Annotated in this window: 50 protein-coding genes and 1 tRNA gene (1 of these 51 running past the window's edge); 28 read left to right on the top strand and 23 right to left on the bottom strand. The window is 62.3% G+C overall.

What is annotated here, in order from left to right; translation table 11 throughout:
* From JHD59_RS11380 to cysD, 3 genes are all read right to left on the bottom strand, one after another.
* A protein-coding gene (locus JHD59_RS11380) for a CHAD domain-containing protein (RefSeq protein WP_199154318.1) crosses the window boundary here: on the bottom strand, positions 1-509 show its 5' portion. The gene continues 382 nt to the left of window position 1, outside the view; only the first 509 of its 891 coding nucleotides appear in the window; the start codon lies at positions 507-509; its stop codon lies off the left edge, out of view.
* Positions 510-636: 127 nt separating this feature from the next.
* A complete protein-coding gene (gene cysN / locus JHD59_RS11375) occupies positions 637-2,076 on the bottom strand; it encodes a sulfate adenylyltransferase subunit CysN (protein WP_199154317.1) in 1,440 nt (479 codons plus the stop codon).
* Positions 2,076-3,002: a sulfate adenylyltransferase subunit CysD gene (gene cysD, locus JHD59_RS11370; RefSeq protein ID WP_103320734.1), complete on the bottom strand. Its 927-nt coding sequence runs from the start codon at positions 3,000-3,002 to the stop codon at positions 2,076-2,078. Before cysD ends, cysN begins: the two co-directional genes overlap by 1 nt.
* A gap of 341 nt (positions 3,003-3,343) precedes the next feature.
* On the opposite strand from cysD, the gene fliD reads away from it, so the two are divergent.
* A complete protein-coding gene (fliD, locus tag JHD59_RS11365; RefSeq protein ID WP_199154316.1) occupies positions 3,344-4,735 on the top strand; it encodes a flagellar filament capping protein FliD in 1,392 nt (463 codons plus the stop codon).
* An 86-nt stretch (positions 4,736-4,821) separates the two neighbouring features.
* On the opposite strand, the gene JHD59_RS11360 is transcribed toward fliD, so the two are convergent.
* Positions 4,822-5,658 (bottom strand): SDR family NAD(P)-dependent oxidoreductase, encoded by an 837-nt coding sequence (locus JHD59_RS11360; protein ID WP_199154315.1) that lies wholly within the window; start codon positions 5,656-5,658, stop codon positions 4,822-4,824.
* 151 nt (positions 5,659-5,809) lie between these two features.
* Here JHD59_RS11360 and JHD59_RS11355 point away from each other — a divergent pair, with 151 nt between their 5' ends.
* From JHD59_RS11355 to JHD59_RS11340, 4 genes are all read left to right on the top strand, one after another.
* Positions 5,810-6,043: an exodeoxyribonuclease VII small subunit gene (locus tag JHD59_RS11355; protein WP_043627642.1), complete on the top strand. Its 234-nt coding sequence runs from the start codon at positions 5,810-5,812 to the stop codon at positions 6,041-6,043.
* Positions 6,033-6,929 (top strand): polyprenyl synthetase family protein, encoded by an 897-nt coding sequence (locus tag JHD59_RS11350; protein ID WP_103320737.1) that lies wholly within the window; start codon positions 6,033-6,035, stop codon positions 6,927-6,929. Before JHD59_RS11355 ends, JHD59_RS11350 begins: the two co-directional genes overlap by 11 nt.
* A gap of 65 nt (positions 6,930-6,994) precedes the next feature.
* Positions 6,995-8,845 (top strand): 1-deoxy-D-xylulose-5-phosphate synthase, encoded by a 1,851-nt coding sequence (dxs, locus tag JHD59_RS11345; RefSeq protein WP_199154314.1) that lies wholly within the window; start codon positions 6,995-6,997, stop codon positions 8,843-8,845.
* A 2-nt stretch (positions 8,846-8,847) separates the two neighbouring features.
* Positions 8,848-9,423 (top strand): two pore domain potassium channel family protein, encoded by a 576-nt coding sequence (locus JHD59_RS11340; RefSeq protein ID WP_199154313.1) that lies wholly within the window; start codon positions 8,848-8,850, stop codon positions 9,421-9,423.
* Between the two features lie 63 nt (positions 9,424-9,486).
* Here JHD59_RS11340 and JHD59_RS11335 read toward each other — a convergent pair whose 3' ends face one another.
* From JHD59_RS11335 to JHD59_RS11320, 4 genes are all read right to left on the bottom strand, one after another.
* A complete protein-coding gene (locus JHD59_RS11335) occupies positions 9,487-10,941 on the bottom strand; it encodes an aminoacyl-histidine dipeptidase (RefSeq protein WP_199154312.1) in 1,455 nt (484 codons plus the stop codon).
* Between the two features lie 173 nt (positions 10,942-11,114).
* Positions 11,115-12,434, bottom strand: coding sequence for a metallopeptidase TldD-related protein (locus JHD59_RS11330; protein ID WP_103320740.1), 1,320 nt, complete (start codon positions 12,432-12,434; stop codon positions 11,115-11,117).
* Positions 12,431-13,891: a TldD/PmbA family protein gene (locus tag JHD59_RS11325; RefSeq protein WP_199154311.1), complete on the bottom strand. Its 1,461-nt coding sequence runs from the start codon at positions 13,889-13,891 to the stop codon at positions 12,431-12,433. The genes JHD59_RS11330 and JHD59_RS11325 overlap by 4 nt, the downstream gene beginning before the upstream one ends.
* 81 nt (positions 13,892-13,972) lie before the next feature.
* A complete protein-coding gene (locus JHD59_RS11320) occupies positions 13,973-14,440 on the bottom strand; it encodes a nuclear transport factor 2 family protein (RefSeq protein ID WP_199080769.1) in 468 nt (155 codons plus the stop codon).
* A gap of 99 nt (positions 14,441-14,539) precedes the next feature.
* Here JHD59_RS11320 and JHD59_RS11315 point away from each other — a divergent pair, with 99 nt between their 5' ends.
* The 4 genes from JHD59_RS11315 to JHD59_RS11300 all read left to right on the top strand — a co-directional run bounded on the left by JHD59_RS11315 (position 14,540) and on the right by JHD59_RS11300 (position 17,298).
* Positions 14,540-15,106 (top strand): TetR/AcrR family transcriptional regulator, encoded by a 567-nt coding sequence (locus JHD59_RS11315; RefSeq protein WP_199154310.1) that lies wholly within the window; start codon positions 14,540-14,542, stop codon positions 15,104-15,106.
* A 54-nt stretch (positions 15,107-15,160) separates the two neighbouring features.
* Positions 15,161-15,655: a prolyl-tRNA synthetase associated domain-containing protein gene (locus JHD59_RS11310; protein WP_199154309.1), complete on the top strand. Its 495-nt coding sequence runs from the start codon at positions 15,161-15,163 to the stop codon at positions 15,653-15,655.
* A gap of 238 nt (positions 15,656-15,893) precedes the next feature.
* Positions 15,894-16,493 carry a PadR family transcriptional regulator gene (locus JHD59_RS11305; protein ID WP_199154308.1) on the top strand — a complete coding sequence of 200 codons (600 nt, stop codon included), beginning with the start codon at positions 15,894-15,896 and terminating at the stop codon, positions 16,491-16,493.
* A gap of 10 nt (positions 16,494-16,503) precedes the next feature.
* Positions 16,504-17,298 (top strand): siderophore-interacting protein, encoded by a 795-nt coding sequence (locus tag JHD59_RS11300; protein ID WP_199154307.1) that lies wholly within the window; start codon positions 16,504-16,506, stop codon positions 17,296-17,298.
* A gap of 21 nt (positions 17,299-17,319) precedes the next feature.
* Here the strand turns inward: JHD59_RS11300 and JHD59_RS11295 are convergent, their stop codons facing one another.
* Positions 17,320-18,198, bottom strand: a complete 879-nt coding sequence (locus JHD59_RS11295) for a LysR family transcriptional regulator (RefSeq protein WP_199154306.1) — start codon at positions 18,196-18,198, stop codon at positions 17,320-17,322.
* A 96-nt stretch (positions 18,199-18,294) separates the two neighbouring features.
* Between JHD59_RS11295 and JHD59_RS11290 the strand changes: the two genes are divergently transcribed.
* From JHD59_RS11290 to JHD59_RS11275, 4 genes are read left to right on the top strand one after another with little or no spacing between them, the layout of a single operon-like run.
* Positions 18,295-19,794, top strand: a complete 1,500-nt coding sequence (locus tag JHD59_RS11290) for an NADH-quinone oxidoreductase subunit L (RefSeq protein ID WP_199154305.1) — start codon at positions 18,295-18,297, stop codon at positions 19,792-19,794.
* Positions 19,787-22,165: a YbcC family protein gene (locus tag JHD59_RS11285; RefSeq protein ID WP_199154304.1), complete on the top strand. Its 2,379-nt coding sequence runs from the start codon at positions 19,787-19,789 to the stop codon at positions 22,163-22,165. Before JHD59_RS11290 ends, JHD59_RS11285 begins: the two co-directional genes overlap by 8 nt.
* Positions 22,155-22,970: a DUF6671 family protein gene (locus JHD59_RS11280; RefSeq protein WP_199154303.1), complete on the top strand. Its 816-nt coding sequence runs from the start codon at positions 22,155-22,157 to the stop codon at positions 22,968-22,970. The genes JHD59_RS11285 and JHD59_RS11280 overlap by 11 nt, the downstream gene beginning before the upstream one ends.
* 14 nt (positions 22,971-22,984) lie before the next feature.
* A complete protein-coding gene (locus tag JHD59_RS11275; protein WP_199154302.1) occupies positions 22,985-23,962 on the top strand; it encodes an L-threonylcarbamoyladenylate synthase in 978 nt (325 codons plus the stop codon).
* Between the two features lie 223 nt (positions 23,963-24,185).
* On the opposite strand, the gene purL is transcribed toward JHD59_RS11275, so the two are convergent.
* Entirely contained in the window at positions 24,186-28,145 is a 3,960-nt protein-coding gene (gene purL / locus JHD59_RS11270) for a phosphoribosylformylglycinamidine synthase (protein ID WP_199154301.1), read from the bottom strand.
* 146 nt (positions 28,146-28,291) lie between these two features.
* On the opposite strand from purL, the gene JHD59_RS11265 reads away from it, so the two are divergent.
* Positions 28,292-28,630: a P-II family nitrogen regulator gene (locus tag JHD59_RS11265; RefSeq protein WP_071108570.1), complete on the top strand. Its 339-nt coding sequence runs from the start codon at positions 28,292-28,294 to the stop codon at positions 28,628-28,630.
* A 72-nt stretch (positions 28,631-28,702) separates the two neighbouring features.
* Here JHD59_RS11265 and JHD59_RS11260 read toward each other — a convergent pair whose 3' ends face one another.
* Positions 28,703-29,392 (bottom strand): Bax inhibitor-1/YccA family protein, encoded by a 690-nt coding sequence (locus JHD59_RS11260; protein ID WP_103320753.1) that lies wholly within the window; start codon positions 29,390-29,392, stop codon positions 28,703-28,705.
* A gap of 184 nt (positions 29,393-29,576) precedes the next feature.
* Here JHD59_RS11260 and JHD59_RS11255 point away from each other — a divergent pair.
* The 8 genes from JHD59_RS11255 to JHD59_RS11220 all read left to right on the top strand — a co-directional run bounded on the left by JHD59_RS11255 (position 29,577) and on the right by JHD59_RS11220 (position 37,266).
* A tRNA-Leu gene (locus JHD59_RS11255) sits at positions 29,577-29,661 on the top strand.
* Between the two features lie 503 nt (positions 29,662-30,164).
* On the top strand, positions 30,165-30,539 hold the full coding sequence (locus tag JHD59_RS11250) for a hypothetical protein (protein WP_199154300.1): 375 nt from the start codon (positions 30,165-30,167) through the stop codon (positions 30,537-30,539).
* A 33-nt stretch (positions 30,540-30,572) separates the two neighbouring features.
* The gene (locus tag JHD59_RS11245) at positions 30,573-31,541 is read left to right on the top strand and encodes a beta-propeller fold lactonase family protein (RefSeq protein ID WP_199154299.1); all 969 of its coding nucleotides are present in this window, start codon (positions 30,573-30,575) and stop codon (positions 31,539-31,541) included.
* Positions 31,538-32,044 (top strand): sigma-70 family RNA polymerase sigma factor, encoded by a 507-nt coding sequence (locus JHD59_RS11240; RefSeq protein WP_199154327.1) that lies wholly within the window; start codon positions 31,538-31,540, stop codon positions 32,042-32,044. Before JHD59_RS11245 ends, JHD59_RS11240 begins: the two co-directional genes overlap by 4 nt.
* Positions 32,041-32,814, top strand: a complete 774-nt coding sequence (locus JHD59_RS11235) for an anti-sigma factor (protein ID WP_199154298.1) — start codon at positions 32,041-32,043, stop codon at positions 32,812-32,814. The genes JHD59_RS11240 and JHD59_RS11235 overlap by 4 nt, the downstream gene beginning before the upstream one ends.
* Before the next feature lie 357 nt (positions 32,815-33,171).
* Positions 33,172-34,155 (top strand): LD-carboxypeptidase, encoded by a 984-nt coding sequence (locus JHD59_RS11230; protein ID WP_368671577.1) that lies wholly within the window; start codon positions 33,172-33,174, stop codon positions 34,153-34,155.
* Between the two features lie 83 nt (positions 34,156-34,238).
* Complete coding sequence (locus JHD59_RS11225) at positions 34,239-36,668, top strand: S9 family peptidase (protein ID WP_199154296.1); 2,430 nt, start codon at positions 34,239-34,241, stop codon at positions 36,666-36,668.
* A 208-nt stretch (positions 36,669-36,876) separates the two neighbouring features.
* Positions 36,877-37,266 (top strand): hypothetical protein, encoded by a 390-nt coding sequence (locus tag JHD59_RS11220; RefSeq protein WP_199154295.1) that lies wholly within the window; start codon positions 36,877-36,879, stop codon positions 37,264-37,266.
* Positions 37,267-37,347: 81 nt separating this feature from the next.
* Here the strand turns inward: JHD59_RS11220 and serC are convergent, their stop codons facing one another.
* From serC to JHD59_RS11180, 8 genes are all read right to left on the bottom strand, one after another.
* The gene (serC, locus tag JHD59_RS11215) at positions 37,348-38,436 is read right to left on the bottom strand and encodes a 3-phosphoserine/phosphohydroxythreonine transaminase (RefSeq protein ID WP_199154294.1); all 1,089 of its coding nucleotides are present in this window, start codon (positions 38,434-38,436) and stop codon (positions 37,348-37,350) included.
* A 141-nt stretch (positions 38,437-38,577) separates the two neighbouring features.
* Positions 38,578-39,021 carry a PaaI family thioesterase gene (locus JHD59_RS11210; RefSeq protein ID WP_233164010.1) on the bottom strand — a complete coding sequence of 148 codons (444 nt, stop codon included), beginning with the start codon at positions 39,019-39,021 and terminating at the stop codon, positions 38,578-38,580.
* The gene (locus JHD59_RS11205; RefSeq protein WP_103320180.1) at positions 39,018-39,485 is read right to left on the bottom strand and encodes a PaaI family thioesterase; all 468 of its coding nucleotides are present in this window, start codon (positions 39,483-39,485) and stop codon (positions 39,018-39,020) included. The genes JHD59_RS11210 and JHD59_RS11205 overlap by 4 nt, the downstream gene beginning before the upstream one ends.
* Positions 39,485-42,085, bottom strand: coding sequence for a DNA gyrase subunit A (gene gyrA, locus JHD59_RS11200; RefSeq protein ID WP_199154293.1), 2,601 nt, complete (start codon positions 42,083-42,085; stop codon positions 39,485-39,487). The genes JHD59_RS11205 and gyrA overlap by 1 nt, the downstream gene beginning before the upstream one ends.
* Positions 42,086-42,440: 355 nt before the next feature.
* Positions 42,441-43,250: a MetQ/NlpA family ABC transporter substrate-binding protein gene (locus JHD59_RS11195; protein WP_103320176.1), complete on the bottom strand. Its 810-nt coding sequence runs from the start codon at positions 43,248-43,250 to the stop codon at positions 42,441-42,443.
* Between the two features lie 33 nt (positions 43,251-43,283).
* Positions 43,284-43,970, bottom strand: a complete 687-nt coding sequence (locus JHD59_RS11190) for a methionine ABC transporter permease (protein ID WP_103320174.1) — start codon at positions 43,968-43,970, stop codon at positions 43,284-43,286.
* Positions 43,971-44,708, bottom strand: coding sequence for a methionine ABC transporter ATP-binding protein (locus JHD59_RS11185; protein WP_052247019.1), 738 nt, complete (start codon positions 44,706-44,708; stop codon positions 43,971-43,973).
* 335 nt (positions 44,709-45,043) lie between these two features.
* The gene (locus JHD59_RS11180; RefSeq protein ID WP_199154292.1) at positions 45,044-45,793 is read right to left on the bottom strand and encodes an endonuclease/exonuclease/phosphatase family protein; all 750 of its coding nucleotides are present in this window, start codon (positions 45,791-45,793) and stop codon (positions 45,044-45,046) included.
* 499 nt (positions 45,794-46,292) lie between these two features.
* Between JHD59_RS11180 and JHD59_RS11175 the strand changes: the two genes are divergently transcribed.
* Complete coding sequence (locus tag JHD59_RS11175) at positions 46,293-46,682, top strand: DUF1842 domain-containing protein (RefSeq protein ID WP_103320166.1); 390 nt, start codon at positions 46,293-46,295, stop codon at positions 46,680-46,682.
* Positions 46,683-47,060: 378 nt separating this feature from the next.
* Positions 47,061-47,498, top strand: a complete 438-nt coding sequence (locus tag JHD59_RS11170) for a hypothetical protein (RefSeq protein ID WP_199154291.1) — start codon at positions 47,061-47,063, stop codon at positions 47,496-47,498.
* Positions 47,499-47,538: 40 nt separating this feature from the next.
* Here the strand turns inward: JHD59_RS11170 and JHD59_RS11165 are convergent, their stop codons facing one another.
* Positions 47,539-48,393, bottom strand: a complete 855-nt coding sequence (locus JHD59_RS11165; protein ID WP_199154290.1) for an AraC family transcriptional regulator — start codon at positions 48,391-48,393, stop codon at positions 47,539-47,541.
* A 199-nt stretch (positions 48,394-48,592) separates the two neighbouring features.
* Between JHD59_RS11165 and JHD59_RS11160 the strand changes: the two genes are divergently transcribed.
* The 4 genes from JHD59_RS11160 to JHD59_RS11145 all read left to right on the top strand — a co-directional run bounded on the left by JHD59_RS11160 (position 48,593) and on the right by JHD59_RS11145 (position 52,356).
* Positions 48,593-49,111: a carboxymuconolactone decarboxylase family protein gene (locus tag JHD59_RS11160; RefSeq protein ID WP_199154289.1), complete on the top strand. Its 519-nt coding sequence runs from the start codon at positions 48,593-48,595 to the stop codon at positions 49,109-49,111.
* A gap of 359 nt (positions 49,112-49,470) precedes the next feature.
* Entirely contained in the window at positions 49,471-50,817 is a 1,347-nt protein-coding gene (dsdA, locus tag JHD59_RS11155; protein WP_199154288.1) for a D-serine ammonia-lyase, read from the top strand.
* Positions 50,818-50,820: 3 nt separating this feature from the next.
* Entirely contained in the window at positions 50,821-51,729 is a 909-nt protein-coding gene (gene dsdC, locus JHD59_RS11150) for a DNA-binding transcriptional regulator DsdC (RefSeq protein WP_199154287.1), read from the top strand.
* 282 nt (positions 51,730-52,011) lie between these two features.
* Complete coding sequence (locus tag JHD59_RS11145; RefSeq protein WP_199154286.1) at positions 52,012-52,356, top strand: FlxA-like family protein; 345 nt, start codon at positions 52,012-52,014, stop codon at positions 52,354-52,356.
* A gap of 85 nt (positions 52,357-52,441) precedes the next feature.
* Here the strand turns inward: JHD59_RS11145 and JHD59_RS11140 are convergent, their stop codons facing one another.
* The 3 genes from JHD59_RS11140 to JHD59_RS11130 form a co-directional block, all read right to left on the bottom strand.
* Positions 52,442-53,668 carry a hypothetical protein gene (locus JHD59_RS11140; RefSeq protein ID WP_199154285.1) on the bottom strand — a complete coding sequence of 409 codons (1,227 nt, stop codon included), beginning with the start codon at positions 53,666-53,668 and terminating at the stop codon, positions 52,442-52,444.
* A 185-nt stretch (positions 53,669-53,853) separates the two neighbouring features.
* A complete protein-coding gene (locus JHD59_RS11135) occupies positions 53,854-54,930 on the bottom strand; it encodes a calcium:proton antiporter (RefSeq protein WP_103320153.1) in 1,077 nt (358 codons plus the stop codon).
* A gap of 346 nt (positions 54,931-55,276) precedes the next feature.
* Positions 55,277-55,951: a BRO family protein gene (locus tag JHD59_RS11130; RefSeq protein ID WP_199154283.1), complete on the bottom strand. Its 675-nt coding sequence runs from the start codon at positions 55,949-55,951 to the stop codon at positions 55,277-55,279.
* Between the last annotated feature and the right edge of the window lie 889 nt (positions 55,952-56,840).

The raw sequence follows: 56,840 nt of genomic DNA, 5'->3' as shown, positions 1-56,840 counted from the left end.
GCAAAACCAGATTGTTTCTCTTGCTCATCCGTCCCCGGAGGCTGATTCAACAAACCAAGCAGCGCGCCGCACCAGGCCATATGATCGGACGAGGACAAGTTGGCGCGCACGGCGGAACGGGCCTGCTCTCGACGCTGCCGCAATGCCCGGCGCAGGGCGCTCAGTCTCAGGCAGCGGGCGCTGGCCTGCTCCGCCTCAGGCAGTATCTGCAGCAGCAATACGTCCAAGTCTCGAAGCCGCCCCAGCGCGGCGGCCAGCCGTTGCGCCTGGGCCATCACCGACTCCCAGTCGGCACCGCTCGTCAGCGGCGCGAAGGCCTTGCCGGCCGCGCGCAGCCGGCGCAAGGCGACTCTTGCCTGATGCACGTATTCCGGATCGTCGCAGGACAGGATGCCTGGCACATTGGACGACAGGTGGCGCAGATTCTCCAGCATGACGCTGCGCAGCGCCTGCCTGGGCGTCATGCTGGCGCGCAGCGCGGGTTGGCGGGCTGTCGATGGCGTGGGCATCTGGGCCTCCTTTTCATGTGTGACGGCCGCAGGAGATATTCCAAGACTAGAGAATGCCTTATGCCATGAGCCTGGCGGCGCAAACCGGCAGGCTCATGGGGGCAGCCATCATCGCGCAGCGGCCGCGCTAGTCGTCAGCGGACCCCAACAGCTTGCGCGCCAGTTCCAAGCGGCTTAGCCCCGGAAGATGCTTTTGCAGCAGCACGTCCAGTTCCTGCTCAAACAATTGCCACTGGGACAGCTCGGCCAGCGCAGAATCATCATTGTGCGAGCGGATCATGCCGGCGGCTACCGTGCCGTTGTTCAAGCGGTCGATCACGATCAGGCTGCCGCTGCCGCGGCATTCGCGGTAGGGATCGAATACGACGGAACTGTTCAGCGCGATGCGGCACAGGCCAATCTCGTTCAAGGCCAGCGTATCGGCCGGATTGTTCTGCAGAGTATTGACGTCGGTGCGATGCAGGACGGACTCGATGCGGCCCGTGACGTATTTCCCCGCCAGCTTGAAACCGTACTCCTTGCCCGGCCGCAGCGGCGCTTCGCTCATTGCCACCAGATGAGCGTCGAAACTGCGCGATACATGGGGCCTTTGCTCGTCGGCCCGTACCATCATGTCGCCGCGCGAGACGTCGATTTCATCCTCCAGCGTCAACGTCACCGCCTGGCCGGCCGAGGCACGCGCCAACTTGCCATCATAGGTGACGATATCCTTGACCCGGCTTTGCTTGCCGGACGGCAGCGCCACGATCAGGTCGCCAGGATGGATGGCGCCACTGGCAATGGTGCCGCAGAAACCGCGAAAATCCAGATTGGGCCGGTTGACATACTGCACCGGCAGGCGAAACGCATCCAGACCGGCGTCATGGTTGATCTGGATGTTTTCCAATAGATGCATCAGCGTGGCGCCTTGGTACCACGGCGCGGCCTCGGTGCGGCTGACCACGTTGTCGCCGCGCAAAGCGGAGATCGGCACGAAATGGATGTCGGGAATATCCAGATGCTCGGCAAAGGCCAGGTATTCGTCGCGGATGCGGTTGAATACTTCCTCGTTGTAGTCCACCAGGTCCATCTTGTTGACGGCGACGATGACATGGCGGATGCCCAGCAGGCTGACGATATAGCTATGGCGGCGGGTTTGCGTCTGCACGCCGCGCCGCGCGTCGATCAGGATGATGGCCAGATTGCTGGTAGACGCGCCGGTGGCCATATTGCGGGTGTACTGCTCGTGCCCGGGGCAATCGGCAATGATGAACTTGCGCTTGTCGGTGCTGAAATAGCGATAGGCGACATCGATGGTGATGCCCTGCTCCCGCTCCGCCTGCAAGCCGTCTACCAGCAGCGCCAGATCGATTTCCTGATCGGTGGTGTTGTACTTTTTCGAGTCGCGCTCGATCGCCGCCAGCTGGTCTTCGAAAATCAGCTTGGAGTCGTGCAGCAGGCGGCCGATCAGCGTGGACTTGCCGTCATCCACGCTGCCGCAGGTGATGAAGCGCAGCAAGTCCTTGTTCTCATGCTGCTTCAGGTATTCCAGGATATCCCCGGCGATCAATTCGGATTGGTGAGACATCAGAAATACCCTTCCATTTTCTTCTTTTCCATCGAGCCCGCGCTGTCGTGGTCGATCAACCTGCCCTGCCGCTCCGAGGTCTTGGTCAGCAGCATTTCCTGAATGATTTCCGGCAGCGTGGCGGCGTCAGACTCCACGGCGCCGGTCAGCGGATAACAGCCCAGCGTGCGGAAGCGCACTTTGCGCGTTTCGATGCGGGCTTTCTCCTCCGGCGTCAGGTACTGCAGGATGCGCTCATCGTCGATCATGATCAGCATGCCGTCGCGCTCCACCACCGGGCGTTCGGCGGCAAAATACAGCGGCACGATCTCGATGTTTTCCAGATAAATGTATTGCCAGATGTCCAGCTCGGTCCAGTTGGACAACGGGAACACGCGTATGCTCTCGCCCTTGTCTATTTTGCCGTTGTAGAGGTTCCACAGCTCCGGCCGCTGGTTTTTCGGATCCCAACGGTGGTTCTTGTCGCGGAAGGAATAGACGCGCTCCTTGGCGCGGCTCTTTTCCTCGTCGCGGCGCGCGCCGCCGAATGCGGCATCAAACTTGTATTTGTTCAATGCCTGCTTCAGTCCCTCGGTCTTCATCACATCGGTATGCTTGGCGCTGCCGGCGGTGAACGGGTTGATGCCGGCGTCGACGCCATCCTGATTGATATGGACCATCAAGTCCCAGCCGTTCTCCTTGGCTTGCTTGTCGCGCAAGGCGATCATGTCGCGGAACTTCCAGGTGGTATCGACATGCATCAGCGGAAACGGCGGCGTGCCGGGATAGAACGCCTTCTTCGCCAGGTGCAGCATCACCGCGGAGTCTTTGCCGATGGAGTACAGCATCACCGGGTTTTCGAACTCCGCCGCCACCTCGCGGATGATGTGGATGGACTCCGCCTCCAATTGTTGCAGGTGAGTCAGTCTTGCTTGATCGATATCCATGCTTGCAGCCCGTTCTATGGTTGCAGCCAATCTACCGGAAAGGTTCCAGTACGTTCAAAATCGATTGGATATATCCATATGCGCTTAGTAAATCTTAAAAAAATGAAAAGAGCTATAAGAAAAATTACGTGCAACAAGAAGCAACATCTTGTTCACGCTTTGCAACAAGCAAAAGTTTAAAGTTGCCCAACAAAGCGCCGATAATGGGTAGTAAAGCGGTATGCCACCAGTAGTGAAAGACCTATAAAAACCGCCCGTGATGACAATTTGGCCGCCCTGGCCACGCAATTCGCAATACTTCCGCCGGCTGGCAGCGCCGGCGAGAAACGGGAGAAGTCTTCATGTCATCCTCATCCATCAGCGCAAGCGCCGGTCCGCTGGACGTCCAAAGCATTGTCAGCCAGCTGGTTCAAGCCGACTCTCAGCCTTTGACCCAAAGCCAGCAAAGGCAATCGACCTATCAGTCTGAGATCAGCACGCTGGGGCAGGTGAGTTCTGCGCTGTCCAGTCTGCAGTCGGCTGCGTCCACCCTGTCTTCCGGCACTTTCCTGCAGCAGTTCTCCGCGACGTCTTCCGATGCCACGGTCGCGGGAGTATCGACCACCTCAGGCGGCACTGCCGGGACCTATGTGCTGAATGTGACGCAAATGGCGCAAGCGCGGCAGCTGGTTTTTGACAAGAACCCGGATGGCAGCGCCATCACCGACCAAAACGCCGCGATCGCGGGCGCGCCGTCTTCGCTGACCTTCAATGTCGGCGGCACCAGCAGCACGGTGAGTCTGAGCAGCGGCGGCAGCGCGGTCTCGCTGTCGTCCATCGCCAGCAGCATCAACGGCGCCGGCATCGGCGTGTCCGCCTCCATCGTGCAGTACAACAATAATTATTCGTTGGTGCTGAACTCCACGCAGGCCGGCACCAGCAACGCTTTCTCCATCACGGCTGGCGGAAGCGACAGCAACAGCACATCCGGCAACACCCTGGCCGGCCTGCAGCAAAGCGCCACCGCGGCCGGCGAGTCTACCAACGCCGCCAATGCCCTGATGACAGTCAATGGCGTCAATGTTTCCTCCGGCAGCAACACCGTGAGCAATGTGATCAACGGCGTCAATCTCACACTGGAAAAAGTGGGGCAAACCACGATCAACATGAGCCAGAACACGACGAACATCGCATCGACATTGCAGACCTTTGTCGGCGCATACAATCAAGTCGTGAGCGCGATCAACTCCGCAACCAGCAGCTCCAAGACCGCGGGTACCACGCCGCAGAATACCGACATCAGCAGCGATCTGACCAATTTGCAACAACAATTGACGGATATTCTGGGCACGCCAGTGCAAGGCGTGGATCCAATCAGCTCTTATGCCTATCTGGCGCAAGTGGGCATCACCCAGAATGTCGACGGCACGCTGGCCTTGAACTCCACAACGTTCAATGCCGCCCTGACCGCCAACCCCTCTGCCGTAAGCAACCTATTCGGCAATGCGCAAAACACCGGGGTCGGCAATATATTCAACAACACAATCAACAATTTGCTGGGACCGACTGGCACAATCACCATCAGTCAAAACAATCTGAACAGCCAGGTGACGACTGAGCAGCAATTGCAACAGCGCTTGCAGGACCAACTTGACTCCGAACAAAGCAGCTTGTTGACCGAGTATTCCAACCTCAACAGCGAGTTGGCATCGATGGAGCAGTCTTCCACCAGCATGGCCAATCTGATTGCCTGATTGCGCAACCTAAACATTCGCCCCACAGGCGAAACCAAAAAAGGCGCCGCGAGGCGCCTTTTCTTTATCCAACTGAACATTATCGCTCAAGCGCTCGCGCGCGACAGCGCGTCCAGCCAGCGTGTCGGCAGCAGGCGTTTCAGATACCAGAACAATTTAGTGGGAAACGTCACCCGGTAGCGCGCACGCGGCCGCTTGCTGGTCACAGCCAGCCAAACCGCCTCGGCCACGGCGCTGGCCGGCAAGGTGAACGGCGCGGCATGGCCTGCTTTCTTCAAGCGCTCCAGTTGCTTGCGGTAGTTGTCGCGGTGCACGCTGCCATCGATATCGACATGCTTGAGGAATTTTTCCAAGGCATTGGGCCGGAAGCGGCTCTCGATCGGCCCCGGCTCCACCAGCGCAACATGTATATTCGTGCCATGCAGCTCTTGCCGCAGGGTGTCGCACAGCCCTTCCATCGCATACTTGCTGGCATTGTAAGCGCCGCGCCAGCGCATGGCGGCAAAGCCCAGTATCGAGCTGTTGAACACGATGCGGCCATGGCCTTGCGCGCGCATCGCCTTTAGCACCGCGTTAGTCAGCTCCCATGGCCCGAACAGATTGGTTTCAAACTGCTCTCGCATCGCCAGCCGCGTAATGTCTTCCGCCGCGCCGGGCTGGCCGAAACCGGCGTTATTGAACAAGGCGTCTAACCGTCCCCCGCTTCTGGCCAGCACCTCGTCCAAAGCAGTCTGGATCGATGCCGAGTCGTCCACGTCCAACTGCAAGCAGTCGAACCCCTCCGCCCGCAGCCTTTCCGCATCCTCTGGTTTGCGGCAGCTGGCAAACACGCGCCAGCCCTTGTCGCGAAACCATTTGGCCGTGTGATAGCCAATGCCGCTGGAGCAGCCGGTAATCAGAATGGAACGCGCCTGGGCCGTCATGACAAACCTCTTTCGGTGGATAAGCCCCCAACCCTACACGAATCGCCGCCGCGCCGGAATCCGCCGTATTGCCCGCAAGCGGCGACGACACTGTCGTTTTGAGGTGGAATTGGACTAGAATGTCGGCCTGACACGTACGAGGAAGACCGCCATGGCAAAAGCCGCCAAAGCCCCGGCTAGTTTCGAGAGCGCGCTGGCCCAGCTGGAGGACATCATCCAGGCGATGGATAGCGGCGACATGCCGCTGGAGACCGCCCTCGCCTCCTACAAGCAAGGCACCGAATTGATCAAGTTCTGCCAGGGCAAACTGGCCGACGCGGAACAGCAGTTGAAAATACTGGAAAACAACGAACTGAAGACGCTGGACCTGCCCAATGGCCAATGAAACCTTCATCGGCTGGATGACCTTCATCCAGCAATACATGGAAAGCGCGCTGGAACGCTTGCTCCCTTCGGCCGACTGCGCGCCGCATAAATTGCATGAAGCCATGCGCTACGCCACGCTGGAAGGCGGCAAGCGCGTGCGGCCGCTGCTGGTCTTCGCCGCCGGCGAACTGGTGGGCGCGGAGCAGGACAACCTGGCGCGCATCGGCGCGGCGCTGGAAATGATCCACGCCTATTCGCTGGTGCATGACGACATGCCGTGCATGGACGACGATGTGCTGCGCCGCGGCAAGCCGACCTGCCACATAGCCTACGACGAGGCCACCGCGCTGCTGGTGGGCGACGCGCTGCAAACCCGCGCCTTCGAGCTGATTGCCCAAGCCATGCCAGGCATCGCTGCGGCCAGCCAGATGGAAATGGTGCGCGCGCTGGCGCACGCGTCCGGCCATGCCGGCATGGCCGGCGGCCAGGCAATCGATCTGGCCAGCGTCGGCCAGCCGCTGACGCTGCCGGAGCTGGAATTCATGCACATGCTGAAAACCGGCGCGCTGATCCGCGCGGCGGTGATGATGGGCGCCATGGCCGGCCGCGAGTTGAACGCGCAGGAAAAAGAAGCGCTGGACGCCTTCGCCAAGCGCATCGGCCTGGCCTTCCAAGTGGTGGACGATATCCTGGACTGCGAGGCCGATACCGCCACCTTGGGCAAGACCGCCGGCAAGGATGCCGCCCACGACAAACCCACTTACGTCAGCCTGCTGGGCCTAGCCGAGGCCAAGCGGATGGCGAAGGATTTGCATGACCAGGCGTTCGCCGCGCTGGAGGGCTTTGGCCCGCAGGCCGATCGCCTGAAACAACTGGCCGACTACATCGTCGCCCGCTCGTTTTGAACCGCTCGTAGAGAAACCATCAGGGCGGACCACCGCCCGGCGAGCCCATCCGCAGAATCACAACAATGTATCCTCTGCTTGAAAACATAAACAGCCCTGCCGACCTGCGGCTGTTGCCGCGCACGCAGTTGCCGCAGCTGGCGCGCGAACTGCGCGAATTTCTGGTGGAGTCGGTCAGCAAGACCGGCGGCCACTTCGCGTCCAATCTGGGCAGCATCGAGCTGACCATCGCGCTGCATTACGTGTTCGATACCCCGCATGACCGCCTGGTGTGGGACGTCGGCCACCAGACCTATCCGCACAAGATCCTGACCGGCCGCCGCGAGCGCATGGACACCATGCGCCAGTTCGGCGGGCTGGCCGGATTCCCCAAGCGCGAGGAGTCCGAGTACGACACCTTCGGCGTCGGCCACTCGTCCACTTCCATCGGCGCGGCCCTGGGCATGGCGGTGGCGGCCAAAACCCTGGGCATCGAACGCAAGAGCGTGGCCATCATCGGCGACGGGGCCATGACGGCCGGCCAGGCCTTCGAGGCGCTGAACAACGCCGGCGCGATGGATACCGACTTGCTGGTGATCCTCAACGACAACGATATGTCCATCTCGCCCAATGTCGGCGCGTTGAACAACTATCTGGCCAAACTGATGTCCGGCCGCTTCTACGCGGCCATGCGCCAAGGCTCCAGCAAGGTGCTGGGCATCGCCCCGCCCTTGAAGGAAATCGCCAGCAAGATGGAGGAGCACGTCAAAGGCTTCTTCACCCCGGGCACATTGTTCGAGGAATTCGGCTTCAACTACATCGGCCCCATAGACGGCCACGATCTGGATGCCCTGGTCGATACGCTGAAGAACATCCGCAGCCTGAAAGGGCCGCAGTTTCTGCACATCGTCACCAAGAAGGGCCAGGGCTACAAGCTGGCGGAGAACGATCCGGTCAAATATCACGGCGTGACCAAGTTCGACCCGGCAAATGGCCTAGCCGGCGGCAAAGGCGGCTCCGGAAAACCGCAATACACCCAGGTGTTCGGCGACTGGCTGTGCGACATGGCCAAGCACGATCCGCGCTTGGTGGGCATCACGCCGGCCATGCGCGAAGGCTCCGGCATGGTGCGCTTCGAAAAAGAGCATCCGGACCGCTACTACGACGTGGCCATCGCCGAACAGCACGCGGTGACTTTCGCCGGCGGCATGGCCTGCGACGGCCTGAAGCCGGTGGTGGCGATCTACTCCACCTTCCTGCAACGCGGCTACGACCAGCTGATCCACGACGTGGCCTTGCAGAACCTGCCGGTGATGTTCGCGCTGGACCGCGCCGGCCTGGTGGGAGCGGACGGCCCGACCCATGCCGGCGCCTTCGACCTCAGCTACCTGCGTTGCATCCCCAATATGCTGGTGGCCGCGCCGTCGGATGAGAACGAATGCCGCCAGCTGCTGTACACCGCCTTCCAGCACAATGGCCCCAGCGCCGTGCGCTATCCGCGCGGCACCGGCCCCGGTGCGGAGATTCAGCAACAGATGACCGCCCTGCCCATCGGCAAAGGCGTGCTGCGCCGCCAGGGCCAGAAGATCGCCATCCTGGCCTTCGGCAGCATGGTGCATCCGGCGCTGGCCGCCGCCGAACAGCTGGACGCATCGGTTGCCGACATGCGCTTCGTCAAGCCGCTGGATGCCGAGCTGGTGCGCCAGCTGGCCGAGAGCCATGAGCTGATCGTCACCGTGGAGGAAAACGTGGTGATGGGCGGCGCCGGCTCGGCCTGTATCGAGGCGCTGCAAGCGCTGCGGCTGACCGTGCCGGTGCTGCAGCTGGGCCTGCCGGACGACTACGTGGAGCACGGCGACCCGGCGCTGCTGTTGAAGAACTGCGGCCTGGACGCGGCCGGCATCGAAGCCAGCATTCGCCAACGGCTGGCCGACTGAGCATGCAGGCTTCGCTGCCGCTTCCCACGCTGGAAACGCGGCTGCAGCTGCATGCCAGCACCGCGTTGTCGCTGATCAGCGCGGTGCTGCTGACCTGGCTGTGGCATGGGGCGAATCTGCATGCACTGCTGCCGCGCCAGGGCGAACAGTGGCTGGCCTGGACCCTGTTCTTTCTGCCTATCTATCGCACCATACGCCATATCCTGCGCCGGCCGCGCCAGCGCCAGCTGGGCGACCTGATCGGCCTGTATATCGGCCTGGTGCTGCAGTTCGCTGTAGTCTACTACTTGTTCGCGCTCTTGCTGGTCAACGGCCATGCCTTTCACGGCATGACCGCGCTGTATGATGGACATGGCGGTTTTCTGTCGGACTTTTACAGCCATGCGGCGCTGCTGTTCCTGGATTGCTTCCACCTGTCCATCGCCACCGCCGCTACCGTGGGTTATGGCGACATGTATCCCATCTACTGGCCGATCCGGCTGCTGGCGGATTTGCAGATCATTTTTACCAGCGCGCTGGTCATCATTGGCTTCGGCCGGCACTTTTCCGGCCATGACGCGAAGAGCCAGTCGAGCTGAGCCGATCGCGCAATAAAAAAAGCCGGACGTCTGTCCGGCTTTTTTTATTCAAGCGCGTCACAATCAACGCTTGGGAATGGCTTTCAGCACCGCCTGCAGCAACTGCCAGGCTTTGCCGACCGATTCCACTTCCACGCGCTCGCCAGGGGCGTGCGCGCCGCGGATGTTCGGACCGAAGGACACCATGTCCAGGTTCGGGTACTTGGAACCCAGGATGCCGCATTCCAGGCCGGCGTGGATCACCTGCACTTCGGCTTCGCCGCCGAATTCCTGACGGTACACATCCTTGAACAGGGCCAGCAGCTTGGATTGCGGATTCGGCGCCCAGCCCGGATAGCCGCCTTCCATCTCCACCTTGAACGCGGCCAGCTTGAACAGGCTCTCCACTTCGCGCGCCAGCATCCAGGTGCCAGAATCCAACAGCGAACGCACCATCAGGTTGGCGAAGACCTTGCCGTCGGCCACGGTGACCACGCCCAGGTTGTTGGACGTTTCCACCACGCCTTCCACGCGCTGGCTCATGCGCTTCACGCCGTGCGGCGCGGCATGCAGCGCGGACAGGATGGCGGTTTGGTCGGCGCGGGCCAGCACATCGGCTGCGGCGGCGGCTTCAGACAGCACCACCACGCCCTCGTCCACGCCGGCCAGTTCGAAGCGCATCAGCGCCTGGAAGGCATCCAGCTTGGCCGCCACCTTGGCCGCGTCGGCGGCCGGATAGGCCACCACGGCAAAGGCTTCGCGCGACAGCGCGTTGCGGGCGGTGCCGCCCTTCAGCGAGGCCAGGCGCAGGTCGGTTTCCGCTTCCAGCTCGCGGATCAGGCGGATCAGCAGCTTGTTGGCGTTGCCGCGGCCCAGGTGGATGTCGGCGCCGGAGTGGCCGCCTTTCAAGCCCTTGATGGTCAGGCTGGCAGTCTGGAAACCGGCCGGAACCGCTTCCGCCGCATATTCGCGGGTGACGTTCACGTCCACGCCGCCGGCGCAGCCCATGTAGAACTCGCCCCACTCTTCGGTATCGATATTGATCAGGTACTGGCCTTGCAGCAGGCCGGTTTCCAGGCCCAGCGCGCCGCCCATGCCGGCCTCTTCGTCCAGCGTCAGCAGCACTTCCACCGGGCCGTGGGCGACGTCGTCGCCGGACAGCACCGCCATGCCCAGCGCCACGCCGATGCCGTTGTCGGCGCCCAGCGTGGTGTTCTCGGCGACCAGCCAGCCATCCTTCAGCACCGGGCGGATCGGGTCTTTGAAGAAGTCGTGCTCGGTGCCGCTATTGGCCTGGCACACCATGTCCAGATGGCCTTGCAGCACCACGCCGGCGCGGTCTTCATAGCCGGGGGTGGCCGGCTTGCGGATGATCAGATTGCCCACCTGGTCCACAATGGTTTCCAGGCCGCGCAGCTCCGCCCAGCCTTTCATGTAGTCGCGCACCTGCTCTTCGTGCTTTGACGGGCGCGGAATGTCGCACAGGGTTTGGAAGTGTTCCCAGACGGCTTTGGGTTCGAGTTGGGCGATATCGGTCACAGCGTATTCCTTGATTCGGTGTCGCGACGCGGCCGATTTCAAGCACTGCCACGCCGCCGTATACTACATTCGCCATTGCGGCGAAGGCCGGAAAAATAGTGTTTCACTTTAACACGATGCCGCGGCAACGTCATGCCCATTGCCATGATCGTCGCCGCGGCTGGCGTGCGGTTTTACAGGCTGAAACGCAAGGATTTGACCAAGGCGCCTGGCAGCAGCTTGCTCTGCGTGGCGCGTCCGCCGTAGCTGCCGGCATCCACCAGCAGTTCGCGCTCGGCCGTCAGCGCCTCCAGTTGCTCGCCCAGCAGGCTGAACAGGCTGTCGTCGAAGCGCATCACACCCAGGGGCGCGACGATCTTGCCGTCTTCCACCCAGAAGCAGGCAAAGCGGGTCATGCCGGTGATGCGGCAGGCTGAGCGGTCGGAAAAGTTCAGATACCACAGATTGGACAGGTAGACGCCGGTGCCCAGCGCCTGCAGCGCCTGATCGCGCGGCAGATCGCCGGCTTGCAGCTGCATGGCCTCGGCAAACTCCATGCTGCCCGTATTGGGCTGCAGGCCATACTCGCGCGCGCTGCGCGGGTCGATCAGGCTGTTGCGGTGCTCGCCGCCGGCGATCAATTCCACGCGCTCCGGCCGGATGAATCCTTCGCGCTGGAACAAGGGCGACAAACCCTCGCCGCCCGCCTCCGCCAGATGCACCAGCGGCGACAGCTTGACCTCGCCCTCCGCCAGTTTCAGCAACGGACTGCGCTTGCTGCGGACTTCCTTTTCCGACACCCCGCCCCAGTTCAGCATGTTCAGCAGCGCGCCCAGCGCGCTGGGCGTGAAGTAAGCGCGATACTCGCCCGGCTCCAGCGTCTTCACCGGCAGCTTCAGCCACTCCAGCTGTCCGGCCGCCTCGTCAATGGCGCGGCCCAGCGCCGCGGCGTCCCACGCCGTGCCGGCCTGGCTGCGCTTGACCGCCTTGTCGCCATGCGAATACAGGCTCCAGTCGAAGTTCCAGCTCTCGCCTTGCTGCCAGTTGAACTGGCCCAGATGGTTGGCAAAGCCGAAACTCATCTGGCCGCTGGCCAGGATGCCCACCAGATCGTGGCCTTCTGCGGCGGCCAGAATATCGGCGACCATGCTTTCCGCTGGCGGCAACGTGTGCTGGCCTATGCGCTCGCTGCTTTGCGGCTGTTCGTTCAGCAGCAGGAAAGGGTCCTCCTGCACTTGCTCCAAGGCCGCGCGCAATTCCGGCAATGCGGCTTCTAGCAGCGCCAGATCGTCCGCGCCGCCGCTTAAGGACAATTGTTGCGTGGCCTGGCGCTGGCCGCGGATCAGCCGCATGTCCAGATACGCCTGCTCCACCGCTCCGGCTTGCCTGACCTTGCCGTGATTGAAACGGACGAAATCGGTCTGTTCCGCCTCCAGCCACAAGGTATAGCCTTCCCCCTCACGCAGCAGGCTGCTCAGCGCCGCCGCCAATGCTTGCAAATGCGCGCGCATCATGCCGCTCCTCCAAATACGTCCACGTCGCCGAATACGCAGGCCGGCGAGGCATGGCCCACTCGCACCACCTGGTTAGGCTCCCCCTTGCCGCAATACGGCGTGCCCATCACATTGAAGGTGGAGGCATCGCCCACCGCCTTCAGCGAGCGCCAGAAATTGGCGGAAATGCCGCGATAGTTGGGATTGCGCACCACGGCTTTCAGCTCGCCGTTCTCGATCAATTGTCCCCACTCGCAGCCGAACTGGAACTTGTTGCGCGAGTCGTCGATGGACCAGCTGACATTGGTCTGCATCAGCACGCCGCGCTCGATGCCGGCCACCAGTTGCGCAAGGCTTTGGTCGCCCGGCTCCACGTTCAGATTGGCCATGCGGTCTATCGGCGCCCGGTTCCAGTTGCAGGCGCGGCTATTGGCCACGCCATCCAGCGCAAAGCCGTTGAGACGGGCGCGCGCGGCGGAAATGTCGCCGCCCAGCGGTCGCTCCAGAATGCCGTTGCGGATCAGCCAGACCTTCTCGGCTGCCTTGCCGTCATCGTCCCAGCCATAGCTGGCCAGTTCGTTTCTCAGCAAGGGATCAAACGTGACGTTCAGCAATTCGGAGCCATAACGGTAATGGCCGAACATGTCCGGCGTGACAAAACTGGTGCCGGCATAGTTGCGCTCATCGCCCAGGATGCGGTCCAGCTCCAGCGGATGGCCGATGCTCTCGTGGATTTGCAGCATCATCTGTTCCGGCATCAGCAGCAGATCCATCTTGCCGCTGGGGCAGTTCGGCGCGTACAGCAGTTGCAGCGCCTCGTCTGCCACGCGGCGGCCAGCGCCGCGCAGGCCCGCCTGCGCGATCAGGTCCAAGCCGCCTTGACGGCCCAGGCCGCCGTACTGGCCGCCCAGGCTGCGGGTTTGCACCCGGCCCTCGGCAAACGCGGTCACCACCAGGGACGGCGTCAACGCGCGCAGGCGCTGCTCGGCTTCGCCGCCGTCGGAAGTCAGGTACAACTGATGGATGTCCTGCCGGAACAGGCTGGCCGACCAGTCCACCACGCGGCTGTCGTTGCCCTTTGCGGCGGCCGATTCGCTCAGCAGCAGGTCCAGCAACGAAGCGCGGGGCCACACGGACGCGGCGTCGCTGCCTGCGCCCTGATAACGGCCTTGCGGTTTGGGCAGTTGAATCTGCCGGTAGTCGAACACCCCATGGCCGGCGGTGGCGCGCGCCCAGCCGCGGGCGCGCTCAAAGGCGGCGCGCAGGCCCGCCTCGCTCAAATCGGCGGTGGCGGCGTAGCCATAGCCGCCGCCATCGCACACGGCGATCATCGCGCCGCGATCATGGCGGCGGGTCAGAGGCTGCTGCCTCCCCTGGCGCACGGACAAGCGCTCATTGTCTTCCTCCACATAGCGCAAGGAACAGAAATCCGCTTGGGGCTGCAGCGCCTGGAAGCGCCGACGGATGGTTTCAAGCATGGATAGCTCCAGACAAGGAAATGCCAAAGGCATTCATACTAATCAGTCACACCTTGCCCTGTCCATCGAATGTTGCAGGCTTTACAAACCCATTTCGCTCAGCCCGGGATGGCCGTCCGGGCGGCGGCCCAGCGGCCAGAAGAACTTGCGCTCGTCCTCGCCGATAGCCAAGTCGTTGATGCTGGCGTGGCGATGCGTCATCAAACCATCCGCCGCGAACGCCCAATTCTCGTTGCCATAGCTGCGGTACCACTGCCCGGCATCGTCATGCCATTCATAGGCAAAGCGGACGGCGATGCGATGGCCATCATGGGCCCATAACTCCTTGATCAAGCGATAGTCCAATTCCCGCCGCCATTTGCGCTCCAGCAGCGCCTGCGCTTGCGCGCGGCCCTGCGGAAAATCGACGCGGTTGCGCCAGCGGGTATCGGGACTGTAGGCCAGCACGATGCGCGCTGGGTCGCGGCTGTTCCAGGCATCCTCGGCCAGACGGATTTTTTCGATGGCGGTTTCACGGCTGAAGGGCGGCAATGGTGGGCGGTTTTCCAAAATATTTCTCCCCTTGGCTGCGTTTTGACATGGTAGACAGGTCTGTCTACCTGGCATGAGCCTATACCAAAGTAGACAAATCTGTCTACAATCATTGCCATGCATATTCCAGCCGCCAGCCACATCGCCGAATTGCCGCCGCGCGAGCGCATTCTTGCCACCGCCCACCGCCTGTTTTACCTGGAAGGCATCCGCGCAAGCGGCATAGACCGCATCATCGCGGAGTCCGGCGTCAGCAAAGTCACCTTCTACCGCCACTTTCCCAGCAAGAACGAGTTGATCCTGGCTTATCTGCAGCAGCGTCACCAGCTATGGATGCAGTGGTTTCAGGATGCCCTGCATCGCCATGCCGAAGCCGGCCCGGCGGCGCTGGCGGAGGCCTTAGCCGAATGGTTCGCCAGCGCGGATTTCCGTGGTTGCGCCTTCATCAACGGATTGAGCGAAATCCCCGCCGATCCCGCCGTGGCCGATGCGACCCGGCGCCATAAAACGGAGATGCGACAGGCGATAGCCTCGCTGCTGCCGGAGGGCGCCCAGCAGGCGCGGCAAGCCGGCATGCTGGCGCTTGCGTCAGATGGCGCGATTGTCCGCGCGCAGATCGAGGGCTCGCCAGACGCGGCGATAGCGGCGCTCCGCCAGATGATCCCATTGCTGACGGCAAGATGACGGCAGCCGGGCAGACATGCTAGCTTCGAGCGACACAGAATCTGGAGGGTCATCATGGAACATGCCCTGTATCGCCTGTTGGATGAGCAGCGAATCCGCTACCAGCGTTTCGAACATCCGCCGGTCTATACCTGCGAAGAAGCGGCGCGGCTGATCCCTGAGCTGCCCGGCGCGGAATGCAAGAATCTCTTCCTTTGCGACGCCAAGGGGCGCAGTCACTTCCTGGTGGCCGTGCCCGCCGAAGCCGGCGTCGACATCAAGACGCTGGGCGATATGCTGGGCGTCAAAGGCCTGCGTTTTGCCTCGCCGGAGCGGCTGAAGAAATACCTGGGCTTGGAGCCGGGATCGGTCACTTTGCTGGCCGCCGTCAACGACGGCAATCAACACGTCGCTATCGTGGTGGACGAGGTGCTGTGGGCGGCGGACGCCATCCTGAGCCACCCGCTGGTCAATACCGCCACCTTGAGTGTGCCGGTGGCCGATCTAGCGCGCCTCTTGGCTCACTGCGGCCACGCGCCGCGCATCCTGGCCGTGCCGCGCAGAAGCTAGCGCGCGGCATCTGACGCCACCGGCTCGCTCTTATTTCGCCTTGACGCCTCCCTCCCCTGATCCATTGGGGTGGGCCATCCCTTGCCATCCCCGTTTCAAACCGCTTGCCTTCCATGCTCACCCCGCCATCGCCGATATCGCGACGCGGGGTGGCCTGGCGGCGCGCAAGAGTTCCTTGACAAGAAATCTTACGATATATATCTTAAGACTCATATCTTAAGATATAAAAGAGGATGCCATGAGAGCAAAACACCTTTTCCATCTGTGCGCGCATGCCTTTGGCCGTGGCCATGGCGGGCGCGGCCACCGCGGCGGCGATGGCGAAATGACGCGCAGCCGCAAGTTCGGCGCGGACGATCTGCAGCTCTTGCTGCTGGCGCTGATCAATGAGCAACCGGCTCACGGCTATGAGTTGATCAAAGAGCTGGCCAGCCGCTCCAACGGCTATTACAGCCCCAGCCCGGGCATGGTTTACCCGGCGCTGACCTATCTGGAAGAACTGGGCCAGGTTACGGTGGCCGCCAGCGGCAACCGCAAGTGCTACTCCATCGCCCAGCCGGGCCAGAATCGGCTGGCGGAGCAAAAAGAGCATGTGGAACTGATGCTGGCCAAGCTGCGCCATATCGGCCGCAAGATGGAGCTGGCGCGCCGCGCCTATGCCGGCGAGGAAATAGGCGAAGACGGCGCAGCCGGCTGGACCAAGGAAATGATAGAAGCGCGCCGCGCCCTGAAACATGCGCTGCTGCTGCGCGATCACGCCGACGCCGAAGAGCAGCGCCGCATCGCCGCCATTCTGCAACGCGCCACCGCCGAGATCATCGGCCAGGCCAAATCCTAAGGAGCGCCGCATGACTCAAGACCTGACGATACAAAAACTACGCCACGCCACCCGCTTCCGCCTGCTGCAAGTCAGCCGGGTAACGCGGCTGACGCCAGCCATGCTGCGGATCACGCTGAGCGGCGACGATCTGGAAGGCTTTGTCTCCGCCTCCTTCGACGACCATATCAAACTGTTCTTCCCCGCCCCGGGCGAAGCCAAACCGGCTGCGCCCAGCATGGGCGAGGGCGGCATGAGCTTCCCCGCGAATAGACCCAAGCCGGTCATGCGCGACTACACGCCGCGCCGTTACGATGCGGCCAAGGGCGAACTGGATATCGATTTTGTGGTGCACGCCGGCGGCGTCGCCGCGCAGTGGGCCGTGAACGCCAAGCCTGGCGACTATCTGGGCATAGGCGGCCCGCGCGGCTCCCGCGTGGTGCCGACCGGCTTTGACTGGCACTGGCTGATAGGCGACGAATCGGCGCTGCCGGCGATCGCCCGGAGGCTGGAAACATTGCCGGCCGGCGCCCGCGGGCAAGCGTGGATATTGGTGGACGACGAGGATGGCCGGCTGCCGCTTGCCGCGCCGGCCGGCGTCGAAATCGTCTGGCGCTACCGCAAGCGCGGGCAGGACCTGCTGCAAGCCATTGAGCAAACCGCCCTGCCCGCCGGCGAAGGCTATGTCTGGGCCGCGGGGGAAAGCGGCGAAATGCGCCCGCTGCACAAGCACCTGCTGGCGCAAGGGCTGGATAAGGAGCGGATGCGCGTGGCCGGCTACTGGAAGCGCGGCGACGCTGGAGCGCATGAGAGCATTTCCGACTGAAAACAGGCGGCCATCCACTGCTCAAGCCGCCACGGTGCGCAGCAATTGCGTCAACAGAGGCGGCAGATAGCGCCGCTGCACGGTGATCGCGTAAAACGTTTCCTCCACCTGGGGCACGGCGCCATATTGCTGCAGCAAACCTTTCTCCAGCTCATCGCGCACCACGATGGCGGGCAGCAGCGCCACGCCGCCCGCGTCGCGCGCCAGCAGACGCAGCATGGCCATGTCGTCCACTTCCGCCCGGATTTGCGGCTTCCAACCCATTTCCTCGCACAGCAGGTCGAAGCGCAGACGGATCTCGCTCTTGCGGCTGGGCACCAGCAAGGGCAGGCGCGTCAGATCGCGCTCGATCTGGAAATCCCGCCCCATCTCCAGCGGCGGCCCCACCAGCACCACCGGCTGGCGCGCCAAGGTGCGGCAGCGCCAGGCCTGTTTGTCATCGGCCAGCACCGGTCGATTCGACAGCACCACGTCCAGCTCGTGCGCCTTTAGCCTGGCCAGCAGCTCCTCCAGGCTGCCCGCTTCCAGCACCAGCCGCACCTGTTGCTGGCGCAGCACCGGCTGCAAAAACCAATCCTGGAAATTGCGCGACAAGGTCGCCACGCTGCCGATGCGCAAGGTGCCGCCGCTGCCTTCGCTGGACGCCGCGCTGGCCAGCAGCTCGTTGCCCAGGGCGAAAATCTCCTCGGCGTAACGCATCACCACCGTGCCCAGTTCGGTCAATTGCAGCTTGCGGCCTTCGCGCAGAAACAGCGGTTGGCCCAGCTGTTCTTCCAGCTGGCGGATTTGCGCGGACAACGCCGATTGCGAAACATGCAAGCGCTCGGCGGCCCTGGTGAGGTGCCCCTCGCTGGCCACCGACCAGAAGTAATACAGATGGTGATAGTTGAGTCGACTCATTGTTCTTTATTAAAGAATGAAAACTAATATTTAATCTATTTTACTGAACATATCGATTAGGGCAAAGTGCCGGCATGCTTTAGACGGAGCCTCTCTATGTCCTTTTCCCTCTCCGCCGCCCTGCCCGTCGCCATCGCGCTGGCCTGGTTGTTGCCAGCCTGCTGGCCAGGCCCTGCCCTGCGCACGCATTGGCGGGCGGCTGAAGTGGCAGCCCTCTTCGGCGGCTTGTTGCTGTTGCCCTTAGCTTGGTTTGCTCCATCTGCGCCCTGGTTCGCCGCTGCCTGGCTGATGCAGGCGCTGATTCAGCTATTGGGCTGGATGGTGCTGCGCTATTCACGCCGCTACATGCAAGGCGAGCCCGGCCAGCACCGTTTCCTGCGCGCGCTGGGATGCTTGCTGGCTTCCGTCACGCTGGTCGTGCAAGGCACCCATCTTTTGCTGATGCTGGCGGCGTGGATAGTGTGCAGCCTGGCGTTGCAAACGCTGCTGACCTTCTACCCCGGCCGGCCTGCCGCCCAATTGGCGGCGCGGCGAGAGCGGCGCGCCAGCCGGCTGGCGGAGCTGCTGCTGATCGCCGCCTGGCTCTCCTGGACCTGCGCCGGCGGCAGCCTGGACCTGACGGCAGCCGCAACGGCTCCGATCTCCATCGAAAACCACGGCTATGCCACGCTGACTGCGGTGTTGCTTGTGGCTGCGGTGGGCATCAAGACCGCCCAGCTGCCCTTCCATGGCTGGCTGACCCAGGTAATGGAAGCGCCCACGCCGATTTCCGCCCTCTTGCATGCCGGCGTGGTGAATCTGGGCGGCATCGTGCTGATCAAGGCTGCGCCTTTGCTGCAAACGGCGCCTGCCGCCAATGCGCTGCTGATGCTGTGGGGCGGCCTGAGCGCGGCAGTGTGCTGCCTGGTGATGCTGACCCGCATCAGCGTCAAGCTGCGGCTGGCCTGGTCCACCTGCGCCCAGATGGGTTTCATGTTGCTGGAAATCGGCATGGGCCTGTATTCGCTGGCGCTGCTGCACTTGCTGGCCCACTCGCTGTATAAGGCGCATGCCTTTCTAAGCGCGGGCAATGCCGTACGCGACAGCGCCGCGCTGCGTCTGGCCGGCGGCGACGAAGCCGAAAGCCTGCCCGCGCACCTTGCGCGCGGCGCGCTGGCCGTGCTGGCGCTGGCCGTTTCGCAATGGCTGTGGCAACGCTGGCTGCCAGCCGCAGCGGTGCCGCCTTTGTTCTGGCTATGCATGGGGCTGGGCATGGGCGTGTTGCTGCGCGGCCCGTCAGGCCTGTTGGCGACGCTGGCGCTGTGCCAATCCTATCTGCTGCTGCATGCGCTGGCGGCCCAGGCGCTGCCGTGGCATGGCCAGCCGCCCGCAGCGTGGAGCCAATGGCTGCTCGGCGCGATTTTCGCCGTGGCCTTTTTGCTGCAGGGAGTGTTGCTGCGCCACCCGCAAGGCTGGTTGGCGCGCCGGCTCTATCCGCATGCCTTCGCCGGTTTTCATCTGGATGAATGGTGGTGCATGCTCGCCTGGCGCCAGCCCCGGACCCAGACTCCGATCCCATCCTGGCAACTGTCGCTGAAAGGAGGCCGTCATGACTAAGCTCGCCGCGCCATGGCAGCAGGCCGTGGAACGGGCCTTATCCGCCATCGCCCCATCCTGGCCCTTGGACAGCCTGGTGGCCAGCTCGCCTTACTGGGGCTTGCGCGATCGCACCTTCAAGCAGGCGGCCGATACCCTGCTTCACGTGGCCAACAGCCCGCTGCACCTGCCGCAAAGCGAATACCTGGCCGCCTGGCGCAGCGGCGAAATCACGCGCGATGCCTTGCAGGCCGCGCTGAACGAGACCGGCTGGACCGATTCGCTGGAAACCTGGCTGGAACGGGCGCGCCAGTCTTTCGCCCCCCCTGCCGCACCTGTCCTTCTTACCGAACTCTGCGCCGTCCCTGCCGGCCTGATGAGCGCCCAGCGCTGGGCCGATGTCGTCATCCAGCAGATCAGCCAGTATTGCGCCGCCTGGTTTGATCGTGACCAAGCCAACTGGCACTTGTCGCATGAGCATGGGTTTTACGCCGCCTGGCGGGAGCAGATGCGCCATCCCTACGGTTTGACCGCATCGCCGCAAATGCGGGAACGTTTGCGACAGCACGCGATACGTCTGCCTGCCGATGCCGAGTCCATGCTGGCATCCGGCATCGCCCAGCTGCAGCCGGATGCCGACTGGGCGGCGCCATGGCTGCAAGCGCTGTTAATGCGCAACAATGGCTGGGCCGGCTGGTGCGCCTATCTCGCCTGGCAAGCCCATCTGGCGGGCGAGAGCGATAGACACTTGCAAGAACTCTTGGCCATCCAGCTGGCCTGGGAATGCCTGCTGGACGATGGCCGGCGCGACGCCGGCAGCGCCTGGGCGTCTTGGCGCCATGCGTGGCAACATCATGGAGACTGCCGCGCCAACCCGTTTGCCGCAGTCTGGCAGCGCGCGCATGAGCTGTCCCTGAACTTGCCGTTGACGCAGGCGCTATGCGAACCCTCGCCGGCGCAAACCGGCACGCGCCCGGCGATGCAAGCCGTGTTCTGCATCGATGTGCGCTCGGAGCCTTTGCGCCGCGCGCTGGAAGGAACCATTCCCGAATGCCATACCCATGGCTTCGCCGGCTTTTTCGGCCTGCCGCTGGCCTACCGGCCGCCGGGCAGCGAATCCGCCCAGCCGCGCCTCCCGGTCCTGCTTGGCCCTGCCTGGGAAGCCACCTCGCCTGCCCCCCAACCGCGTCCGGAGCGGCGCAGCGGATGGCAAAACTTCCAACGCTCCCCCGCCGCCGGTTTCGCTCTGGTGGAAAGCATGGGTCTGGGCAAAATCGCCAGCCTGGCCCACCGCAGCCTGCCGCGCGCGCGCCAGGCGCAGTTGCCGGATATTGATCCATGGCTGAGCCGACACAGCGCCGCGCCCGTGCCGCAAGCCTCGCTGCCGCTGGAGCAGAAGGCCAAGCTGGCGGCGGGCTTGCTGCCGGCGATGGGGCTGAATGGTGAACTTGCGCCCTGGGTGCTGTTGACCGGCCACGCCAGCCACGCCAGCAATAATCCGCAAGCCGCCGCGCTGCAATGCGGCGCCTGCGGCGGCCATGGCGGCCACCAGCATGTCCGCCTGCTGGCCAGCTGGTTGAATGATCCGGCGCTGCGCGCGCTGCTGGCCGAGCAAGGCCAGCCCATCCCGGCGGACACCGTTTTCCTGCCAGCGCTGCACCTGACGCACAGCGATGAAATCCTGCTGCTGGACACCGATGCGCTGGCGGCCGATGTCCGCGCCCGCCTGCCACTGCTTGAGGCGCAATTGCGGGAAGCTTCCGCACTGGCCAGGCGGCGGCGCGCGCCAGCGGTCAATCTCGACGCCAGCCTCAGCGATCAGGCCTTGCTGCAAAAAATGCGGCAAAAAGGCGACGATTGGGCGGAAACGCGCCCGGAGTGGGCGCTGGCCGGCAACGCCCTGTTCATCGCGGCGCCGCGCGGCAAAACCAGGGACCTGGACCTGCAAGGCCGCGCCTTCCTGCATGATTACGACTGGCGGCAGGACGCGGACGGAAAAGGGCTGGAAACCATTCTGGCCGCGCCCATGGTGGTGGCGCACTGGATCAATATGCAGTATTTCGCCTCCACCGTGGATCCGCGCCGTTTCGGCAGCGGCAACAAGCTGCTGCACAATGTGGTGGGCGGCCGCATCGGCGTGTTCGAAGGCAATAGCGGCGATCTGCGCATAGGGCTGTCCTGGCAATCGGTGCACGATGGCCAGCGGCTGCGCCACGCGCCGCTGCGGCTGGCCGCCTGCATCGATGCCCCTCCGGAGAGGCTGGCCGCCGCCCTGTCCCGCCAGCCGCTGCCAAAGCAGTTGATCGAAAACGGCTGGCTGCATCTGTACTGCGTGCACGGCGACACGCCGCTGCGCTGGCATGCCGATGGAGGCTGGCGACATGATGCTTGATCGCAAGGCCGCGCTGTTGACCCGCCATGGCAAGCAGGCAGCGCTGGCGCCCGTGCTGGCGGACATAGGCTGGCGATTATCGCTGGTCGATAGCTTCGATACCGACAGCCTGGGCACGTTCACCGGCGAGACGCCGCGCGCCGGCAGCCAGCGCGACGCGGCCCTGGCCAAAGCCAAGCTGGCCTGCGAACTCAGCGGGCTGCGGCATGGCATCGGCAGCGAAGGCAGCTTCGGCGGCGATCCCTGGCTGGGCAGCTGCGCCTGGGCGACGGAGCTGCTGGTTTATTGGGATGCGGCGCGCGAATACGCCGTGGAAGCGTGGATCAGCGGGCCGGAAACCCATTACCGCCACTGGATGCTGCATGACCTGGACAGCCTGCCCGAGCTGCTGCGCCAGGCCGATTTCCCCGCGCACGGCCTGATCGTCGGCCGGCCCGGCGAGCCGGCGTTTCATAAATCGCTGCCCGATGAACGCGCGCTGCGCATGCACCTGGAAGCGCATCTGGCTGCCGGTCCGCTGCGTCTGGAAACCGATATGCGCGCCCACCGCAACCCAACGCGGATGGCCATGATCGCCCGCTGCGCGGAGAAGCTGGCCGCTCGGCTGGCCAGTCCGTGCCCGGATTGCGGCATGCCGGGCTTCGGCGAAATCGCCCCGCTCGCCGGCGCGCCATGCCTGGACTGCGGCGCGCCTACCCGGCAGCCTGGCGTTCGCCGCTGGCAATGCCCCTGCTGCCTGGCCATGCGCCAGGAAACGTTGAGCGCGCCTGTCTCGCCGCAATATTGCGACATTTGTAATCCATAACGCGATAGAGAAATATGAAGTCCCTGCACCCTACACCCGAAGACCTGGATCTGGCCGCCTCGCTATTGCGCCAGGGGCAACTGGTTGCCTTGCCTACGGAAACCGTTTACGGCCTGGCCGGCGACGCCACCAATCCCGAGGCCGTCGCGGCGATTTTCCGCGCCAAGAACCGGCCGGCCGACCATCCGCTGATCGTCCACCTGCCCGGCGTGGATCACTTGATGAACTGGGCTGCTCGCGTGCCCGATCATGCCTGGCCGGTGATCGAGCGCTTCTGGCCCGGCCCCTTGACCCTGGTGTTGCCGGCCAGAAGCGACGTGCCCGCCATCATCAATGCCGGCCAGGATACCGTCGCCCTGCGTTGGTCCAGCCACCCCTTGCTGCAGCAGGTGCTGGACCGGCTGCAAAAACCGGTTGCCGCGCCTTCTGCCAATCCATTCTGCCGCATCAGTCCCACCACGGCGGAGCATGTGCGGTCGCATCTGGAAGGACAGATAGCCGCCGTGCTGGACGGCGGCCCCTGCGCGGTAGGCATTGAATCGACCATTCTCGATCTCAGCGGCCCGCGTCCCGCCATTTTGCGGCCCGGCGCCATTACAGCCGACATGCTGGCGCCTTATCTTGACCTGGCGGAAAAGGCCGCGCCCGACGCGCCGCGCGTGCCGGGCAATCTGGCCTTGCACTACTCGCCGCGCCAGCCCTGCTACCGGATCGAGCCGGCAGAGGCAGAGTACGTACTGGCCTCCGCGCAGTGGCGCGACAGCGCCGTGTTGGCGATGGATGCGCCCGGCATCACCGCTGGCTGGTTTCGGCAAATGCCATCCACCCCGGACGCCTATGCCCAGGCGCTGTACGCCGCCCTGCACGAGGCGGATGGCAGCGGCTGCCCATCCGTGCTGGTGATCCTGCCCCCTGACGAGCCAGCCTGGCGCGCAGTGCGCGACCGCCTCCTGCGCGCCGCCCGGCCACTAGGGGCTGTTGACGTTTTGTGAGTGGATCGCGTTTGCGCTTCGCCAAACCCTCCGGGCCGGGCGCCTTTCGCGCCGACTCTTCGTTGTTCCGCGCTGGCGGAGAATGACTATGCGGCGCGCGAAACGCCTCGATTCCTCGCAAAACGCATCCCGGCGCGACCGCTCACCAAACCTCAACAGCCCCTGGGTTAAGAGCCAAAAAAAACGGAAGCCCAAGGGCTTCCGTTTTGCATGCGAGGCGGGATCAACCCACCCAGCGCCGCGCGCTGGCGAACATGCGGTACCAGCCGCCGCTCTCGCCCCAATCTGCCGGATGCCAGCTGTTCTGCACAGTGCGGAACACCCGCTCCGGGTGCGGCATCATGATGGTGAAGCGGCCGTCCGGCGTGGTGACGCCAGTGACGCCCAGCGGGGAGCCGTTCGGGTTCAGCGGATAGGTTTCGGTGGCGCGGCCATCAAAGTCGATGTAACGCAGCGCCGTCAACGCCTTGTCCTGCGCGCCCGGCGCGAACACCGCGCGGCCCTCGCCATGGCTGACCACCACCGGCAGGCGGCTGCCGGCCATGTCGGACAGGAAGATCGACGGCGAGGCAACCACCTCCACCATGCTGAAGCGCGCTTCGAACTGTTCCGACGCGTTGCGGCGGAACTTAGGCCAGTTCTCCGCGCCCGGAATGATGGCCGACAGGTTGGACATCATCTGGCAGCCGTTGCACACGCCCAGCGCGAAGGTATCGCCGCGGCCGAAGAAGGCCTCGAACTCGTCGCGCGCGCGCGGGTTGAGCAGGATGCTCTTTGCCCAGCCCTCGCCGGCGCCCAGCACATCGCCATAGCTGAAGCCGCCGCAGGCGGCCAGGCCCTTGAAGTCGGCCAGCGCCACGCGGCCGGCGATGATGTCGCTCATATGCACGTCCACCGCGTCGAAGCCGGCGCGGTCGAAGGCGGCGGCCATTTCCAGCTGGCCGTTGACGCCCTGCTCGCGCAGGATGGCCATGCGGGGACGCTTGCCCGTGGAAATGTAAGGCGCGGCCGGATTGCCGTGCACGTCGAACGACAGCTGCGCGAACAGTCCGCGCGACTTGGCGTGGCTGCGCAGCAATTGCTCGCTGTCGGCGCAGGCCGGGTTGTCGCGCAGACGCTGCATGCGGGCGCTGGTTTCGGACCAGGCGCAGAACAGCTCGCTGCGGCTCTCGCTGAACAGATCCTTGCCCTTGTGGCGGATCACCAGGCGGTCGTAGCTGTTGGTGCGGCCGATGACGAACAGCTCGCGGCCGATGCCGGCCTTCATGAAGCGGGAAATCACTTCTGAGGTGTCGGACTTCTTCACCTGCAGCACCGCGCCCAGCTCTTCGCAGAACAGCACGCGCATGATCCGGCCATGGGTGGCGGCTTCCTGCGCCGGCGGCACGTAGTCGTCTATCATGCGCTGGGTGTTCTGGCGCTCGATCACCAGCTCTTGCAGGTCGACGCTGATGCCGATATGGCTGGCGAACATCATTTCCGCCAGGGTGGCGAACAGGCCGCCGTCGGAACGATCATGGTAGGCCAGCAACATGTCGTCGCGCAGCAGCGACTGCACCGTATTGAAGAAGGCGGACAACTGCAGCGGGTTCTCCACGTCCGGCGAGCGGCCGCGCATATCCTTCCACACCTGCCCCATGATGGAGCCGCCCAGGCGGCCGCGGCCGTAACCCAGGTCGATCAGGATCAGGTCGCTGTCCTTGACGTCCTTCAGTTCCGGCGTGACGGTCTTGCGCACATCCTCAACCGGGGAGAAGGCGGAAATCACCAGCGACAAGGGCGCGGTAACGGACTTCTGTTCGCCGTCCTCTTGCCACACCGTCTTCATCGACAGCGAGTCCTTGCCCACCGGGATGCTGACGCCCAGGCTCTGGCTCAACTCGGACACCGCCTCCACCGTGCGGTACAGATTGGCGTCTTCGCCCGGGTGGCCGGCCGGCGCCATCCAGTTGGCGGACAGCTTGACGTTGCCCAAGTGGCCGACAAAGGCGGCGGCGATATTGGTCAGCGCCTCGCCGATGGCCATGCGGCCGGAAGCCGGCGCATTCAGCAGCGCGGCCGGCGTGCGTTCGCCCATCGCCATCGCCTCGCCGCGATAGGTGTTGAAACCCATGGTGGTCACGGCCACGTCCGCTACCGGCACCTGCCAGCGGCCCACCATCTGGTCGCGCGCGGTCATGCCGCCTACGGTACGATCGCCGATTGTGATCAGGAAGGACTTGTCGGCCACGGTGGGGTGGCGCAGCACGCGGTAGGCGGTTTCGCGCAACGGGTACTGCGAGGCGTCCAGCACCTCGAATGCCGACTCCACGGTCTTGGCATCGCGCGTCATGCGCGGCGGCTTGCCCAGCAGCACGTCCAGCGGCATATCCACCGGATTGTTGCCGAAGTAATCGTCGCGCACCTGCAGGTGGCCGTCGTCGGTCGCCACGCCCATGACCGCGAACGGACAGCGCTCGCGCTCGCAGATGGCGGTGAAACGATCCAAATCCTCCGGCAGCACGGCCATCACGTAGCGCTCTTGCGCCTCGTTGGACCAGATCTGCATCGGCGTCATACCCTTCTCTTCCAGATGCACCTTGCGCAGGTGGAAGATCGCGCCGCGGCCGGCGTCGTTCACCAGTTCCGGGAAGGCGTTGGATAGGCCGCCCGCACCCACGTCGTGAATGGAGACGATGGGGTTGGCTTCGCCCAGCTGCCAGCAGCGGTCGATCACTTCCTGGCAGCGGCGTTCGATTTCCGGATTGCCGCGCTGCACGGAGTCGAAGTCCAGATTCTCGCTGTTGGCGCCAGTGTCCATCGACGAAGCCGCGCCGCCGCCCAGGCCGATCAGCAAGCCAGGGCCGCCCAATTGGATCAGCAAAGCGCCTTCCGGAATCTCGTTCTTATGGATCTGCTGCTGCTGGATGTTGCCCAGGCCGCCGGCCAGCATGATGGGCTTGTGATAGCCGCGCATCTCGCCGGCAAACTCATGCTCGAAGGTGCGGAAGTAGCCGGCCAGATTGGGACGGCCAAACTCGTTGTTGAACGCCGCGCCGCCGATCGGGCCTTCCAGCATGATCTGCAGCGCCGAGGCGATGCGGCCCGGCTTGCCGTATTCCGGCTGCTCGTCGCGGTACAGCTCCCACGGCTGCTTGAAGCCAGGGATATTCAGGTTGGACACGGTAAAACCGGTCAGGCCTGCCTTGGGGCGGGAGCCGCGCCCGGTGGCGCCTTCGTCGCGGATTTCCCCGCCGTTGCCGGTGGACGCGCCAGGGAAAGGCGAAATGGCTGTCGGATGGTTGTGCGTTTCCACCTTCATCAGAATATCGGTGGGTTCGCTGTTGTAGGCGTACTGATTGCTGCCCGGCTGCGGGTAAAAGCGCTCGATGAAAGCGCCCTCGATCACCGAGGCGTTGTCCTTGTAGGCCACCAGCGTGCCTTGCGGATGGGCGTCATGGGTATCGCGGATCATGCGGAACAGCGATTTGCCTTGTTCCACGCCGTCGATGATGAACTGCGCGTTGAAAATCTTGTGGCGGCAGTGCTCGGAGTTGGCCTGGGCAAACATCATCAGCTCGACGTCGCTGGGATTGCGCTTCAGCTTGATGAAATTCTCAACCAGATATTCCACCTCATCGTCGGACAGCGCCAAGCCCAATGTGGCGTTGGCTTGCTCCAAGGCGGCGCGGCCACCGTTCAGCACGTCAACCGTGGTCATCGGTTGCGGGTCGATATGGACGAACAGCTTTTCCACCTCGTCAAACGAGGATAGAACGGTCTCCGTCATCCTATCGTGCAAGAGGCTCGCCAGGATGTGGCGAGCCTCTTTACTTGAAGATTTATCGGCGGACTGGATTCGGAATGCAGTGCCGCGCTCTATCCGTCGGATGTTAGGCAATCCGCAGTGCCGGGCGATGTCGGTCGCCTTGGACGCCCATGGAGACAACGTCCCCAGGCACGGCGTGACCAGGAACAGCTCGCCACTCGGCTCCTCGCTCAGCGGCGGTTCGCCGTAGCTGAGCAGCTGGCCCAGCACGCCGACTTCCTCCAGCGTCAATTCGCTGTCGCTTTCCGCGAAATGCCAATACTCGGCTGTCAGGACGAGATCCTTAAAACCGGCATCGGCCGCTGCCGCCTGCAGTTTTTCAAGACGAAACGGTGACAGAGCGATGCCACCGCGCAGCTTGGTAATGTAAGACATTAGACACCCGCGACAAGTACCAGGAAAGGGCGTCATAATACAGCAAAACATCGCCGCATTTAAGGCGGAACCGGACTTTCCGGGGCCGCATCGGAATTTTTTTTGATTTACCCGAATATCATCCGCTTTATCAGGAGCATTGCCCAATGAAAAAGGTCGAAGCCGTCATCAAACCGTTCAAGCTGGACGAAGTGCGCGAGGCGCTGTCGGAGATCGGCGTCAACGGCCTCACCGTGTCTGAAGTCAAGGGATTCGGCCGCCAGAAAGGCCATACCGAGCTGTATCGCGGCGCCGAATACGTGGTGGATTTCCTGCCCAAGGTGAAAATCGAGGTAGTGCTGCCGGATGATCTGGTGGACCGCGCCATCGACACCATCGTGGCCGCCGCCCGCACCGGCAAGATCGGCGACGGCAAGATCTTCGTCACCCCGGTGGAACAGGTGGTGCGCATCCGCACCGGCGAAACCAACGAACAGGCGATCTGATCCGCGCCCATAAAAAAAGCCCTCCGAAACCGGAGGGCTTTTTGCTGCCCGTCAAGCGGGCAAGGATGGAGATCAATCGCGGTTGCCGCCGAAGGCCAGCAGCAATTGCAGCAGGCTGGTGAACAAGTTGTAGATGCTGATGTAGATCGACAGCGCGGCGGAGATATAGCTGTTTTCGCCACCATCGACCACGGTCTTCACCTGCCACAGGATCATCAGCGAGCTGAACAGCGCGAAGGCCGCGGAGATCATCAGCTGGAAGGCCGGCATGCGCAGGAACAAGTTAGCCACCACGGCCACCATCAGCACGATGGCGCCGACCATCAGGAAGTTGCCCAGGCCGGACAGGTCGCGCTTGGTGGTGGAGGCGATGCCCGCCATCACGAAGAACACGACGGAAGTGGCCGCGCCCGCGGTCATGATCAGCTGGCCGCCGTTGGAAAACTTCAGCGCGAACTGCAGCAAAGGCCCAAGCAGCACGCCCATCATAAAGGTGAAGCCCAGCATCAGGAACACGCCCAGAGAGCTGTAGCGGTTCTTTTCGATGGCGAACACCAGGCCGTAGAACACGGCCATGATCAGCAGCATGCCCATGATGGGGCTGCCCGCCAGGAAGGCGAAACTCATATGGGTGCCGACAATGGCGCCCATCACGGTAGGGATCATCGACAGGCCCAGCAGGCCGTAAGTATTGCGCAGCACTTTGTTGCGCACATCGGCCATAGGGGTCGACTGGTAGGCCGTCTGGAAGTCGGGGTGCATGTGAAGCTCTCCTGAGTTGGTTGTTCTGGAAATATTTTGGAATTGTAAGCAACAGACCATGCCGAAGGGAATAAGTTTCCGACTGTCGGCAAGACTTGTCATGTCGGATTCCTTGCGTTATTATTCCGTCCTCTTCTGGGAGCAGATGCGGGCAAACCCCGCAATTGCAAGCCCACACCACAATGCGAGAGTGGCGGAATTGGTAGACGCACTGGATTTAGGTTCCAGCGCCGCAAGGCGTGAGAGTTCGAGTCTCTCCTTTCGCACCATCCCTAGTTTTTACGTTTCCCTTCACAGCCCATCAAAGCCCGTAAATAAAGGCTTTTCCAAGAAACACACCCCCACCGAAACACTGCATAAACCACTGTAATACGCTATAGTTTGGACCAAATCTGGACCAAGAATTGTCCCAGGCATGGCAACGATAGAACCGTGCGGCGACAAGCGGGGAGCCAAAGCATGCCAAGTTGAAATTTGCCGATCCGACACTTTCCAAGCGTCGCGACGATCCATAACTTAACTCCCCGGCCTACCCCCTGATCATTTTCGCATCTCAATGGCCGCGTTCAGCCATTTCCCACCTGCAGTACGCAGATTCAAACAGTGGCGCCCGGAGGGCAAAGGACGGTGTTGTCTACATCTGCTGACGCGTCACGACCCTAAGGAAAAAATTTTAGCCGCGCGCGGAATAATCCGCCCGCGCGCTGCGTATACCGTTCGAGTCAGACGAAAACCTCAGCCTGATTCATTCCTTAAACTACAGGAGTTCAGTATGCGTCACTCGCGTATCGCTGCGGCAATGTTTTTATCCGTTCTGGCAGCCCAGGCGGCAGCCGGATCGCCTCCGCCATCAATACAGAACGGCCTGCTGGCCGACTCTGCGGGCAAAACCTTGTATGTCTTCGATAAAGACCAGGCCGGAGCTGGCCGCAGTGTGTGCAATGATGCGTGCGCCGACTTGTGGCCGCCACTGCTTGCCGACAAAGAAGACCAGCCGAAAGGAGAGTTAGGCCTTGCCATTCGCGATGACGGCACCCCGCAATGGACTTGGCGCGGCAAGCCCTTGTACCGCTATGCCCACGACAGCGCGCCTGGAGAGCAAAAGGGAGAGAACTTCAAACAACTGTGGCACACGATCAAGCCTTGATGCCGATTCACGGCTCAATCAAGAAGGAAAATCATGAAACAGCACATTTTGTGGGTCTCCGCCCTATTGCTCCTCACGGGTCAATCATGGGCCTCCGCCATCCCTTTCGATGGCGACATCCGGAACAATACGCTGGCAGTCAGTCCAGACGAGCGCTTGGCGATAGTGGGCAATAGCCAGACCGACCACCTGAAAGTGTATGACCTGAAGCGCGGCGTTCTTCAAACATCTCTGCCCGGCTTCGTCACGCCGCGCAACATCGTGTTTTCGCCGGATGGGCAGCATTTTTATGTGACCGACAGCAGCAAAGGCGTACTAGAGCGATGGAATGCACAGTCCTTTCGCCTTGAGGATAGCCTGGCCCTCGGCCCAGGCGCCTTTGGAAGCGCGATAGATAAGCAAGGCACTCGTCTGTATGTTAACAACCAGGCCAGCAATACCGTCAGCGTGGTCGACCTAGCCAACTGGAGAGTGCTGAAGGTCATCACCGGCTTCTCCGGTCCGCGCCAGGGCGTAAAATTATCACCTGACAATTCAGTCCTGTACGTGACCAATTTCCGCAGCGACAAGCTGAGCGTGGTGGATACAGCCAGTTTGACCCTGCGCGGCGAGATCAGCGGCTTCAACAAAATTCGCGCCATCTCGCTGTCCGCAGATGGGAAAACACTGTATGCGGCGAATAGCGGCAACGACACGCTGGCCAAGGTCGACACCCCATCCGGGCGCATTGTGTCCACAGTGAGCGTCGGACGTGAGCCTTATGGCGCGGCCTTGCGTCCAGATGGCAAAGCGCTGTACGCGGGAAATCTGAAGAGCAATTCGCTGACCGAGGTTTCGCTACCGGCGTTCAAGGCAACGGCGCAGATAGAAAGCTTGCGCGGGCCACGTCAGGCCATCAGCTTTAGCCAAGACAGCCGCACAGCCTGGGCGCTAAATGAAGACCTGAGCGTAGTCGAACTCGATTTGGCATCGCGCAGAATTGAACGGGAGCTGAAACCATAGTTCAGCCAACCCAAGAGCGGCACTTTCACCAGTTGCTGTTGGACAACTTGGCTCGGCTGCGCCGCTATGCGCGCGTGCTGAGCCGGGACGCGCCAAACGCAGACGATTTAGTACAGGACACGCTGGAACTGGCCTGGCGCCACTGGCAGCAATGGCGACCGGATTCCGACATCCGCGCCTGGCTGTTCAGCATCATGCACAACCGCCATATTGACTGGGCGAGACAGTCCAACCGGCATGTCGAGCTGTCTGATGAGGAATGGGCCAGAATGGCTGTGCCTCCCATGCAGGAGCAGTCATTGCAAATGCGGGACCTTTCCCAAGCATTGAGCCTGTTACCGGATGAGCAGCGGGAGATTCTGTTGCTGGTCGTGGTGGAAGAAATGCGCTACCAGGACGCCGCCAAGATGCTGGGCCTCCCTATCGGCACCGTGATGTCGCGTTTGCACCGCGGCCGAGAGCGCTTGCGCCAGCTAATGGATGAGCATGGAGAAGAGACGTGATTGAGCCAGACGAGCATGTATTGCAGGCATATCTTGATGGCGAGTTGACTGCAGACCAGGCCGCAGCCGTCGCTGCCTGGCTTGAGACCCACCCGCAAGCGGCCCAAAAGCTGTCGCAATGGCGGAGCCAGGACCAAGCGCTGCGCCAGCTGTGGGCTCTGCGGCAGAAAGAGCCGGTCCCGACGAATCTGCTAGCTGCCGCTAGAACAGCCAAGCGGCGCGGCCTTCCGACCTGGCTGCAACAAGGCATGGCTGCAGGCTTGGTGTTCGCGCTGGGGCTTGGAGGCGGCTGGTATGGGCAACAGGCATACCAGGGCGCGCATCCGATGGCGGCCGTGGATAGCCTGCCCCGACAGGCTGCGATGGCACATGTCGTCTACAGTCCGGATATCCAGCGCCCGGTCGAGATCGCCGCGGAGCAGGAAGGCCAGATGGTGGCATGGCTGTCGCGCCGCATGCAAAGCCGGATCGAACCGCCACGCTTGGCCCAGGCCGGCTATGAGCTGATAGGCGGCCGTCTTTTGCCTGGCAACCAGGGACCGGTTGCTCAGTTCATGTATCACGATGCCTCCGGCCAGCGCATGACCTTGTATGTGGCGCGCGAGTCGGCACCGCGAACCGACAACGGCTTCCACTTTGCCAGCCAAGGGCCGGTCAATGTCTATTACTGGTGGAGCAAGGGCTGGGGCTACGCCTTATCCGCCGGCATGCCGCGCGAACGGCTGCTGAGCCTGGCCGAACAAGCCCAAAGACAGATCACACCGAATTGATCATGAACACACGGCTGTGATCACCTTTTCCCACGCTTAAACGCCACGCCCGCCGCGTGGCGTTTCCGTTTCCGCCATCCGCGCTGGCGAACGAACGCCTGACCACTCTCGAGAGCGACGGCGGCATGAGTAGCCGCCATCCAGCCTGGCCAGCCCGCGCGGATTGCGCCTGCGCAGATGGAGGCGACCTTTTCTTTTGCCTTATACTCTGGCCACATTGGGGCCGCGCGCCCTGGAACTCGTCTCCGGCTCGACCGTCCGACCTTCATGACCCACACTATCAATCCGTCTCGCCGTCTGCTGCTGCAAAGTCTCGCCATGGGCGCAGGCGCCGCTATTTTGCAAGGATGTCAAACCGTGCCCGCTCCGCAATCCATACCGTCCGCCTCGCATCGCCTGTACCTGACTGCCTGCTCCGGCATCATCCCGGCCAAGCAAATCCAGGTGGCGCTGCCCCGGCTGGCCCGCGCCGGTTTCACCCTGGAAAACACGGCGGCGCTGGAGCGCAAGTATTTGCGATTCGCCGGGACCGACGCCGAACGCGCTGCCGACCTGAATGCCTTGCTGACCCAATCGCAGCTGCCGTCGCTGGTTGTAGCCGGACGTGGCGGCTACGGCGCGATGCGGCTGCTGCCGCAGATCGATTTCGCCCGGCTCGGCGCGCGGTTGCGCGAGTCCGGCACGCCGCTGATAGGCTATAGCGACTTCTGCGCCATCCAGTTGGCGTTGCTGGCCAAAAGCGGCATGGGCAGCTTCGCCGGCCCGATGCTGGGCGATTTCGGCAATGCCCACCCCAGCAGCTACGCCATCAACGAATTCTTCTCTACCCTCACCACACCGCAGCGCAGCCTGCACGTTGCCGGCCCCTGCGGGCGCGCCAGCGGCGAAGGCATTTTCTGGGGCGGCAATCTGAGCGTGCTGTCCAGCCTGGTCGGCACGCCTTACCTGCCGGACATCAAGGGCGGCTTGCTGTTCCTGGAGGATGTGGGCGAACAACCGTACCGCGTGGAGCGCATGCTGCAGCAGCTGCATCTGGCCGGGGTGCTGAGCCGCCAACAGGCGATCTTCCTTGGCGATTTCTCGATGCAGAAACATGTTGATGTCTATGACCCGCGCTACGATTTCGATGCTGTAGTGGCGGAATTGCGCCGCATCAGCGGGGTGCCGGTATTCACCGGCCTGCCATTCGGCCACATCGCCAATAAAACCACCATGCCGCTGGGCTTCCCCACCCGCTTCCGGGCCGATGGCGACAGTTTGACCCTGCAGTTCCTGAACTATCCCACCATCTCGCCGCTTGGCCTGCAGCCGGAGGCGCTGCTGGACACGCAACCCGCCTGAAGCCTGGCAAGCCAAATGCTTGACGAAGCGGCGAGCATCATGCAGTTTGACTCGCCGTTCCGTGCCGAATATATGGAGAATGCATGACCCGTTGTCAGAAAAACCTGCTGGGATTGACTCTTGCCGTCTTGTTGAGCCCCTTGCCAGCCGCGGCAGACGGCTATCAAACGCCGCCGCCGGAGCTGGCGGCGCTGGTCGATGCGCCGCGCACCCCGCAGCAATCGCTCAGCCCGCAACAAAACATCGTGCTGCAGATCAGCCGCCCCGGCTTGCCCAGCATAGCCGACGTCGCCCAGCCGGAACTCAGGCTGGCGGGGCTGCGCCTCAATCCCAAAATGCGCGCCTACAGCCAATTCAACTTCGGCAACGGACTGTCCTTGCTGGACATCGCCAGCGGCAAGTCGCGGCAAGTCAGCGGCCTGCCCGCGCGGCCACGCATCGCCGACCACCACTGGGCCCCCGATGGCAAGCATGTGGCGCTCAGCCTGTGGGGCGACAAGGGAGTGGAATTGTGGCTGCTGGACGTGGCCACCGCCCGCGCCCACCGTCTTGGCGATTTCCATTTGAACGCCAGCACCGGCAGCGGCTTGGCCTGGATGGGCGACAAGCTCCTAGTGAAGATATTGCCCGCGCGCCAGGGGCCTGCGCCAGCCGCGTCAGGCAGCCCAAGCGGGCCGAACATCCAGGAAAGCCAAGGCGGCAAGCTGTCGCAGACCCGTACCTATCCCGATCTGCTGAAAACGCCTTACGACGCCGACCTGCTGGATTATCAACTCAGCGGCCAGCTCGCGCTGGCCGACCTGAATGGCAAAATCCATCCCATCGGCTCGCCGGACCGCTTTCTATCCGTGCAGCCATCGCCGAATGGCCAATACCTGCTGGCCACCAAGCTGCAGCGCCCCTACTCCACTCTGGTGCCGCTGATTCGCTTTCCGCAACGCATCGAAGTGCTCGATTTGAATGGCCGCAGCGTGCGTGTGGTCACCCAACGGCCGCTGCTGGAACGCATGCCTTCCGGCAATGACGCAGTGGAAACCGGCCCGCGCGACGTGGGCTGGCGGGAAGATGCGCCGGCCACGTTGTTCTGGGCCGAAGCGCAGGACGGCGGCGACCCGGGCGTGCCTGCCAAGACACGAGACGCCTTGTTCCTGCAGGCCGCGCCATTCCAGAAGCCGCCATTCAAGCTGCAGGAGCTGGCTAGCCGGTTTGCCGGCATCCAGTGGGGACGCGACGACTTGGCCCTGGTCAGCGAATACTGGTGGAAAACGCGTGAAATCAAGATCTGGCGCGTCCGCCCAGGCGAAGCCAACGGCGCGGCGGAGCTGCTAAACCAACGCAGTTCGGAAGATCGTTATGCCGACCCAGGCATGCCAACCATGGTGGTCAGCCGCAATGGGCGATCGTTGTTGCAAACCAGTCCGGACGGCAACAGCCTCTATCTATTGGGTGAAGGCGCCAGCCCCGAGGGCGACCGCCCTTTCATCGACAAGCTGGACCTGACCAGCAAGCAGACCACTCGGCTGTGGCGATCCCAGGCGCCCTGGTATGAGCAGCCCCTGGCCGTGCTGGACACCCAGCGCGTATTGTTGAGCCGCGAGCAGACGGAAACGCCGCCCAATTTGTACTTGAAGACGCTTGGCGAGCAGGATGGCTTGCGCCAGCTGACCTTCTTCCAGCACCCCACCCCGCAGCTGAAAGGCGTGCAGAAACAGCAACTGCGTTACAAGCGCGCCGATGGCGTCGATCTGACCGCCACGCTGTACCTGCCGCCCGGCTATGAGGCAAAACGCGATGGTCCGCTGCCGATGCTGATGTGGGCCTACCCAGCCGAGTTCAAAAGCGCGGATGCCGCCGGGCAAGTCACCGATTCGCCGTATCGTTTCAACCGCGTCGGCTACTGGGGGCCGGAAGCCATGCTGGCGCGAGGCTATGCCGTATTGGATGATCCGAGCATGCCCATCATCGGCGCAGGCAAGCAGGAACCCAACGACAGCTATTTGCCGCAGTTGAAGATGGACGCGCAGGCGGCAGTGGACGAGGTGGTGCGGCTGGGCGTGGCGGACCGCGACCGCATCGCCATCGGCGGCCACTCCTATGGCGCCTTCATGACAGCCAATCTGCTGGCGCATACCCGGCTGTTCCGCGCCGGCATCGCCCGCTCCGGCGCTTACAACCGCACCCTGACGCCATTCGGCTTCCAATCGGAGGAACGCAATTTCTGGCAGGCCAAGGACGTCTACCAGACGATGTCGCCATTCAATTACGCCGATCAGATCAAGGATGCGCTGCTGCTGATCCATGGCGAGGCCGACAACAATCCCGGCACCTTCCCCATCCAAAGCGAGCGCTTATACCAGGCACTGCAAGGCCTGGGCGGCACCGTGCGGCTGGCGATGCTGCCGGCGGAAAGCCACGGCTACCGCGCGCGTGAATCCATCCTGCACATGCTCTGGGAGGAAGACCGCTGGCTGGACCAATACGTCAAGCATGCCAAACCGCGCGAGACGCCATAGTTCGGCCAGATAGCCGACTGCCGTAACCAAGGCCCTGCCCATCAGGGCCTTTTTCATTTCTCAAGCCGGCATGCCGCTCGCAAGCGCTCTTTTGAATGTGGAGATTGCTATACACACACATTTCCCTTGCATTCCAATTTTGTGTGTACAAAATAAATCATGACAGGCAGCAAGCTCTATCCATTAGGTCAGCAAGGCGGTAAATTCCATGCGCGACGATAAAGCCCACCGTATCCACATCGAGCAGCCCGGCCGCCCCAGGCTGTATCAGTTCGATGACCTGCCCGGCTATGAAATGGTAGGGGTCATCACCCAGGCCGGGCGAAGCGGCGCGCTGGTAAAGAAAATCCGCAGCGGCGTGTACTACATGGCCAATTCCGGCATGCTGCGGCCGCTGGACCAGCGGCAAGTGAAAATGGCGATGGGCCTGTCATCCGGCGCCGGCGCGCCGGTCAAAATGCAAGGCGGCGCTCGCCACAATGTCTATCTGGACGCGGAGAGCATAGACATCGCCCTGGCGCTGGGCGACGGCAATATCAGCAGAGGCATCCGCCACGCGCTGAAAATCAGCGTCGCGGCAGACTGCTCCGAATCCTGAAATTTAAGATGCGCGCTTGAGGCGCCACAAGAAAAAGGCAGGCCGGATGGCCTGCCTTTCGCATCGACATAAGCAAACGGATCAGCCGTACTGCCGCGCGAAATCCTGCATGAAATTGACCAAGGACTTCACGCCCTCAATCGGCATCGCGTTATAGATGGACGCGCGCATGCCGCCCACCGCGCGATGGCCTTTCAGCTGCGCCAAGCCATTCTTGCGCGCTTCCAGCAGGAAGATTTCGTCCAGCGCCTCGTCCTTCAGCTTGAACACCACGTTCATCTTGGAGCGGAAGGGCTGCTCGATATGCGTGGAGTAGAAACCTTGGCTGCTGTCGATGACGTGGTACAGCAGTCCGGCTTTTTCCTCGTTGCGGGTGGCGATGCCCTTGACGCCGCCCTGCTCCTTCAGCCACTTGAACACCAGGCCGGCGATGTAGATCGGGTAAGTGCCCGGCGTGTTGTACATCGAGTCCGCGTCGGCGTGGACCTGATAATTCAGCATGGTCGGAATGTCGGCGCGCGCCTTGCCCAACAGGTCTTCGCGAATCACCAGCACAGTCAGGCCAGACGGGCCGATGTTCTTTTGCGCACCGGCATAGATCATGCCGAAACGGCTGACGTCGATCTCGCGCGACAAAAAATCCGACGACATGTCGCAAACCAGCGGCACGCCATGCTGCTCGGACGGGATGTAGGGAAATTGCAGGCCGCCTATGGTTTCGTTCGAGGTGTAGTGCAGATAGGCGGCGTTTGGATCGCGCTGCCAGCTGGACTCTTCCGGGATGTAGGAGAAATTGCGGTCTTCGCTGCTGGCAGCGACATTGACCTTGGCGTAGCGCTTCGTTTCCTTGATCGCCAGCTTGGACCAATGGCCGGTGTTGACGATGTCCACGCTGTCTTTATCGCCCAGCAGGTTCAAGGGCACCATGGCGAACTGCAGCGAAGCGCCGCCTTGCAGGAACAGCACCTTGTAGCCGGCCGGGATGTGCATCAGTTCGCGCAGATCATGCTCGGCATCATGGATGATTTCCATGAACTCCTTGCCGCGATGGCTCATCTCCATCACGCTCATGCCGGAGCCGTGCCAGTCCAGCAGTTCGCTCTGCGCTTCGGCCAGCACGGCGTGCGGCAGCACGGCGGGACCTGCGGAAAAGTTGTACACCTTGGCCATGGTCTTTCCTCTGTTGTCTTTGTCCGATTTATTGTTTAAATGGCGGCGTCAGCCGCGCATCGCAATAGCACCGCATGAAAAAACCGGCGTCATCCCCAGGGGAAGCGCCGGTTTGCTTTCCATTCCGCATGCCGAGCCTGCTCAATTGCTCAACAGGAAGTGGGCGCGCGCCACCGCTACCGGCTTGGAGCGGTCTTCCTGCCAGGCTTCGATCAGCACGTGCGCCACCCGCTTGCCCTGCTTGGTGATTTCGCACTGCGCAAACAGCGTTTGCGGACGGCCTGGACGCAGGTAGTCCAGCGAAAAATCGACGATCTTCGGCGCTTCCAGCGATTCGCGATTCCACATCAGATGTATCATCGCCGCGCTCTCCATGAAACCGCCGATCAAGCCGCCATGCAGCGCCGGCAGCGAAGTATTGCCGACATTGCGTGCCAGAAACGGCAGCTCGAAGCGCAGCTCGCCGGCTTCGTCCTCGGCCATCACCGTGCCCATCAGCTTGACGTAAGGCAGCGAATCGACGATCTCGGCAAAGGCCTTGCGGTCGCGCAGCTCGGCGAAACGTTGCATGAATTCGCTCATCATGGCTGAGCCTCCTGCAACATCGGCGTGCGGCTGGACTCGCGCATGAAGGTCGCCACGCCATGGGCGATCGGGTCTGCCGGATTGTCGTGATAGCACACCGCGCGGGTGAAAGCGATCTGGCTGGCCAGCCGGTAGCATTCGGCGGTGCAGTGAATGGCTTTGCCCGGCGTGGCGGACTTCAGGTAGTCGATGCGCAGATCCAGCGTGGCAATCGTTTCAATACTGGGCAGATGCGCGGTGACGGCGATGGCGCTGCAGGTATCGACCAGCGAGGTGATCACCCCGCCGTGCAGGATGCCGGTGGCCGGATTGCCGACCAGGTCTTCGCGCCATTGCAGTTTCAGCGTGGGCTTGCGGCCGTCGGTGCCGACGTACTCGAAGCCCAGCGTCGCGCAGTGCGGGAAGGAGACGAAGAGCTGGCTCATCGCCTCCAGCACGCGGGGATTGGCGGGAGTCGGAATCATCACGCCTCGCCCTGCTCCGGCGCGGCATCGCCCTCACCTTCGACTTCCTCGCACTCTGCCTCGGACTCGGCCACGATCTCCAGACCGATCAGCTTTTCGCCCTCGTCCAGATTGATCAGGCGCACGCCCTGGGCCGAACGGCCGGTTTCGCGCACTTCCGCCACCTTGGTGCGGATCAGCACGCCGCCGGTGGTGATCAGCATGATGTCGTCGCTTTCTTCCACCAGGCTGGCCGCCACCAGCTTCAGGCCGGTCTTGTCGGTCAGATCCATGGCGATCACGCCTTGGGTGCCGCGGCTGGTCAAGCGGAAGTCGCCCACGCAGGTGCGCTTGCCGTAGCCGCCGTCGCTGGCGGTCAGCACCATTTGCTGTTCGGAATTGCTGACCAACAGCGAAATCACTTGCTGCTCATCGCCCAGCATCATGCCGCGCACGCCGGTGGCGTTGCGGCCCATCGGGCGGACGTCGGTCTCGCTGAAGCGCACGGCTTTGCCGGCGTCGGAGAACAGCATGATCTGGTCGTCGCCGTGGGTCAGCGCCACGCCGATCAGATTGTCGCCGTCTTCCAGGTTCACCGCGATAATACCGGCGGTGCGCGGGCGCGAGAAGTCCACCAGCGGCGTCTTCTTCACCGTGCCGCTGGCCGTGCACATGAATACATACTGGTCGTCGCGGAATTCCTTGACCGGCAGCAGCGCGTTGATCTTCTCGCCCTCTTCCAGCGGCAGCACGTTGACCATGGGTTTGCCGCGGCTCTGGCGGCCGCCTTGCGGCAGGTCGTACACCTTGCGCCAGTAGCAGCGGCCGCGGCTGGAGAAGCACAGCACGTAATCGTGGGTATTGGCCACGAACAACGTTTCGATGAAGTCGTCGTCCTTGGTGGCCGCCGCCTGCTTGCCGCGGCCACCGCGGCGCTGGGCGCTGTAGTCGTCGATAGGCTGGGCCTTGATGTAGCCGGTGTGCGAAATCGTGACCACCATGTCCTGCGGGGTGATCAGGTCTTCGATATTGATATCGCCGCCGTACGGCTCGATCTCGGAACGGCGCGGATCGCCAAACTGGGTGCGGATGGCGGTCAGCTCGTCGCTGATGATCTGGTTGATGCGCTCCGGGCGGGCCAGGATGTCCAGCAGGTCCAAAATCACATCCATGATCTCGCGGTATTCGCCGACGATCTTGTCCTGCTCCAGGCCGGTCAGGCGCTGCAGGCGCATGTCCAGAATGGCTTGGGCCTGGGTGTCGGACAGATGGTAGCCATCTTCCTTCATGCCGTAGGCCGGGTCGATGTTTTCCGGACGCGCCTTGTCGCCTTCGACGCGGGACAGCATGTCTTCCACCAGCGACGAGCGCCAGGCGCGCGCCATCAGCGCGGCCTTGGCTTGCGGCGGCGCCTCGGAGCCCTTGATCAGCGCGATGATCTCGTCCACATTGGACAAGGCCACGGCCAGGCCTTCCAGGATGTGGCCGCGTTCGCGCGCTTTACGCAGTTCAAAGATGGTGCGGCGGGTCACCACTTCGCGGCGGTGACGCAGGAATTCCACCAGAATCTGCTTCAGATTCAACAGGCGCGGCTGGCCGTCCACCAGCGCCACCATATTCATGCCGAAGCTGTCCTGCAGCTGGGTCATCTTGTACAGATGGTTCAGCACCACTTCCGGCACTTCGCCGCGCTTCAGTTCGATCACCACGCGCATGCCGGACTTGTCCGACTCGTCGCGCAGGTCGGAGATGCCCTCGATCTGCTTGTCGCGCACCAGTTCGCTGATGCGTTCCAGCAGGCGGGCCTTGTTCACCTGGTACGGAATCTCGTCGACGATGATCGCTTCGCGGTCGCCCTTGCCGATCGGCTCCACATGGGTGCGCGCGCGCATGATCACGCGGCCGCGGCCGGTGCGGTAGCCTTCCTTGACGCCGGCCGTGCCATAGATGATGCCGGCAGTGGGGAAATCCGGCGCCGGGATGATGTCGATCAGCTCATCTATCGTCATGTCGCTATTGGCCAGCAGAGCCAGACAAGCATCGATGACTTCATTCAGGTTGTGCGGCGGAATATTGGTGGCCATGCCCACAGCGATGCCGGACGCGCCGTTGACCAGCAGGTTCGGGATCTTGGCCGGCAGAATCAGCGGCTCATGCTCGGAGCCGTCGTAGTTGGGGCCAAAATCCACGGTTTCTTTGTCGATGTCAGCCAGCAGCTCGTGCGCGATGCGCGCCATGCGGATTTCGGTGTAACGCATGGCGGCGGCGTTGTCGCCGTCCACCGAGCCGAAGTTGCCCTGGCCATCCACCAGCGGGTAACGCAAGGAGAAGTCCTGCGCCATCCGCACGATGGTGTCGTACACGGCGGAGTCGCCGTGCGGGTGGTATTTACCGATCACGTCGCCAACGATACGTGCCGATTTTTTGTAGGCGCGGTTCCAGTCGTTGGACAGTTCGTGCATGGCGTACAGTACCCGGCGATGCACCGGCTTCAGGCCGTCGCGCACGTCTGGCAGCGCCCGGCCTACGATCACGCTCATCGCGTAATCCAGGTAAGAACGGCGCATCTCCTCTTCGAGGCTGATGGGAAGCGTTTCCTTGGCGAACTGGTTATCGGTCATAAGTGTCTTGATTCGTAAGAATGATCCGGCCGAAGCGAAGCAAGCGCCCGTCGCACTGGCGATTCGGGGCCGCCGGGCGCGCTGGCCGACGTGATGTGACAATCCCTCCATTCTACCACGAAAGACTGTGTGCATGCCCTCTTGCCACGCGCATGCGGCCTTGGCGCGCAGGGCCGCTGGGCAGGGGACTTTATGGAAACACTCACTTCATCTTCGATTGTCCAGTTTATGGCGCGAGGCTTGGCCAAGCCGCCAGAGTCGTCTCGGAACAATATGACTTGAGTGGAATAGAGATAAAAAAAGGAGGGCCGCAGCCCTCCGCAAGTCTTGTAGCCAGGAGTGTTACAAGAAAAACTCAGTTCCAGCCTTGCGGCAGCTTGTAGCCGGCAAACTTCTGCTTGGTATAGGCCTTGAACGCCGGGGAGTTGTAGGCGGCGATCACGTCTTTGGCCCAAGGCTTGCCCGCATCGGCGGCGCGCACCACGCCCCAGTTCACATAGGCATAGCTCTTTTCCTGATACACCGCCTCGGTCAGCTTGATGCCGGAGCTGGTGGCGTAGTTGCCGTTGATCACAGCGAAGTCCACATCGCTGCGCGAGCGCGGCAGCTGGGCGGCTTCCAGCGGGATGATCTTCACTTTCTTCACGTTCTCGGCGATGTCGCGCTCGGAGGCGGTCAGCGGGTTGACGCCCGGCTTCAGCTTGACCCAGCCCAGATCGTTCAGCATCACCAGGGCGCGGGCGAAGTTGGACGGGTCGTTAGGCGCAGCCAGGGTCACGCCGGCCTTGGCGTCCTTCAACGACTTCAGCTTGCCCGGGTAGATGCCCAGCGGTGCGGTCGGCACCTGGAACACTTCTTTCAGGGACAGCTTGTGCTCCTTGGCGAAGTTGTCGAGGTAAGGCTTGTGCTGGAATACGTTCACATCCAGCGAACCTTCCTGCAGCGCCAGATTGGGGCGCACATAGTCGGTGAACTCCACCAGCTTCACGGCATAGCCTTGCTTTTCCAGCTGCGGCTTGATCGATTGCTTCACCATGTCGCCAAAGTCGCCCACGGTAGTGCCGATGACGATTTCCTTCTTGGCCGGATCGGCGGCCAGCACTTGGCCTGCCAGGGCCAGGCCCACTACGGATGCGGCAACGGCCTTGATAACGAATCTACGCATTGTTCTCTCCTTTAAATTTGCGCGTCTTGAAAATCAGCGTTTGTCTAGCTTGGCCGCCAGGCGATTGCCCAACAGCTGAATAATCTGAACCAGCACGACCAGCAGCAGCACCATGGCCACCATCACATCGGTCTGGAAGCGGTAGTAGCCGTAGCGGATGGCCAAATCGCCGATGCCGCCGCCGCCCACCACGCCCGCCACCGCGGTGTAGCTGAGGAAGCTGATGGTCAGAATGGTCAGGCTGGAAATCAGGCCGGAACGCCCTTCGTTCACCAGCACCTTGAAGATGATCTGCAGCGGGCTGGCGCCCATCGCCTCGGCCGCCTCCACCACGCCGCGCGGAATCTCGCGCAGCGTCTGCTCCACCAGGCGGGCAAAGTACGGAATGGCGGCGAAAGCCAGCGGCACCGAAGCCGCCACCGGGCCAATGGTGCTGCCCACCAGCGCGCGGGTCAGCGGAATCAATACCACCATCAGGATGATGAAGGGGAAGGAACGCACCAGGTTCACCAGCCAGCTCAAGACGCCGTTGACGGCGCGATTGGCGAACAGCTGCCCCGGCTGCGACAGGTACAGGATCACGCCCAGCGGACCGCCAAACACGATGGCGGCAGCGAGGCCGATGCCCAGCATCACACCGGTTTCCTTGCAGGCCTGCCAGATTTCCGGCGCCATCGATTGCAGATTCAGCAACGCTTCGTTCAGGGTTACGGCATCCATTTACGCGGCCTCCAGCAGCGAGCGGGCCAGATCGGAATCGGCTTCCACTTCGGAATTGTCAACGTCCACAATTTCCACCACGCGGCCCTGGTCCAATACCGCGGCGCGGTGGCAGATGCTGCGCACCACATGCATTTCGTGAGTGACGATCACGATGGTGACGCCAAAGCGCGCGTTGATGTCTTTCAGGCAGTCAAGGATGGATTGGGTGGTTTTGGGGTCCAGCGCGGAAGTCGGCTCGTCAGCCAGGATCACATGCGGCCGCGGCGCCAAGGCGCGGGCAATGCCGACACGCTGCTTCTGGCCGCCGGACAGCTGGGCCGGATAATGGTTGGCGCGGTCTTCCAGGCCGACAATGGCCAGGCACTCCGCCACGCGCTTCTCGATGTCCGCCTTGCTCCAGCCGGCGATTTCCAGCGGGAAGGCCACGTTGCCGGCTACGGTGCGGTTGGCCAGCAGATTGAATTGTTGGAACACCATGCCGATGTTTTGACGGGCGGTTCGCAGTTGCTTGGCGTTCAGGCTGGTCAGATCCTGCCCATCCACGATGACGGCGCCAGCGTCTGGGCGTTCCAGCAGATTGATCAGACGCAACAAGGTGGACTTGCCGGCGCCGGAGAAGCCGATCAGGCCAAAGACTTCGCCCTGGCGAATCGACAACGAGGTTTCCGCCACGGCATCAAACCAGCCGCCTTCCGGGCGGCGGAACCGTTTGCAGACATTTTGCAGATGAATCATTCCTAACACTCCCAAAGCATAAAGCCCGCCGATAGCTGCGGCGGGCTTTGCTGTGGAAATCTTCGGATGATCCGGAAGATTAAATGTAGACAGATTGAGATGATGCTGGGTCTGTCTACCCACGCTTTAGCTGTTTTACGCCCGCAAGCTGTGTTCAAATCGGCGATAAATTTGATTGAGATTGAACATCTTTTTTCGCTTAGCGTCAACCACCTTTTGAAAGATTATATAAAACTGTCTCCATATCGCAAAAAGTGCTTTGCAATATGAAAAACCGTTCTTTATTAAGCACTTTTTGTTTTATCTGAAATGATCACGCCTTGCCGCCTTCCCGATCAGGATAGACTGAGTTGCGCATACAGCGGCAGATGATCGGACAGGCCAGACCATGGCCTGCCAGACAGTACCCTTGCCGACTCCACCTTCAAGCCGCGCACATAGATGCGGTCCAATGCCAGCATCGGCATCCGCGCCGGAAAGCTCTGCGCGTGGCCGCCATACAATTGCAGAAACACCTCGTCCAAACCCAACTCGCCCTTCAGCAAGGCGCTAGCCTCGCCGCGCCAGTCGTTGAAATCGCCAGCCAGAATCAGCGGTTGGTGCTCCGCAATGGCTTCCTGCACATAGCGAGCTAAACCCCGGTACTGCTTGCGCCGGTCAAATGCCAGCAAATTGAAGTGCCCGCACAACGCCACCACCGGCTGCGCCCAGCCATCCGGCTGCACCAGGCATTGCAGCACGCCACGGCTCTCAAAACGATTGACCGAAATATCGCGGTTGCACCACTCCCCCACGCGAAACCGCGTCAACAAGGCATTGCCGTGATGGCCATGGTCATAACTGGCGTTCAGGCCATATACGGCGCGGTGTGCCAGGCGGCTGGCCAGGAAATGGTGCTGCGGCTGGACAGGCCAGCGCTGATGGCTAAGCGCCCGCGCCAGATTACGGCCTTGCACCTCCTGCAAAAACAGCAAGTCCGGCGCCAGATCCGCCAGCGCCTCGGCCATGTCGCCCACGCGCACATGGCGGTTCAGCGGAGACATTCCTTTGTGGATGTTATAGGTTATGACGCTGATATTCTTCATATGAAAACATCAAGTTAAACCACAATGATCATGTTGTGCATGAAGAAAAAAGCAGAAAGTGGGTCATTAAAAACCAAAGACTTAGAGGCGTATTTCGAGAGTCACCTTCCCATTCTCATTATGATCATACACCCCCAAGCACTCTCTCTGACGGCAACGCCATGCCCATCGATTCGGCGCCACGAGTGGACTTGCCCGACTCCTGCAGGCAATCCAGATTTGAACAATCCAGTTAGCACTTTCGGAGTTCATTAGGCAACTCTGGTACAGGAGCCCACCGGCAGAACCCAGTCCCAAAGGACAGGGAGAAGAACTGCCCCATAACCTACAGTGGAGCTACCCCATAACGGTGACTGGTGTTGTTCAGGTCGCCAGCACGGGGGCTGCATCGCCATTTCCAACAGAAGCAAGCAGACCTAAACCGCACCTGCGCCAGCTTGGACTTGGGAAGACGATTGGAAGTCACATCAACTGCGTTGAATCCACTGGAGATTTTCTTATGGAAAAAACAGGCCTGTATTTGCTTAAGCTGAGCTTCACTCCCGAAAAAGGCATGACTGGCGCAGGCTCCATGACGCTTGCCGTAACGGTGAATGCCTCCACCGGCGCTCTGCACGGCCAGGCACATGGTTCCATTCTGGAAGGTACGCAGCACTCCCCGACCTTCACCGCCCCGGCCATCGGCGCCATGCATAGCACTGGCTTTGGCCACATCACCAAGGTTGGCGCGGTTCATGGCGAAGCCGCCGTATCCGTCGCCCCGCCGGCGATCGGCACCTACCTTGCCCCCTTCTCCGCCAGCTTTGGCCTCGGCGCCGACTGGACTGGCCAAGGCCAATTCACTGTAGGCACCCACACCTACAAGTGTGATGTGAAGATGGTGGATTAAGCTGGCCCCTTGACTGCTGGTGTTGAGGAGCAGGCTTATGAAGCAGCCCGAACTGGCGCAGTTCGGGCTGTTTTCATTGCGAGGCCCATGCCTGGCAACTGGTGCATTTCGTCCTACTCTACCTCCCCACAACAAGCGCCCCAGCCTCTACCGTACTGGTTTTAATATCATTTTTATACACACGACAATTGCCGTTTTCACCCAGCGCCTCCGCGAGGCTTGGTCTGCGCGCCTGGGCAGCGGATTGTTACCATGATGTAAATTAGGTAGAATGCTCTATCTATCAAACTCAACATCCTACAGCTGGACACCCTTCGGACAGGTCGCGCGTCTGGCAGGACAGCGATACCACCCCCATGCAACAGCGGGCAGCTTCGCATGCCCATTCTGGCAGGAATCAATATGCGCAAACTCCTTATCCTGCTGCCATTGGCGCTTAGCAGCGCCCCGCTGGCAGCCTCTTCTCTCCCCTCCTACGATTTTGCTGTCAAACCGGCTCATACGCCTGCAAATCGCCCCAACCCATTTGAAGCAAACAGCAAAAAACAAGCGCTGGAAGTGGGTCCGCGCGTCCCGCTAGGCAACCTCGACAAGACGTGGCTGGAGATGAACGCCTCCAAGCCAGTCGATGGCGACATGCGCTCGCCCAATGCCCATTGGGAACAGCCGCATGGCTACCAAGCCATTCCAGCCTGGCGCAGAGACTTTCCCGGCCAACCCATGACGCCGGGACTGGGAATCGACCCGCAAACGGGGAAAAAACGCGCCATCCCCATGCACATGCTGCAGCCCCTCCCGCCTTACCAGAACCGCTAAGCGCAATCACAGCCCCGCAGCCTGGCACGAAACTGGTTTGTCACGCCAATCCTGCATCGGCCTTAGCCGCCAGCCACTGCCGCGGCGCTTGGCCAACATGCCGACGAAAGGCGCGGGCCAAGGCGGAGGCGCTGTCATACCCCACTTGACCAGCAATCCAGTCCATCGGCTTGCCCTGCAGCAGCCAGCGCTGGGCCAAGCCGATGCGCCAACTTGCCAGATAATGCGCGGGCGTCTGTCCCATCACCTCATGAAAGCGCGCTGCAAACCGCGGCCGCGACATCGCCGCGGCGACGGCCATGCCTTCCACTGTCCAGGGCTGCTCAGGCTTGGCATGAATAGCGGCCAGGGCGCGCGATAACTGTCTATCACCCAGCGCGGCCAGCAGTCCGGTATCCAGACGCGATTCGGCCATCATCTGGCGCATCACCCTCAGCAACAACACCTCAAACAGACGATTCACCGATGCCACCCTGCCCGGCAACTCACAACGGGTTTCATCCCGCAAACAGCCGATCAAGGCAGCAGTAGCCCCTAGCTCGCCAGCGGGAAGCCACAGCACATCGGGCAAGGCGCGGGCCAAGGGGTTGTCCACATCCAGGCCAAACCGGACCGACGCGCAGGCCAGCTCCGGCGGCTGTTCGGCATCCGGCTCAAAGCGATGCGGCAAGGGGCGCGGAAAACAAAGCAGGCCGGGCGTATCGAACCGATAGCGGCCGTGCCCTGGCACCAGCACGTCCATGCGGCCGCCAGTGAGAATATGAAACTGCCCCAGCCCCGCTCCGCTGCCCGGGTCGCCGTCACCGCCCAAGCTCACCACGGAGCAAAGCCGCCCGCTGTAGAACAAGCCGGCGGACAGTCGAAACACGTCTAGCACATCGGAAAGCGGGTCCATGGGATGAGTGGGTCCTGGTGGAGTTTGGCTTCAAACAACCCAGGCAAGACTACAGGCGCCCGGTCAGAGAGATGATAAACCGCCGTAGACGATTGGTATGGAAATTGAGACGCCCTGTCGACCGCTTATGGAGTCAAAAGTCCATGATGCAAAGTGTGCGGAACAGCTTCCGCCACCCCAACCAAAAAAGGAATCTATCATGACCCGCATCCCCAACGTCACCGACCAGCAAGCCAGCCCGCAAACCCAGGCCGTGTTTGCCGAAGTCAAAAACCTGTTCGGCATGGTGCCCAATCTGATTCGCACCCTGGCCCAATCGCCTGCCGCGCTCGACGCCTATCTAAAATTTTCCGGCGCGCTATCCCAGGGCGCGTTGGCGCCTGCCGACCGCGAGCGCATCGCGCTAGGCGTGGCCCAGGCCAATCGTTGCGCTTACTGCCTGTCCGCCCACAGCCTGATCGCCAAGGGCGCCGGCCTGTCGCCCGAATCCATCGCCGCCGCGCGCCAGGGGGAAGGCAATGCGGTTGCGGTTTTTGCCCGTCAAGTCACGGAAAAGCGCGGCGCCATCAGCCACGAAGACCTGCAGGCAGCCCGCGCCGCGGGATTGGGGGACGCGCAGTTAGTCGAGATCGTGGCCGGCGTGGCGCTGAATGTGCTGACCAACTACATCAACAACGTTGCGCAAACGGAAATCGACTTCCCCGTGGTTGCGCTCTGACAATCCACTCGCGGCGACAAACAGGCCGTCTTTTAAGCGAGATGGGCGGCAAACCATCAGGATATGCGGCCACCCCATCCTTGCGCCGCCACGTCTGCCGTCTTCCGAGAGAAAAGCACGCCATCTGGCGTGCTTTTTCTATCCCAATCTTGAGTCCGCCACTGCGGATATCAAAGCTGGAAATTTTCGATGCGGGTCACATGCGGCAGCCCCAACACATGAATGCAATTCATCCATCGCCTGCAAAATGATCTTTTGCCTTTCGGTCCACCAGATTGTCTAATGCGTGTTACGACAATAAATTGCTTGGCGACTAAGATGATTCGCGATGGCATGGCCGCGCGCATACAGGGGAACAGATGACACACGCTAAATCATTGGCCGAATGGCAGCGCAGCCATCCTTTGATCACGGAGATGATGGCGCTGCAGGAATGCAGCTGGTTTAACCCCGGCATCGCCCCCGCGGCGGAAGGCCTTGCCGATGTCGGCCTGTCTGCGGCGGATGTGGCCGATGCCTCCGCCAGACTGCAGCGCTTTGCCGCCTACTTCCGCCAGGCCTTTCCGGAAACCGCAGCCAGCGCCGGCATTCTGGAGTCGCCCTTGCTTGCCATACCCGCTTTTCAAGACGCGCTAGGCCGCCGCCATGGCATGGACTTATCCGGCCGGCTTTGGCTGAAGGCGGACAGCCAGTTGCCGATTTCTGGCTCGATCAAGGCGCGCGGCGGCATCTATGAAGTGCTCAAGCATGCCGAGGATCTGGCGCTGCAGCACAAACTGCTGAGTCTGGATGACGACTACGCCAAACTGGACAGCCCCGCTGCGCGCGCCCTGTTCAGCCGCTACAAGATCGCGGTCGGCTCCACCGGCAACCTGGGCTTATCGATTGGCATCATCGGCGCCAAACTGGGTTTTCACACAACGGTCCATATGTCGGCCGACGCCCGCCAATGGAAAAAAGACACGCTGCGCGCCCACGGCGTGACGGTGATCGAATATCCATCCGACTACAGCGCAGCGGTGGCGCAAGGCCGCCAGCAGGCGCAAAGCGACCCGGCCTGCCATTTTGTCGATGATGAAAATTCCACCAGCTTGTTCCTCGGCTATGCTGTGGCCGCACAGCGGCTGAAAGCACAGCTGGATGCGGCCGGCGTGGTAGTGGACGCCGCGCATCCGCTATTCGTTTACCTGCCTTGCGGCGTAGGCGGCGGCCCCGGCGGCGTGGCCTTCGGCCTGAAGCTGACCTTTGGCGATGCCGTCCATTGCCTGTTTGCCGAACCCACCCACTCGCCGTGCATGTTGCTGGGCGTCTACACCGGCCTGCACGATCACGTTTCCGTGCAGGATTTCGGCATCGACAACCGCACCGCGGCAGACGGCCTGGCGGTAGGCCGGCCATCCGGATTCGTCGGGCGCGCCATGCAGCGGCTGATCGATGGCTACTACACCGTAAGCGATGAGGAACTGTTCCGGCTTTTGGCGATGATGGAACACACGGAAGGCCTGCGGCTGGAGCCGTCCGCCCTGGCCGGCGCACCCGGCATCGTCCGCATACAGGCTGAAACCCAGCGCTACCGCGCTCGGCTGGGCCTGACGCCGGAGCGCATGGCCCAAGCCAACCACCTGATCTGGGCCACCGGCGGCGGCATGGTGCCTGCGGCGGAAATGGACGCTTACCTGGCGCGCGGCCGGGCGCTGCAGGCCTAAGCCATGCGTCCGCCCCGGCTGGATGGCGCACAGCTCGCCAATCTGCATACGTTTCTGACGGTGGCCCGCCACCTCAGCTTCGCGCGCGCCGCCGCGGAACTATGTCTGACGCCCAGCGCCGTCAGCCACCGCATTGCGCGGCTGGAACACGCGCTCGGCTACCCGCTATTCCTGCGCCTGACCCGGCACATCCGCATGACGGCCGACGGCGAGCGGATTTACGCGGTTTTACAACGCGGCATGGGCGAACTGGACGCCGCCCTGCAGCCGCAGTCCGACGCTCCCGCCGGGCGGCTGAGGCTGCATGCCCACCCCTCCATCGCCCACTGCTGGCTGACGCCACGGCTGGCAGACTTTTGCGAACACTACCCGCAGATCGAACTGGAAGTCCGCACCGGCAACGACGACGCAGATTTCCGCGCCGGCGGCGTTGATCTGGCGCTTTGCTACGCGGATGGCGCCTTTCCCGGCCTGGCCAGCATCAAACTGATGGACGAGCAGATGGCGCCGGTATGCAGCCCGCAATACGCCGCGAGATACGGGCTGCGGGGCAACCATCTGGCGCTGAGCCGCTGCGTGCTGCTGCATGACGCCCACGCCTGGCGCCATGCGGCTTACAACGCGGAATGGCAGCTGTGGGCACGCGCAGCCGGCCGCGAAGCCCACCTGCCAGCCGCCAGCCTCACCTTCGACCGTTCCGACCTGTGCCTGGCCGCAGCCATCCACCATGCGGGCATCGCCATTGGCCGCCGCCGGCTGGTCCAGCCCCTGCTGGACGAAGGCAAGCTGGTCATGCCGCTGGGCGGTTTCATCCCCGCCGGCCATTACGACTACTACCTGGCTCACCCGCCCGGCCCGACATCCGCCAGACTGCAGGCCCTCATCAACTGGCTGCGCGGGCAAGCGGGCTGATCCACCCCAGGCTCGCTCCTGCTGGCTGTCGACGGGAAGCGCCGCCAGCGATGCGAAGTGACAGAAACCAAGCCCGTGCTTGCCTATCCGGCCAGCATGGCTCCCGCCTTCTCATTCCGGCGTAAAACGAACGCCGCAGCAGAATGACAAAATGACCAACAAAATCCATTATTTTGACAATGGCATTTTTTGATCTAAATATTTGATTGTGCGCTCCGTTTTCACCGTCACTCTCACAACCTTGCCAGCCACTCAGCGCGCTCAACGAGAAAGGATACCGCGATGATAAGCAGCCTCTCCGCTTCCCCGGCATTGCCCGCCAGGCCCATCCGCGCAGACAGCTCAAACATCGACAGCCAGATCGCCAACCTGGAACAGCAGCTGCAGCAATTGAAAGAACAGTTGCAGAGCTTGCAGAACGGAGGGCAAGCGGCCAGCACCCGCAGCAAACAGGAGCAGGAGAAATTGGCAGAACAGCTCAAGCAACAGATTGCGGAACTGGAAGCCGAGATTACTCAGCTCAAGGGCCAAAAGGAGCAGCAGGAAGAACGTCCCGCCAATCATCACGGGCGTACCCCTGGCGGCAAAAAGCAGAATGGACAAAGCGCCATAGACGACTTCGCCTGACGGTTTTCGCATGCAGGAAACCGCAAGCCAGGCGCTGTTGCCAGGCCGCCGGCAGGGCCACCATCTGGTTCTGCCGCCTGTGAGGTCAGCCCTTGCCCAGATAACGGGCCGCCAGCGCGTCCACTCGCTCGCCGCCGCTCTCGCGCAGCTGGGCCAACAAGGCATCCGGCAAGCTGCCATCGGCCTGGGTGCGCAGCTGCGGAATGAAGTCATCCAGCGAATGCTTGCCCTGGCTGGCGGATTGCAGGGCTTGGTCCAATTCGGCAAAGAAGGTGGCGCCCTGCGAATAAAACAAGGGGTAAACCGATTGATCCCCATCCCGGTAGCGCTGCTGCAACGCAATCAGTCCTTGGGCGACAGGCGCCTCCGGCTTGATGAACAAGCGCCACACTTTTTCCTTTTCCGTCTCCGGCAGCGTGCTCTGCCGCATCACCTTCAAGCCGTAGTAATGAGCCAAACCCTCCGCCATCCAGGTGCTGCCTTGCCTCACCTCGCCCAGCGCCAGCAGCTGATGGGCCTGCTCATGCGCCAGCAAAGCCAGCAGAAAAGAGTCCCGCGCGGCGGTCTCGCGCGGATAGTTGGCCAGCAGGCCGTGCAGCCCACCCGCTCCAAACGCGCTGCTTGCGTTATTCCGCCCCAGCATCACCACCAGCAAATCATCGGCAAACAGCGCATGGGCGGCGGGCTGCGGGAAAATACGGCGCAGCGCATTCAGCGCCTCCGCGTGCAAGTCCAGCAACCCGCGCCCCATCACCCGCTCCAGATCATCGGCGACATATCGCACTCGCAACCCGGCCACTTGCCGGACCGTCTCCTGCGTTTTCCCTATCGCGTAAAACTCCGGCGCCTGGCCAGCCGCCGGGATGGCCGCCAATGACTCGGCCTGGCCCGGCACGCGGATGCGCAATGTCGCGGCGGCCTCCCGGCCCGGCTCAGCAAGCAATGCCGTGGGCGACGAAAGCAAGACCCAGCCGGGAAAGCCCAGGCTCTGCTGCAATGAAACATTAGCGCCATCGGGCGGCGGCGTCTTCAGCGCGACGCGCCACTCCACCTGCCTGCATTGTGGCGGCAGGCGCCAGCGGCCCATTCCGTCATGCGCCAGCGGCTGGCCGTCGCAACGCACATCCACAATCTGCGACGACTGGCCATAAGCCGACGCCCGCGCCTCCAGCGCGTTGCCGTGCTCAGCCGGCAAATCCAGCCGGAACACAGGCGGTAGATCCTGTGCCGGATCGTAGAAAACGGAATAATCGGCCAGTGCGGGCCCGGCAGATACACAGCCCAGCCAGGCCGCCAGTAGAGGAAATCGCATGCGTGATCCCGCGGATAAAAGCCTATGGACCGCCACGCGGAGGGATGGTTTCAGGGCGCCATCGCTTATGCGGTCCAGAAAACAAACCGCGCGCCACTCCGCGCGGATGGCACGCGCCATCCATAAAGCATAAAAGCCGCCAGCACAGACGCTGGCGGCTTTTGCGTTCATTCATCGAGGCTCGCTCAGGGGCTGATCGCGAAGAACACGAAAGAAGCGAAGATCACCAGATGCACGATGCCCTGCAAAATGGTGGTGCGCCCTACCGACAGCGACAAGGAGCAGGTCACCAGCGTCAGCAACAGAAAGATGGTTTCCTTGATTTCCAAACCCAGAATCAGCGGCTCGCCCTTGAACACGAAAATCATCGCCACTGTGGGAATGGTCAAGCCAATCGATGCCAGCGCCGAACCCAAGGCCAGATTCAGGCTGGTCTGCACCCGATCCGCCCGCGCCGCGTTGGCGGCGGCCAGTCCCTCCGGCAGCAGCACCAGGGACGCGATGATGATGCCCACCACCGCAGCCGGGGCGCCGGCGTCCACCACAAAACGCTCAATCGACGGCGACAGCAGCTTGGCCAGGGTCACTACCGCCACCAGGCAAATCAGCAGCATCGCCACGCTAAGCAAGGCCACGCTGTTGGATGGCGGCGGCGCGTGCTCATTCTCGTCATCGCTGCCATCGACCAGAAAATAATCACGGTGGCGAATGGTTTGCACAAACACGAAAGCGCCGTACAGCACCAGCGACACCACCCCGGTGAACGCCAGCTGCGACGACGACAGCAACGGCCCCGGCTGGCTGGTGCCGTAGTTGGGCAGCACCAGCGCCAATACCGAAATCGCCGCCAGCACGGTCAACGCTGCCTTGGCGCCGCTGAGCTGGAAATTCTGCTCGCGATGGCGCAAACCGCCCAACAACAGGCAAATGCCCAAGATGCCGTTGCAGGTGATCATGATGGCGGAAAAAATGGTGTCCCGTGCCAGCGCCAGCTTCTCCTCGCCCCCGCCCAGCATGAAGGAAATGATCAGCGCCACCTCGATCACCGTCACCGCCAGCGCCAGGATAAGCGTGCCGAAAGGCTCACCCACCTTATGCGCCACCACCTCGGCATGATGCACCGCGGCGAATACCGTTCCCGCCAGCAACACTGCCAGCAGGGCAAGATAAATAGCATGCCCGCCCGCCGCCGACGACGCGGCAATGGCGGCCCAGGCCAAGACAGGGGTGACAATGGTCCAGCGCGGAATCGTGGAATGCATCAATGAATTTTCCTTATTGTTGACGAACAGCCGCCTGCCTCGCCGGGCAAAGGCTTGGCCGGAACAAGGGGACAACCGTTCTGGGAGAGCGATCGAGAAACCAGCATGGAGGCTGCTTTAGCCACAGCATAGCAGCATTAAATGAATAGACCACGACACGTCCTGCGGGTTCAGGCTTTGTAAACAAACAATGCGTCGCTCTGCTGGGAGGGAAAAACCCCACTTCGTTAAGGTAGGGAGCGTCACCCAGCAAGGGCGACGCACCGCCCACATCGCTCACCGGTTCGACACTTGAAAGGTATGGAAAACAAACGGTGCGTCACCCAGCGGGGTGACGCACCCTACGTTACTCATCCGCCACGCGCAGGCTCATCCGCTCCGCCAATCGCAGATGGCAGGCCGCAGCCAACTTCACCAGCTCGGTGTCGCTAGCCGGCATGCCGTCAGGCACGGCGATCAGCTCGGCCAGCGCATCCAGGGTGGCGACGGAACTATTGAGGCCCATCATGCGGCCAAGCGGGTGTTTTTGGCGGTTGTGGCGCTCGTAGTCCAGCGTCACCAGCCAGCGGCTATGCTGCCAGCACGCCTCGCCGTTCTCCAATACCGCATCCAGCACCGCCCGGCTCACCTGCCGCGCCGCTTCGGCCGCCAGCGCCAAGGCCAGCTCCAGCTGATCCGCCGTCAACGCCTCCTCGCCCTCCCGCCGCAAGGCCGGCAACAACTCCTCCTCAAGCCAACGCCGAAACCGCCGCGCCGCCGGCTTGCGATAGCGCCGAATCGCCATGGCCACGCCGGTTTCCGACAGGCAAACCACCTCCCCGCCACCCACCGGCATGGCGCGGACCTCCTCCTTGTTCAGCTTGCTAAGCAACGCCGCCGTAGTACGGCATTTGATCGCCGCAGCGACATCATCGGCGAAGAACCACAGGCCGTTGTGGCGATGCAGGAGATGGATGGTTTGAGATGCAAATTCGAATGATTTGGGATGAGAAGAAGGTGATGAACTGTGCAAGTTGTCCATTTGGCAAACTCCAAGTATGAGCCAATCAGCCCTGCCACCATCGTCGCCAAACGGGGTGGCAGACCAAAGCGGGGTTGGCGAGCCGGTACTTGGAACCGACAGACCCGAAGGTCTCCCCGCCCGGCCCGCCTTTGAGAGAAGCGCGCGCACGAGCGCAACAAATAGCAGCCAAAGAGCTGCCACTTGCCAAGTATCCAGGTCGCCAAACCCGGTCGTGCTATTGAACACGACTCGACAAGGCTAGAACCCAGACACAAGAAGGGTCAAGGGTAAATGACGGCGACGAGACTGGCAAGAAGTCCAGGGGAGCACATCGCGTGGTTAAATTCGCTAAAAAGTCTTGGCCTTCCCATTCGAGCTCTACAAAGCCGTAAAAAATTAAGAATAATTTTTAGTTGATAAACAAATAGAGAAGGATTAAATTTACGAACAAAGAAGATGTAAATTTAAAATGGAGATAATTAAATGTTTGGATTTAATAAACATAAAAAACACATTGTAACAATAATAAAAGACGGGAAAGAAATAGGAGATGGCACCTTAAGATTTGGAAATGGAAAAGGTATTTTCATTGCCACAAACTTCACTAAAGACCTAAGCCAGTACTTCAACAAAGACAAAACAAAGAACCATTTAAAACTTAAAACAAAACGCAAAACATTCACTGTGATAAATTGCACTTACGAACACTTTACGATATTTGCAGATGCGATACTAAAAGGGCTGTCTCTTATACACATCTCCGAGCCCACGAGACTCAACAGAGGGGGGGGGGGGGGGGGGGGGGGGGGGGGGGGGGGGGGGGGGGGGGGGGGGGGGGGGGGGGGGGGGGGGGGGGGGGGGGGGGGGGGGGGGGGGGGGGGGGGGGGGGGGGGGGGGGGGGGGGGGG

It is taken from the genome of Chromobacterium sp. ASV23, assembly GCF_016428945.1.
Lineage (GTDB): Bacteria > Pseudomonadota > Gammaproteobacteria > Burkholderiales > Chromobacteriaceae > Chromobacterium > Chromobacterium sinusclupearum.
The sequence above is the reverse complement of the archived record's forward strand: the minus strand, read 5'-3'. Positions and strand labels throughout refer to the sequence as shown.

What these genes read in the sequence shown, in the direction of transcription:
- JHD59_RS11225 (WP_199154296.1), top strand. Translation starts at nt 34,239, where the DNA reads ATGACCCGTTGTCAGAAAAACCTGCTGGGATTGACTCTTGCCGTCTTG.
- JHD59_RS11245 (WP_199154299.1), top strand. Translation starts at nt 30,573, where the DNA reads ATGAAACAGCACATTTTGTGGGTCTCCGCCCTATTGCTCCTCACGGGT.
- JHD59_RS11290 (WP_199154305.1), top strand. Translation starts at nt 18,295, where the DNA reads ATGTCCTTTTCCCTCTCCGCCGCCCTGCCCGTCGCCATCGCGCTGGCC.
- JHD59_RS11325 (WP_199154311.1), bottom strand. Translation starts at nt 13,891, where the DNA reads ATGCTTGAAACCATCCGTCGGCGCTTCCAGGCGCTGCAGCCCCAAGCG.
- dxs (WP_199154314.1), top strand. Translation starts at nt 6,995, where the DNA reads ATGTATCCTCTGCTTGAAAACATAAACAGCCCTGCCGACCTGCGGCTG.
- JHD59_RS11205 (WP_103320180.1), bottom strand. Translation starts at nt 39,485, where the DNA reads ATGATTCCGACTCCCGCCAATCCCCGCGTGCTGGAGGCGATGAGCCAG.
- JHD59_RS11170 (WP_199154291.1), top strand. Translation starts at nt 47,061, where the DNA reads ATGCCCATTCTGGCAGGAATCAATATGCGCAAACTCCTTATCCTGCTG.
- JHD59_RS11355 (WP_043627642.1), top strand. Translation starts at nt 5,810, where the DNA reads ATGGCAAAAGCCGCCAAAGCCCCGGCTAGTTTCGAGAGCGCGCTGGCC.
- JHD59_RS11250 (WP_199154300.1), top strand. Translation starts at nt 30,165, where the DNA reads ATGCGTCACTCGCGTATCGCTGCGGCAATGTTTTTATCCGTTCTGGCA.
- JHD59_RS11190 (WP_103320174.1), bottom strand. Translation starts at nt 43,970, where the DNA reads ATGGATGCCGTAACCCTGAACGAAGCGTTGCTGAATCTGCAATCGATG.
- JHD59_RS11165 (WP_199154290.1), bottom strand. Translation starts at nt 48,393, where the DNA reads ATGGACCCGCTTTCCGATGTGCTAGACGTGTTTCGACTGTCCGCCGGC.
- fliD (WP_199154316.1), top strand. Translation starts at nt 3,344, where the DNA reads ATGTCATCCTCATCCATCAGCGCAAGCGCCGGTCCGCTGGACGTCCAA.
- dsdA (WP_199154288.1), top strand. Translation starts at nt 49,471, where the DNA reads ATGACACACGCTAAATCATTGGCCGAATGGCAGCGCAGCCATCCTTTG.
- cysD (WP_103320734.1), bottom strand. Translation starts at nt 3,002, where the DNA reads ATGGATATCGATCAAGCAAGACTGACTCACCTGCAACAATTGGAGGCG.
- JHD59_RS11300 (WP_199154307.1), top strand. Translation starts at nt 16,504, where the DNA reads ATGACTCAAGACCTGACGATACAAAAACTACGCCACGCCACCCGCTTC.
- JHD59_RS11350 (WP_103320737.1), top strand. Translation starts at nt 6,033, where the DNA reads ATGGCCAATGAAACCTTCATCGGCTGGATGACCTTCATCCAGCAATAC.
- JHD59_RS11315 (WP_199154310.1), top strand. Translation starts at nt 14,540, where the DNA reads ATGCATATTCCAGCCGCCAGCCACATCGCCGAATTGCCGCCGCGCGAG.
- JHD59_RS11295 (WP_199154306.1), bottom strand. Translation starts at nt 18,198, where the DNA reads ATGAGTCGACTCAACTATCACCATCTGTATTACTTCTGGTCGGTGGCC.
- purL (WP_199154301.1), bottom strand. Translation starts at nt 28,145, where the DNA reads ATGTCTTACATTACCAAGCTGCGCGGTGGCATCGCTCTGTCACCGTTT.
- JHD59_RS11305 (WP_199154308.1), top strand. Translation starts at nt 15,894, where the DNA reads ATGAGAGCAAAACACCTTTTCCATCTGTGCGCGCATGCCTTTGGCCGT.
- JHD59_RS11130 (WP_199154283.1), bottom strand. Translation starts at nt 55,951, where the DNA reads ATGGACAACTTGCACAGTTCATCACCTTCTTCTCATCCCAAATCATTC.
- JHD59_RS11310 (WP_199154309.1), top strand. Translation starts at nt 15,161, where the DNA reads ATGGAACATGCCCTGTATCGCCTGTTGGATGAGCAGCGAATCCGCTAC.
- JHD59_RS11360 (WP_199154315.1), bottom strand. Translation starts at nt 5,658, where the DNA reads ATGACGGCCCAGGCGCGTTCCATTCTGATTACCGGCTGCTCCAGCGGC.
- serC (WP_199154294.1), bottom strand. Translation starts at nt 38,436, where the DNA reads ATGGCCAAGGTGTACAACTTTTCCGCAGGTCCCGCCGTGCTGCCGCAC.
- JHD59_RS11145 (WP_199154286.1), top strand. Translation starts at nt 52,012, where the DNA reads ATGATAAGCAGCCTCTCCGCTTCCCCGGCATTGCCCGCCAGGCCCATC.
- dsdC (WP_199154287.1), top strand. Translation starts at nt 50,821, where the DNA reads ATGCGTCCGCCCCGGCTGGATGGCGCACAGCTCGCCAATCTGCATACG.
- gyrA (WP_199154293.1), bottom strand. Translation starts at nt 42,085, where the DNA reads ATGACCGATAACCAGTTCGCCAAGGAAACGCTTCCCATCAGCCTCGAA.
- JHD59_RS11275 (WP_199154302.1), top strand. Translation starts at nt 22,985, where the DNA reads ATGAAGTCCCTGCACCCTACACCCGAAGACCTGGATCTGGCCGCCTCG.
- cysN (WP_199154317.1), bottom strand. Translation starts at nt 2,076, where the DNA reads ATGTCTCACCAATCCGAATTGATCGCCGGGGATATCCTGGAATACCTG.
- JHD59_RS11330 (WP_103320740.1), bottom strand. Translation starts at nt 12,434, where the DNA reads ATGATGCGCGCGCATTTGCAAGCATTGGCGGCGGCGCTGAGCAGCCTG.
- JHD59_RS11260 (WP_103320753.1), bottom strand. Translation starts at nt 29,392, where the DNA reads ATGCACCCCGACTTCCAGACGGCCTACCAGTCGACCCCTATGGCCGAT.
- JHD59_RS11195 (WP_103320176.1), bottom strand. Translation starts at nt 43,250, where the DNA reads ATGCGTAGATTCGTTATCAAGGCCGTTGCCGCATCCGTAGTGGGCCTG.
- JHD59_RS11285 (WP_199154304.1), top strand. Translation starts at nt 19,787, where the DNA reads ATGACTAAGCTCGCCGCGCCATGGCAGCAGGCCGTGGAACGGGCCTTA.
- JHD59_RS11280 (WP_199154303.1), top strand. Translation starts at nt 22,155, where the DNA reads ATGATGCTTGATCGCAAGGCCGCGCTGTTGACCCGCCATGGCAAGCAG.
- JHD59_RS11340 (WP_199154313.1), top strand. Translation starts at nt 8,848, where the DNA reads ATGCAGGCTTCGCTGCCGCTTCCCACGCTGGAAACGCGGCTGCAGCTG.
- JHD59_RS11175 (WP_103320166.1), top strand. Translation starts at nt 46,293, where the DNA reads ATGGAAAAAACAGGCCTGTATTTGCTTAAGCTGAGCTTCACTCCCGAA.
- JHD59_RS11265 (WP_071108570.1), top strand. Translation starts at nt 28,292, where the DNA reads ATGAAAAAGGTCGAAGCCGTCATCAAACCGTTCAAGCTGGACGAAGTG.
- JHD59_RS11180 (WP_199154292.1), bottom strand. Translation starts at nt 45,793, where the DNA reads ATGAAGAATATCAGCGTCATAACCTATAACATCCACAAAGGAATGTCT.
- JHD59_RS11210 (WP_233164010.1), bottom strand. Translation starts at nt 39,021, where the DNA reads ATGATGAGCGAATTCATGCAACGTTTCGCCGAGCTGCGCGACCGCAAG.
- JHD59_RS11220 (WP_199154295.1), top strand. Translation starts at nt 36,877, where the DNA reads ATGCGCGACGATAAAGCCCACCGTATCCACATCGAGCAGCCCGGCCGC.
- JHD59_RS11185 (WP_052247019.1), bottom strand. Translation starts at nt 44,708, where the DNA reads ATGATTCATCTGCAAAATGTCTGCAAACGGTTCCGCCGCCCGGAAGGC.
- JHD59_RS11140 (WP_199154285.1), bottom strand. Translation starts at nt 53,668, where the DNA reads ATGCGATTTCCTCTACTGGCGGCCTGGCTGGGCTGTGTATCTGCCGGG.
- JHD59_RS11135 (WP_103320153.1), bottom strand. Translation starts at nt 54,930, where the DNA reads ATGCATTCCACGATTCCGCGCTGGACCATTGTCACCCCTGTCTTGGCC.
- JHD59_RS11160 (WP_199154289.1), top strand. Translation starts at nt 48,593, where the DNA reads ATGACCCGCATCCCCAACGTCACCGACCAGCAAGCCAGCCCGCAAACC.